Annotated in this window: 56 protein-coding genes and 1 pseudogene (2 of these 57 only partly in view); 28 read left to right on the top strand and 29 right to left on the bottom strand. The window is 60.7% G+C overall.

Annotated elements, in window-relative coordinates; all coding sequences use genetic code 11:
* From EJD88_RS25780 to EJD88_RS25795, 4 genes are all read left to right on the top strand, one after another.
* On the top strand, positions 1-660 hold the 3' portion of the coding sequence (locus EJD88_RS25780; RefSeq protein ID WP_158879298.1) for a cytochrome c. 639 nt of this gene lie to the left of the window's left edge; only the last 660 of its 1,299 coding nucleotides appear in the window; the start codon falls outside the window, past its left edge; the stop codon is at positions 658-660.
* Positions 661-741: 81 nt separating this feature from the next.
* Positions 742-1,800, top strand: coding sequence for a PA0069 family radical SAM protein (locus EJD88_RS25785; protein WP_158879299.1), 1,059 nt, complete (start codon positions 742-744; stop codon positions 1,798-1,800).
* A 226-nt stretch (positions 1,801-2,026) separates the two neighbouring features.
* Positions 2,027-2,758 (top strand): carbonic anhydrase, encoded by a 732-nt coding sequence (locus tag EJD88_RS25790; RefSeq protein WP_099586183.1) that lies wholly within the window; start codon positions 2,027-2,029, stop codon positions 2,756-2,758.
* Positions 2,759-2,843: 85 nt separating this feature from the next.
* Entirely contained in the window at positions 2,844-4,391 is a 1,548-nt protein-coding gene (locus tag EJD88_RS25795; protein WP_099586184.1) for a SulP family inorganic anion transporter, read from the top strand.
* Between the two features lie 69 nt (positions 4,392-4,460).
* Here EJD88_RS25795 and EJD88_RS25800 read toward each other — a convergent pair whose 3' ends face one another.
* Positions 4,461-5,108 carry a hypothetical protein gene (locus EJD88_RS25800; protein ID WP_112192852.1) on the bottom strand — a complete coding sequence of 216 codons (648 nt, stop codon included), beginning with the start codon at positions 5,106-5,108 and terminating at the stop codon, positions 4,461-4,463.
* 368 nt (positions 5,109-5,476) lie between these two features.
* Here EJD88_RS25800 and coxB point away from each other — a divergent pair, with 368 nt between their 5' ends.
* From coxB to EJD88_RS25825, 5 genes are read left to right on the top strand one after another with little or no spacing between them, the layout of a single operon-like run.
* Positions 5,477-6,604 (top strand): cytochrome c oxidase subunit II, encoded by a 1,128-nt coding sequence (gene coxB / locus EJD88_RS25805; RefSeq protein WP_112192853.1) that lies wholly within the window; start codon positions 5,477-5,479, stop codon positions 6,602-6,604.
* Between the two features lie 58 nt (positions 6,605-6,662).
* Entirely contained in the window at positions 6,663-8,252 is a 1,590-nt protein-coding gene (gene ctaD, locus EJD88_RS25810) for a cytochrome c oxidase subunit I (RefSeq protein WP_099586187.1), read from the top strand.
* The gene (locus EJD88_RS25815; RefSeq protein WP_158879300.1) at positions 8,249-8,422 is read left to right on the top strand and encodes a hypothetical protein; all 174 of its coding nucleotides are present in this window, start codon (positions 8,249-8,251) and stop codon (positions 8,420-8,422) included. Before ctaD ends, EJD88_RS25815 begins: the two co-directional genes overlap by 4 nt.
* Complete coding sequence (locus tag EJD88_RS25820; RefSeq protein WP_099586188.1) at positions 8,415-8,966, top strand: cytochrome c oxidase assembly protein; 552 nt, start codon at positions 8,415-8,417, stop codon at positions 8,964-8,966. Before EJD88_RS25815 ends, EJD88_RS25820 begins: the two co-directional genes overlap by 8 nt.
* 35 nt (positions 8,967-9,001) lie before the next feature.
* Positions 9,002-9,889, top strand: a complete 888-nt coding sequence (locus tag EJD88_RS25825; RefSeq protein WP_099586189.1) for a cytochrome c oxidase subunit 3 — start codon at positions 9,002-9,004, stop codon at positions 9,887-9,889.
* Between the two features lie 6 nt (positions 9,890-9,895).
* On the opposite strand, the gene EJD88_RS25830 is transcribed toward EJD88_RS25825, so the two are convergent.
* On the bottom strand, positions 9,896-10,099 hold the full coding sequence (locus tag EJD88_RS25830) for a twin transmembrane helix small protein (RefSeq protein WP_012721507.1): 204 nt from the start codon (positions 10,097-10,099) through the stop codon (positions 9,896-9,898).
* A gap of 37 nt (positions 10,100-10,136) precedes the next feature.
* On the opposite strand from EJD88_RS25830, the gene EJD88_RS25835 reads away from it, so the two are divergent.
* From EJD88_RS25835 to EJD88_RS25855, 5 genes are read left to right on the top strand one after another with little or no spacing between them, the layout of a single operon-like run.
* Positions 10,137-10,901 (top strand): SURF1 family protein, encoded by a 765-nt coding sequence (locus EJD88_RS25835; protein WP_158879301.1) that lies wholly within the window; start codon positions 10,137-10,139, stop codon positions 10,899-10,901.
* A complete protein-coding gene (locus EJD88_RS25840) occupies positions 10,867-11,451 on the top strand; it encodes a hypothetical protein (RefSeq protein WP_158879302.1) in 585 nt (194 codons plus the stop codon). Before EJD88_RS25835 ends, EJD88_RS25840 begins: the two co-directional genes overlap by 35 nt.
* Before the next feature lie 10 nt (positions 11,452-11,461).
* Positions 11,462-12,541 (top strand): heme A synthase, encoded by a 1,080-nt coding sequence (locus EJD88_RS25845; protein WP_099586192.1) that lies wholly within the window; start codon positions 11,462-11,464, stop codon positions 12,539-12,541.
* On the top strand, positions 12,529-13,428 hold the full coding sequence (gene cyoE / locus EJD88_RS25850) for a heme o synthase (protein ID WP_099586193.1): 900 nt from the start codon (positions 12,529-12,531) through the stop codon (positions 13,426-13,428). Before EJD88_RS25845 ends, cyoE begins: the two co-directional genes overlap by 13 nt.
* A complete protein-coding gene (locus EJD88_RS25855) occupies positions 13,425-14,060 on the top strand; it encodes an SCO family protein (RefSeq protein WP_112192858.1) in 636 nt (211 codons plus the stop codon). Before cyoE ends, EJD88_RS25855 begins: the two co-directional genes overlap by 4 nt.
* Before the next feature lie 144 nt (positions 14,061-14,204).
* Here the strand turns inward: EJD88_RS25855 and EJD88_RS25860 are convergent, their stop codons facing one another.
* Genes EJD88_RS25860 through EJD88_RS25870 form a run of 3 tightly spaced genes read right to left on the bottom strand, consistent with a single transcriptional unit; the run spans position 14,205 to position 16,708 of the window.
* Positions 14,205-14,975 (bottom strand): MetQ/NlpA family ABC transporter substrate-binding protein, encoded by a 771-nt coding sequence (locus EJD88_RS25860; protein ID WP_158879303.1) that lies wholly within the window; start codon positions 14,973-14,975, stop codon positions 14,205-14,207.
* Positions 14,976-15,026: 51 nt separating this feature from the next.
* A complete protein-coding gene (locus EJD88_RS25865; protein ID WP_032885064.1) occupies positions 15,027-15,701 on the bottom strand; it encodes a methionine ABC transporter permease in 675 nt (224 codons plus the stop codon).
* Positions 15,701-16,708, bottom strand: a complete 1,008-nt coding sequence (locus EJD88_RS25870) for a methionine ABC transporter ATP-binding protein (RefSeq protein WP_099586197.1) — start codon at positions 16,706-16,708, stop codon at positions 15,701-15,703. Before EJD88_RS25870 ends, EJD88_RS25865 begins: the two co-directional genes overlap by 1 nt.
* Positions 16,709-16,973: 265 nt before the next feature.
* Here EJD88_RS25870 and katE point away from each other — a divergent pair, with 265 nt between their 5' ends.
* Positions 16,974-19,115: a catalase HPII gene (katE, locus tag EJD88_RS25875; protein WP_158879304.1), complete on the top strand. Its 2,142-nt coding sequence runs from the start codon at positions 16,974-16,976 to the stop codon at positions 19,113-19,115.
* A 100-nt stretch (positions 19,116-19,215) separates the two neighbouring features.
* On the opposite strand, the gene EJD88_RS25880 is transcribed toward katE, so the two are convergent.
* From EJD88_RS25880 to zur, 4 genes are read right to left on the bottom strand one after another with little or no spacing between them, the layout of a single operon-like run.
* Positions 19,216-19,935 (bottom strand): PA5502 family lipoprotein, encoded by a 720-nt coding sequence (locus EJD88_RS25880; RefSeq protein WP_158879305.1) that lies wholly within the window; start codon positions 19,933-19,935, stop codon positions 19,216-19,218.
* Between the two features lie 37 nt (positions 19,936-19,972).
* Complete coding sequence (gene znuB, locus EJD88_RS25885) at positions 19,973-20,761, bottom strand: zinc ABC transporter permease subunit ZnuB (protein ID WP_099586200.1); 789 nt, start codon at positions 20,759-20,761, stop codon at positions 19,973-19,975.
* On the bottom strand, positions 20,754-21,539 hold the full coding sequence (gene znuC / locus EJD88_RS25890) for a zinc ABC transporter ATP-binding protein ZnuC (protein WP_099586201.1): 786 nt from the start codon (positions 21,537-21,539) through the stop codon (positions 20,754-20,756). Before znuC ends, znuB begins: the two co-directional genes overlap by 8 nt.
* Positions 21,539-22,021 (bottom strand): zinc uptake transcriptional repressor Zur, encoded by a 483-nt coding sequence (zur, locus tag EJD88_RS25895; protein WP_017528744.1) that lies wholly within the window; start codon positions 22,019-22,021, stop codon positions 21,539-21,541. The genes znuC and zur overlap by 1 nt, the downstream gene beginning before the upstream one ends.
* A gap of 58 nt (positions 22,022-22,079) precedes the next feature.
* Here zur and EJD88_RS25900 point away from each other — a divergent pair, with 58 nt between their 5' ends.
* Complete coding sequence (locus tag EJD88_RS25900) at positions 22,080-23,009, top strand: zinc ABC transporter substrate-binding protein (RefSeq protein ID WP_158879306.1); 930 nt, start codon at positions 22,080-22,082, stop codon at positions 23,007-23,009.
* A gap of 48 nt (positions 23,010-23,057) precedes the next feature.
* Here EJD88_RS25900 and EJD88_RS25905 read toward each other — a convergent pair whose 3' ends face one another.
* On the bottom strand, positions 23,058-24,011 hold the full coding sequence (locus EJD88_RS25905) for a homoserine kinase (protein ID WP_099586203.1): 954 nt from the start codon (positions 24,009-24,011) through the stop codon (positions 23,058-23,060).
* A 56-nt stretch (positions 24,012-24,067) separates the two neighbouring features.
* Entirely contained in the window at positions 24,068-24,358 is a 291-nt protein-coding gene (locus EJD88_RS25910; protein WP_017528747.1) for a DUF2782 domain-containing protein, read from the bottom strand.
* Positions 24,359-24,432: 74 nt separating this feature from the next.
* Here EJD88_RS25910 and polA point away from each other — a divergent pair, with 74 nt between their 5' ends.
* Positions 24,433-27,210, top strand: a complete 2,778-nt coding sequence (gene polA, locus EJD88_RS25915; protein ID WP_158879307.1) for a DNA polymerase I — start codon at positions 24,433-24,435, stop codon at positions 27,208-27,210.
* A 282-nt stretch (positions 27,211-27,492) separates the two neighbouring features.
* Here polA and yihA read toward each other — a convergent pair whose 3' ends face one another.
* Complete coding sequence (gene yihA, locus EJD88_RS25920) at positions 27,493-28,134, bottom strand: ribosome biogenesis GTP-binding protein YihA/YsxC (RefSeq protein WP_042943980.1); 642 nt, start codon at positions 28,132-28,134, stop codon at positions 27,493-27,495.
* Positions 28,135-28,359: 225 nt separating this feature from the next.
* Between yihA and EJD88_RS27410 the strand changes: the two are divergent.
* The 6 genes and pseudogenes from EJD88_RS27410 to EJD88_RS25950 all read left to right on the top strand — a co-directional run bounded on the left by EJD88_RS27410 (position 28,360) and on the right by EJD88_RS25950 (position 33,805).
* Positions 28,360-28,548 (top strand): annotated as a pseudogene (locus tag EJD88_RS27410) (c-type cytochrome).
* Positions 28,549-28,581: 33 nt separating this feature from the next.
* Positions 28,582-29,208 (top strand): cytochrome c, encoded by a 627-nt coding sequence (locus EJD88_RS25930; protein ID WP_158879308.1) that lies wholly within the window; start codon positions 28,582-28,584, stop codon positions 29,206-29,208.
* A 168-nt stretch (positions 29,209-29,376) separates the two neighbouring features.
* Positions 29,377-30,012, top strand: a complete 636-nt coding sequence (gene dsbA / locus EJD88_RS25935) for a thiol:disulfide interchange protein DsbA (protein WP_158879309.1) — start codon at positions 29,377-29,379, stop codon at positions 30,010-30,012.
* Positions 30,013-30,022: 10 nt separating this feature from the next.
* Positions 30,023-30,904, top strand: coding sequence for an endonuclease/exonuclease/phosphatase family protein (locus EJD88_RS25940; protein WP_099586208.1), 882 nt, complete (start codon positions 30,023-30,025; stop codon positions 30,902-30,904).
* Positions 30,901-32,940 (top strand): GGDEF domain-containing protein, encoded by a 2,040-nt coding sequence (locus EJD88_RS25945; RefSeq protein WP_158879310.1) that lies wholly within the window; start codon positions 30,901-30,903, stop codon positions 32,938-32,940. The genes EJD88_RS25940 and EJD88_RS25945 overlap by 4 nt, the downstream gene beginning before the upstream one ends.
* Positions 32,941-33,028: 88 nt before the next feature.
* Positions 33,029-33,805 (top strand): N-acetylmuramoyl-L-alanine amidase, encoded by a 777-nt coding sequence (locus EJD88_RS25950; RefSeq protein ID WP_099586210.1) that lies wholly within the window; start codon positions 33,029-33,031, stop codon positions 33,803-33,805.
* Positions 33,806-33,808: 3 nt separating this feature from the next.
* Here the strand turns inward: EJD88_RS25950 and EJD88_RS25955 are convergent, their stop codons facing one another.
* Together EJD88_RS25955 and algB are read right to left on the bottom strand one after the other, a co-directional pair.
* The gene (locus EJD88_RS25955; protein ID WP_099586211.1) at positions 33,809-35,596 is read right to left on the bottom strand and encodes an ATP-binding protein; all 1,788 of its coding nucleotides are present in this window, start codon (positions 35,594-35,596) and stop codon (positions 33,809-33,811) included.
* Positions 35,597-35,606: 10 nt separating this feature from the next.
* Positions 35,607-36,953 (bottom strand): sigma-54-dependent response regulator transcription factor AlgB, encoded by a 1,347-nt coding sequence (algB, locus tag EJD88_RS25960; RefSeq protein WP_099586212.1) that lies wholly within the window; start codon positions 36,951-36,953, stop codon positions 35,607-35,609.
* 377 nt (positions 36,954-37,330) lie between these two features.
* On the opposite strand from algB, the gene EJD88_RS25965 reads away from it, so the two are divergent.
* The 5 genes from EJD88_RS25965 (at position 37,331) to EJD88_RS25985 (ending at position 41,730) form a co-directional block, all read left to right on the top strand.
* Complete coding sequence (locus EJD88_RS25965) at positions 37,331-37,627, top strand: hypothetical protein (protein ID WP_112196890.1); 297 nt, start codon at positions 37,331-37,333, stop codon at positions 37,625-37,627.
* An 80-nt stretch (positions 37,628-37,707) separates the two neighbouring features.
* Entirely contained in the window at positions 37,708-37,872 is a 165-nt protein-coding gene (locus EJD88_RS25970; protein WP_003170804.1) for a DUF1328 domain-containing protein, read from the top strand.
* A 2-nt stretch (positions 37,873-37,874) separates the two neighbouring features.
* Entirely contained in the window at positions 37,875-38,342 is a 468-nt protein-coding gene (locus tag EJD88_RS25975) for an inhibitor of vertebrate lysozyme family protein (protein ID WP_099586213.1), read from the top strand.
* Between the two features lie 729 nt (positions 38,343-39,071).
* The gene (gene gltP, locus EJD88_RS25980; RefSeq protein ID WP_099586214.1) at positions 39,072-40,403 is read left to right on the top strand and encodes a glutamate/aspartate:proton symporter GltP; all 1,332 of its coding nucleotides are present in this window, start codon (positions 39,072-39,074) and stop codon (positions 40,401-40,403) included.
* 97 nt (positions 40,404-40,500) lie between these two features.
* Positions 40,501-41,730 (top strand): nucleoside recognition domain-containing protein, encoded by a 1,230-nt coding sequence (locus tag EJD88_RS25985; protein ID WP_158879311.1) that lies wholly within the window; start codon positions 40,501-40,503, stop codon positions 41,728-41,730.
* A gap of 93 nt (positions 41,731-41,823) precedes the next feature.
* Here the strand turns inward: EJD88_RS25985 and lptE are convergent, their stop codons facing one another.
* The 15 genes from lptE to EJD88_RS26060 all read right to left on the bottom strand — a co-directional run.
* A complete protein-coding gene (gene lptE / locus EJD88_RS25990; protein ID WP_158879312.1) occupies positions 41,824-42,435 on the bottom strand; it encodes an LPS assembly lipoprotein LptE in 612 nt (203 codons plus the stop codon).
* A complete protein-coding gene (locus EJD88_RS25995; protein ID WP_158879313.1) occupies positions 42,432-43,370 on the bottom strand; it encodes an MlaD family protein in 939 nt (312 codons plus the stop codon). Before EJD88_RS25995 ends, lptE begins: the two co-directional genes overlap by 4 nt.
* 1 nt (position 43,371) lies before the next feature.
* The gene (locus EJD88_RS26000; RefSeq protein ID WP_099586218.1) at positions 43,372-44,175 is read right to left on the bottom strand and encodes an ABC transporter ATP-binding protein; all 804 of its coding nucleotides are present in this window, start codon (positions 44,173-44,175) and stop codon (positions 43,372-43,374) included.
* Positions 44,172-45,320: an ABC transporter permease gene (locus tag EJD88_RS26005; RefSeq protein ID WP_099586219.1), complete on the bottom strand. Its 1,149-nt coding sequence runs from the start codon at positions 45,318-45,320 to the stop codon at positions 44,172-44,174. Before EJD88_RS26005 ends, EJD88_RS26000 begins: the two co-directional genes overlap by 4 nt.
* 55 nt (positions 45,321-45,375) lie before the next feature.
* Entirely contained in the window at positions 45,376-46,407 is a 1,032-nt protein-coding gene (locus tag EJD88_RS26010) for a DUF5924 family protein (protein ID WP_099586220.1), read from the bottom strand.
* 72 nt (positions 46,408-46,479) lie between these two features.
* Positions 46,480-47,862 carry a pitrilysin family protein gene (locus tag EJD88_RS26015; protein ID WP_158879314.1) on the bottom strand — a complete coding sequence of 461 codons (1,383 nt, stop codon included), beginning with the start codon at positions 47,860-47,862 and terminating at the stop codon, positions 46,480-46,482.
* 57 nt (positions 47,863-47,919) lie between these two features.
* On the bottom strand, positions 47,920-49,578 hold the full coding sequence (locus EJD88_RS26020) for a Na/Pi cotransporter family protein (protein WP_099586222.1): 1,659 nt from the start codon (positions 49,576-49,578) through the stop codon (positions 47,920-47,922).
* Positions 49,579-49,790: 212 nt separating this feature from the next.
* Positions 49,791-50,558, bottom strand: coding sequence for a TerC family protein (locus EJD88_RS26025; protein WP_014716354.1), 768 nt, complete (start codon positions 50,556-50,558; stop codon positions 49,791-49,793).
* A gap of 64 nt (positions 50,559-50,622) precedes the next feature.
* A complete protein-coding gene (locus EJD88_RS26030) occupies positions 50,623-51,930 on the bottom strand; it encodes a CitMHS family transporter (protein WP_099586224.1) in 1,308 nt (435 codons plus the stop codon).
* Positions 51,931-52,230: 300 nt separating this feature from the next.
* Positions 52,231-54,192: a DUF4105 domain-containing protein gene (locus EJD88_RS26035; RefSeq protein ID WP_158879315.1), complete on the bottom strand. Its 1,962-nt coding sequence runs from the start codon at positions 54,190-54,192 to the stop codon at positions 52,231-52,233.
* Positions 54,189-54,509, bottom strand: a complete 321-nt coding sequence (locus EJD88_RS26040; protein ID WP_099586226.1) for a DUF2388 domain-containing protein — start codon at positions 54,507-54,509, stop codon at positions 54,189-54,191. The genes EJD88_RS26035 and EJD88_RS26040 overlap by 4 nt, the downstream gene beginning before the upstream one ends.
* 39 nt (positions 54,510-54,548) lie before the next feature.
* Positions 54,549-54,857 (bottom strand): DUF2388 domain-containing protein, encoded by a 309-nt coding sequence (locus tag EJD88_RS26045; RefSeq protein WP_158879316.1) that lies wholly within the window; start codon positions 54,855-54,857, stop codon positions 54,549-54,551.
* Positions 54,858-54,963: 106 nt separating this feature from the next.
* Positions 54,964-55,284, bottom strand: coding sequence for a DUF2388 domain-containing protein (locus EJD88_RS26050; RefSeq protein ID WP_099586228.1), 321 nt, complete (start codon positions 55,282-55,284; stop codon positions 54,964-54,966).
* Positions 55,285-55,550: 266 nt separating this feature from the next.
* A complete protein-coding gene (locus EJD88_RS26055) occupies positions 55,551-55,766 on the bottom strand; it encodes a DUF1127 domain-containing protein (protein ID WP_032885015.1) in 216 nt (71 codons plus the stop codon).
* Between the two features lie 317 nt (positions 55,767-56,083).
* Positions 56,084-56,362, bottom strand: the 3' portion of a protein-coding gene (locus EJD88_RS26060; protein ID WP_112192872.1) for an acetyl-CoA hydrolase/transferase family protein. Its footprint extends 1,215 nt past the window's final position; the window shows 279 of its 1,494 coding nt (coding positions 1,216-1,494); its start codon lies off the right edge, out of view — the gene reads right to left on this strand; its stop codon occupies positions 56,084-56,086.

Genomic DNA, 56,362 nt, shown 5'->3' on the forward strand with positions numbered 1-56,362 from the left:
CCGTTGGAAGGTTGGATCGCCAAGAGCTTGCGTGGCGACCACAAGGACGGCCTCGGCAGCTGGAGCGAGGAGCAGCTGGTGCAATTCCTCAAGACCGGTCGCAGTGATCGCAGCGCGGTGTTTGGTGGCATGAGCGACGTGGTCGTCCACAGCATGCAGTACCTGTCGCAAGACGACCTGACCGCTATCGCCCGTTACCTCAAGAGCCTGCCGGCGGTCGATCCCCAGGATCAGCCCCATGTGTACGACAAGCAGGTAGCCCAGGCGCTGTGGAAAGGCGATGACAGCCAGCGGGGTGCCTCGGTGTATATCGACAACTGCGCGGCCTGCCACCGAACCGATGGCCATGGCTATACACGGGTGTTCCCGGCCTTGGCGGGTAACCCGGTAGTGCAGACGGCGGATGCCACCTCGTTGATCAACATTGTGTTGAACGGCGGCACTTTGCCGGCTACGCACGCGGCGCCGTCGACCTTCACCATGCCGGCGTTTGCCTGGCGCCTGTCGGACCAGGAAGTCGCCGACGTGGTCAGTTTCATCCGTGGCAGCTGGGGCAACAAAGGTGCGCCAGTGAACGCCAGCGACGTCGCCGACCTGCGCAAGAACGATATGCGCACCACTTCGGGCGATGATTTGGGGCAGGCCACGCAAAAGCACTAAATCCTGGCTGGCCGCCAAACGGCACTGGTCAGACACCTCGTGCCTCGATACTGTATATAAAAACAGTATCGAGGCGCTTTTATGTCTACGCCGTTGCCGCCCCGTGGCCGGGGCACGGCCACCAACGTGCACAACCGCTTTGCGCCAACGGTCAGCGTGGCCGAGGACGACGGCTGGTACCAGGAAGTGCCGCCGACCCAGGGCACCGAAGTGCGTATTGAGACGGCCAAGACCATCATCACCCGCAATAACTCGCCGGACCTGCCGTTTGATCGCTCGATCAACCCGTATCGCGGTTGCGAGCATGGCTGTATCTACTGCTATGCGCGGCCCAGCCATGCCTATTGGGACATGTCACCGGGGCTGGATTTCGAAACCAGACTGATCGCCAAGAGCAATGCGGCCGATGTGCTGGAGCAGCAGCTGTCCAAGCCCGGCTACGTGTGTGCGCCGATCAACCTGGGTTCCAATACCGACCCGTACCAGCCCATCGAGCGCGAATACAACATCACGCGGCAGACCCTCGAAGTGTTGCTGCGCTACCGACACCCGGTGACCATCATCACGAAGGGTTCGCTGATCCTGCGTGATCTCGACCTGCTCACCGAGTTGGCCCGCCAGCGCCTGGTGGCGGTGATGATCAGCCTCACCAGCCTGGACGATGAGCTCAAGCGCATCCTGGAACCGCGCACCGCCGCGCCCAAGGCGCGGTTGCGAGCGATCCGGGTGATGCGTGAGGCGGGGATTCCGGTGGGCGTGCTGTGCTCGCCGATGATCCCGATGATCAACGACAGTGAACTGGAAAGCCTGCTGACCGAAGCGCACGCCGCTGGTGCGCAGAGTGCGGCGTACATGATGCTGCGCTTGCCGCTGGAGGTGGCGCCGCTGTTTGAAGAGTGGCTGGCAGCCCATTATCCGCAGCGTGCGGCCCATGTAATGAGCCTGGTTCGGCAGGTGCGCGGTGGTGAGGTGTATGACAGCCGCTTCGGCGTGCGCATGCGGGGCGAAGGGCCGTTCGCCGATTTGCTGGCCCAGCGTTTCAGCAAGGCGATCAAACGCCTGGGGCTCAATCGCCGTGAAGGATTCAACCTGGATTGCACGGCGTTCTGTCCACCGGGCAGACAGATGGCATTGTTGTAGACTGATCAGCAAGAATGCACCTTGCTTGTAGGAATAGTCGCGTTTTGACATCACTGAAACCCGCGATCTAGAGCGGTTCATTCAGTTTGAGTTAAGTTTCGACGGTTACCTTGCTCAGCGAGTGACTGATGAGTCGGCGCCTGGATTTTGGAGTTTTACAACTATTCCACTGGCCGGGCGTCGAACTGTCCTGAACACTCCCCTGCACTAATCAAGAGGATGAATCATGAGTGATAAGGATAAACAGCCGTTGGCTGCGTCGGCTTCAGCCCCTCAAGTGGCGGAGTCCGCCGATGCAGCGCTAAAGCATATCGTTGACGGTTTTTTGCATTTCCATCACGACGTCTTCCCCCAGCAGGAAGAACTCTTCAAGAAACTCGCCACGGCCCAGAGCCCACGGGCGATGTTCATTACCTGCGCCGACTCGCGCATCGTGCCCGAGCTGATCACCCAAAGCTCGCCCGGCGACCTGTTCGTGACCCGTAACGTCGGCAACGTGGTGCCACCTTACGGCCAGATGAACGGCGGTGTTTCAACCGCTATCGAGTACGCGGTACTTGCCCTGGGTGTGCAGCACATCATCGTCTGCGGTCACTCCGACTGTGGCGCCATGCGTGCGGTACTCAACCCCGACAGCCTGGAAAAAATGCCGACGGTACGGGCCTGGCTGCGGCACGCCGAGGTGGCCAAGTCGATGGTCGAGGACAACTGCGACTGCGCCAACGAAGGCGAGAGCATGAAGGTGCTGACCGAAGAAAACGTCATCGCCCAGTTGCAACATTTGCGTACCCACCCTTCCGTGGCCTCACGCATGGCCAATGGTCAGTTGTATATCCACGGTTGGATCTACAACATCGAGACCAGCGAAATCCGCGCCTACGATGCCGACCAGTCGGCGTTCCGACCGTTGAGCGGCGACGGGCCGATCCCTTGCGCGACGCCTAAAGCGCGCTTCTAAAACACTTCCCTGCCGGGTAATGCGGTGGCTGCCATGGATGCAGCCAGGCTTTACCGCGCCCGGCGAATGCCTCGGGAGAGTCATCATGCGTGCTGCTCAATTGAAAGCTGTATTGCCACGGGAGCTGCTCGCCTCGGTGGTTGTGTTTCTGGTCGCCCTGCCGCTGTGCATGGGCATCGCGATTGCGTCCGGCATGCCGCCGGCCAAAGGTCTGATCACCGGGATTATCGGTGGCCTGGTGGTGGGTTGGCTGGCGGGTTCGCCGCTGCAGGTCAGTGGCCCGGCGGCGGGTCTGGCGGTGCTGGTGTTCGAACTGGTGCGCCAGCACGGCATGTTGATGCTGGGGCCGATCCTGCTGCTGGCGGGCTTCCTGCAATTGGTGGCCGGACGCTTGCGCCTGGGCTGCTGGTTCCGCGTGACGGCGCCCGCAGTGGTGTACGGCATGCTGGCGGGGATTGGCGTGTTGATTGTGCTGTCGCAGATTCATGTGATGCTTGACGGCGCGCCCAAGCCTTCTGGGCTGGACAACCTGGCGGGCTTCCCGGCTGCACTGTCCGAAGCCATCCCGACCCTTGGTGGCGGGCTCGGCTGGCAAGCGGGTTTGCTGGGCCTGTCGACGATGCTGGTGATGTACCTGTGGGATAAATTCCGCCCGCAACCGCTGCGGTTCGTGCCGGGTGCGTTGCTCGGCGTCGGCCTGGCTACGGTCACCAGCCTGGTGCTGGCGTTGCAGGTAAAGCGCGTGGAAGTCCCGGAAAACCTGGCTGACGCCATTGATTGGCTGCGCCCCAGCGACCTGCTGAACCTGGCTGATCCTCAACTGCTGATTGCAGCCTTTGCCGTGGCATTTATCGCCAGCGCCGAAACCCTGCTCTCGGCGGCGGCTGTCGACCGCATGCACAACGGCCAACGTTCCGACTTCGACAAAGAGCTGTCCGCCCAAGGCGTCGGCAACATGCTCTGCGGGCTGGTCGGTGCCTTGCCGATGACCGGCGTGATCGTGCGCAGTTCGGCCAACGTCCAGGCGGGTGCAACCACCCGTCTGTCGGCAATGTTCCACGGCGTCTGGTTGCTGGGTTTCGTGTTGCTGCTGTCTAGCGTGTTGCAAAGCATCCCGGTGGCTAGCCTCGCCGGGGTGCTGGTGTACACCGGGATCAAGCTGGTCGACGTCAAGGCGTTCAAGGCTTTGGGGCGCTACGGGCGGATGCCGATGTTCACCTATGCGGCCACGGCGCTGGCGATCATCTTTACCGACCTGCTGACGGGTGTGCTGGTGGGCTTTGGCCTCACGTTGGTCAAGTTGGCGTTCAAGGCGTCGCGGCTGAAAGTCAGCCTGATCGACTTGCCCCAGGAGGGCGAGATGGAGCTGCGTTTGATTGGTGCGGCGACCTTTCTCAAAGTGCCGGCGTTGACCCAGGTGCTGTCGACAGTGCCTGCGGGGACCACGGTGCATGTCCCGCTCAACAACCTCAGCTATATCGACCATTCCTGCCTGGAGTTGCTGGAGGAATGGGGTCGGGCCAATGCGGCGAAGGGTTCGAAGCTGGTGATTGAGGCGCGTGGGTTGAAGCGACGGTTGGAAGGCAGGATTCGCACGACGACGGGGATCGGCTCGGCGCCATCAATCGGCTGACGGAACCGGATCAACATGTGGGAGGGGGGCAAGCCCTCTCCCACATTTGTTCTGTGTCGAATTCAAGGTTTAAGCCGGCTGATCCAACGCCAACTCCACCCCCAACTGCCGCGACAGGCACGGCCAGCGCTTCCAGGCGGCCTCGGTGTTCGGGCTTTTCAGTTGCTCGCGATACGCTTCGACCGACTCCAGCGCGAAGCTCTCGTCGTTAAGCATCTCATCCACCGCCAGGTGCACGGCTTGATCCAACTGGTTGGCGAAATCTTCACCGATCAATTGATGGGCAATCACGTTAGCCACGGTGGTATCCGCCGGAATCAACGGCTGACCGAAGTGCTTGATATACACATCGTTGACTTCTTCCACCAGCCGGTGGGCCAGGTAGGCCTCGTCCAGCAGCCCGTCCAGGCCTTCGTGGCCTGCCAGAATTGCGGGCGGTTGCAGGAAAAAATGCTCGGCAATCTTCAGTACCGGCTTGATCTGGCTTTCGATTCCGGCTTCGCGAGCCACGTCATTGGCAGCATCGAGCAACTCCGGCACGAGGTCGATGTAGGCAGTGACAAAGCGGGTCATGACCACGTTGCGATCACCTTCAGCCAGGGAAATGGCTGCATGCAGGTGCGGCAATTGTTTTTCCAGCTGCTGGGCAAGCTGGCCCGTAGTGGCTTCGTGTTGATGGGCACGGGAAATCTGCTCGCGCAATGCGGCGGTGTTCATGAAGGCTCCAGTGAATCAGGCGTAGGAAAAGGGAGAAGTTAAGGTAGCTCGTTTATACGAGCGCCTAAGACGCATTTGTCATAATTATTTCATGGTTATGCACAGGCGTTATATCGAATTGCCATCGTTCGTCGGAAAATCGATTCCGCACCCGGTTCTATTGGCTCCGGCCGTGCCTTTTCGCCTCATTTGTCCCTACACATTGCGGGGTTGCAGTCCCTGTCTATACTCGGATTTGTACGCGATTAGCTGATGACGCCAGACTGCATAAGCAGGCAAGGCTAAGCGGTTGTAAGCAGTATGGAAGCCGCTCCCTTCGACGCAGGTGCAAACCGGCGGGATAACAAGAACGATAAGGGGAACCCGCAATGATGCGACATCCACACGTTTGGATGGGCCTCCTGTTGTGGTCGGTATTCGGCCAGGCGCACGCCGCCTGGACAACGAATATGGCGCCAGGGGCAACAGAAGTCAGTCACGCTGTGTTCGACCTGCACATGACCATTTTCTGGATCTGTGTGGTGATTGGCATCATCGTGTTTGGCGCCATGTTCTGGTCGATGATGGTCCACCGGCGTTCTACCGGTCAGGTCGCGGCCAAGTTCCACGAGAGCACCACCGTGGAAATCCTCTGGACCGTCGTGCCCTTGCTGATCCTGATCGCGATGGCCATTCCGGCGACCAAGACCCTGATCAACATCTACGACAGCAGTGAGTCGGATATCGATATCCAGGTCACCGGCTACCAGTGGAAGTGGCATTACAAATACCTGGGCCAGGATGTGGAGTTCTTCAGCAACCTGGCCACGCCCGCCGAGCAGATCCACAACCAGGCCACCAAGGGCGAACACTACCTGCTGGAAGTCGACCAGCCGCTGGTCCTGCCGGTGGGCGCCAAAGTGCGCTTCCTGGTCACAGCCGCCGACGTGATCCACTCCTGGTGGGTGCCGGCGTTTGCGGTCAAGCGCGATGCCATTCCCGGTTTCGTCAACGAGGCCTGGACCCGTGTCGAGAAGCCCGGTATCTACCGTGGCCAGTGCGCCGAGCTATGCGGCAAGGACCATGGATTCATGCCCATCGTGGTCGAGGTCAAGTCCAAGGCCGACTACGACACCTGGCTGGGTGAGCGTAAGGCCGAGGCCGCCAAGCTCAAGGAGCTGACCTCCAAAGAATGGACCCTTGAAGAACTGGTGGCCCGTGGCGACAAGGTCTATCACACCACCTGCGTGGCCTGTCACCAGGCCGAAGGCCAGGGCCTGCCGCCGATGTTCCCGGCGCTCAAAGGTTCGAAAATCGCCACCGGGCCTGCTGCCGATCACCTGAGCATCGTCTATCACGGCAAGCCCGGCACTGCCATGGCGGCCTTCGGCAAGCAACTGTCGGAAGTGGATATCGCGGCCGTGGTGACCTACGAGCGCAACGCCTGGGGCAACAACAAAGGCGACATGGTCACGCCGAAAGACGTGCTGGCCATCAAACAGGCGGAAAGCAAATGACAGCCCTCATTGCGTTTGCCCCGACCCGCCCCGCCCATTCGTTTGCAGGAGAACGGCCATGAGCGCTGTGATCGATGACCATGGCCACGCCGGTGACCATGCCCACGGCCCCGCCAAGGGCTTGATGCGTTGGGTGCTGACCACCAACCACAAAGACATCGGCACGATGTACCTGTGGTTTGCGTTTGCGATGTTCCTGCTCGGCGGTTCGTTCGCCATGGTGATCCGGGCCGAGCTGTTCCAGCCTGGCCTGCAGATCGTCGAACCGGCATTTTTCAACCAGATGACCACCATGCATGGCCTGATCATGGTGTTTGGCGCGGTGATGCCGGCGTTTGTCGGCCTGGCCAACTGGATGATCCCGCTGATGATCGGCGCGCCCGACATGGCCCTGCCGCGCATGAACAACTTCAGTTTCTGGCTGTTGCCGGCGGCGTTCCTGCTGCTGGTTTCAACGCTGTTCACCCCCGGCGGCGGGCCGAACTTCGGCTGGACCTTCTACGCCCCGCTCTCCACCACCTACGCGCCGGAAAGCGTGACGTTCTTCATCTTTGCCATCCACCTGATGGGCATTAGTTCGATCATGGGCGCGATCAATGTGGTCGCCACCATCCTCAATCTGCGTGCGCCCGGCATGACCCTGATGAAAATGCCGCTGTTCGTGTGGACCTGGCTGATCACCGCGTTCCTGCTGATCGCCGTGATGCCGGTGCTGGCGGGCTGCGTGACCATGATGCTGATGGACATCCACTTCGGCACCAGCTTCTTCAGTGCCGCCGGTGGCGGTGACCCGGTGTTGTTCCAGCATGTGTTCTGGTTCTTCGGCCACCCCGAGGTGTACATCATGATCCTGCCGGCCTTCGGCGCCGTCAGCTCGATCATTCCGACCTTTTCACGCAAGCCGCTGTTCGGCTACACCTCGATGGTCTATGCCACGGCGAGCATCGCGTTCCTGTCGTTTATCGTGTGGGCGCACCACATGTTCGTGGTCGGCATCCCGCTGGTGGGCGAGTTGTTCTTCATGTACGCCACGCTGCTGATCGCTGTGCCGACCGGTGTGAAGGTGTTCAACTGGGTCAGCACCATGTGGCAAGGCTCGTTGACGTTCGAGACGCCGATGCTGTTTGCGGTGGCCTTCGTGATCCTGTTCACCATCGGCGGCTTCTCCGGGTTGATGCTGGCGATTGCCCCGGCGGACTTCCAGTACCACGACACCTACTTCGTGGTGGCGCACTTTCATTACGTACTGGTGCCCGGCGCGATCTTTGGCATCTTCGCATCGGCCTACTACTGGCTGCCGAAATGGACCGGCCACATGTACGACGAAACCCTGGGCAAGCTGCACTTCTGGCTGTCTTTCGTGGGCATGAACATGGCGTTCTTCCCGATGCACTTTGTGGGGCTGGCGGGCATGCCGCGTCGGGTGCCGGACTACAACCTGCAGTTCGCCGATTTCAACATGGTCTCGTCGATTGGCGCGTTTATGTTTGGTGCCACGCAGATCTTCTTTTTGTTCATCGTGATCAAGTGCATCCGTGGCGGCCCACCGGCGCCAGCCAAGCCGTGGGATGGGGCTGAAGGCCTGGAGTGGAGCGTGCCTTCGCCGGCGCCGTACCACACCTTCACCACGCCGCCGGAGGTCAAATGAACACCGTTCTGTATCGCGAACGCGGTCAATGTGGGAGGGGCGGTGCGACGATTCGACTTGCCCCCGATGGCGGTGTATCGGCCTACATCTTCATTGGCTGTGAAATCGCAATCGGAGGCAAGCCTCCTCCCACCTTGACCGAGTTCGGCTTAGGTGATCGCCATGGCTGACTCCGTGCCCCTCAAGCGCCTCGTCACCCGGCTGCTGATCCTGGTGGTGGCGATGTTCGCCTTCGGCTTTGCCCTGGTGCCGATCTACGACGTGATGTGCAAGGCGTTCGGCATCAACGGCAAGACCGCCGGGCAGTACGAGGGTTCGCAAGTGGTGGACCCGACACGTCAGGTGCGCGTGCAGTTCTTATCCACCAACGCTATCGACATGGTCTGGGACTTCTACGCCAAGGCCGACGAGGTGGTGGTCAACCCCGGCGCCGTGACCGAGATGCTGTTCGTGGCCCACAACCCCACCGACAAGCCGATGACTGCTCAGGCCGTACCGAGCATTTCCCCGGCCGAAGCGGCGATGTATTTCCACAAGACCGAATGTTTTTGCTTCACCCAGCAGGTGTTGCAACCAGGCGAGCGTATCGAGATGCCGGTGCGCTTTATTGTCGATCGCGACATGCCCAAGGATGTGAAGCATTTGACCCTGGCGTACACGCTGTTTGATATCACTGCGCGCCAACCGCCCGTGGCTGCCCACACCGGCGGCTAGCTACTGTTTGCCCCCTCAATCGGGAGAGTGAATACATGTCGAATCATGATACGTACTACGTACCGGCGCAGAGCAAATGGCCGATAATTGCCACGTTTGGACTGCTGATCACGGTGTATGGCCTGGGTGTGTGGTTCAACGATCTCAAGGCGGCGCGCCCGGAATCCCACGGCCCGTGGATCTTTTTCGTCGGCGGACTGCTACTCGCCTACATGTTGTTCGGCTGGTTTGGTGCGGTGATCAAGGAAAGCCGCGCCGGTTTGTACAGCCCCCAGATGGACCGCTCGTTTCGCTGGGGCATGAGCTGGTTCATCTTTTCCGAAGTGATGTTCTTTATCGCGTTCTTCGGTGCGCTGTTTTATGTGCGGCACATGTCCGCGCCCTGGCTGGCCGGTGAAGGCTCGAAGGGCGTCGCGCATATGCTGTGGCCAAATTTCGAATTTGCCTGGCCGTTGCTCAACAATCCTGACCCAAAACTCTACCCCGCCCCTGAGGGCACCATCAGCCCGTGGGGGTTGCCGCTGGTCAACACCATCCTGCTGGTGAGTTCCAGCGTGACCATTACCATCGCTCACCACGCACTGCGCAAAGGCCATCGCGGCGCGCTGAAGATCTGGCTGGCGCTCACCGTGCTGCTGGGCCTGGCATTTCTCGGGTTCCAGGCCGAGGAGTACATCCATGCCTATAAAGAGCTGGGCCTGACGCTGGGCTCCGGTGTATATGGCGCGACGTTCTTTATGCTCACCGGTTTCCACGGCGCCCACGTGACCATCGGCACGATCATTTTGTTTGTGATGCTGATGCGCGTCCTGCGTGGGCACTTCAACGCCGAGCATCAGTTTGGTTTCGAGGCGGCCAGTTGGTATTGGCACTTTGTGGATGTGGTGTGGATCGGGCTGTTTTTCTTCGTTTACGTGCTGTGAGGCTTCTTACCACGGCGCGTGGGAAACCAACTGGCCGCTGAAAAATCCCCAGGTGATCAGCGCCAGGGTGATCACGGCCAGTACGACACGCACGGTCAAGGCAGTGACGAGGCGATTGGAGTTGCCCTCGTCCTTCACCAGAAAGAACAAGCCACTGAACAGGCTTACGACAGTTGCGATCAGCATCAGGGCAATGGCTGCTTTGAGCATGGTCGGGCTCCTGGACATTGAAGAAGAGCTGCGGGCAATGAAAACAAGTATAGCCAGCGCCATAAAACAGTTTCGTCCCGGTATTGCGCCGACAGTGGTGGTGTTGCTGCTGCTGCCGTTGATGGTGGGCTTGGGGTTCTGGCAGCTGTCACGCGGGCATGAAAAGCAACGCTTGCTCGACAGTTACGCCGAGCGCCGCGTGGCGGCGCCGATGAGCAGCGCCCAACTCAACGACTCCACAGATCCGGCATTTCGCCGTGTGCATCTGCGCGGTCAATTCGACGCCGATCACAGCGTATTGCTCGACAACCGCATGCGCGATGGCAAGGCCGGTGTCGAGTTGCTGCAACCCTTCCACGACCAGGCCAGCGGCCTGTGGTTGTTACTCAATCGCGGCTGGCTGCCCTGGCCGGATCGGCGCACCCCGCCCGCCTTCACCACACCAGAACAACCGCTGAATCTCGATGCCTGGGTGTACGTCGCTCCCGGCGAAACCTTCCAGTTGCAGGCCGACCCGGCGGGCGCGCCATGGCCGCGATTGCTCACCGCCCTGCATCCCGCGGCGCTGTGGGCGGAGTTGGGCCGCAACGGTTTTGCCTATGAGCTGCGCGCTGACGCCGGCCCTGGTACCTATGAAACGACTTGGCCGGTGGTCGCCATGGGCCCTGAGAAACACCTGGCTTATGCCGTGCAGTGGTTCGCCATGGCGCTGGCGCTGCTGGTTCTTTACCTCTACCTCGGATCGCACAACAAGAAGGAGAAGCCCCATGGGAGCGGCCACGAATCGACTCAACATGTCTGACCTGCCCGATCGGCGCAAAGGCCGCTGGCAACTGCTGCTGATCCTGCTGATGGTGATCGGCCCGATGGTGCTGGCCACCTTTATGTACAAGCTGCAGTTCTGGGTGCCGGATAGCCGCAGTTATCACGGCGAGATGATCGGCAATGGCCAGACCCGCGCCGACATTGGCGTGCAAGCGGATGAACAGCGCTGGCAACTGCTGGTCACCGCGCCCACGGCGTGTGCAGCCGATTGCCAGCAACTGGTGTACCTCGCCCGGCAATTGCAGATCGGCCTGGGGCGCGATGCCTCGCGCGCCAGCCATGCCTTGGCGAGTGCGCAGCCGGTGGGCGCCGACTACGAAACCAGGTTGAAAGCCGAATACCCTCAATTGCAGCGTTACGCGCTGGATGTTTCGACCTTTACCAAAAACGCTGCCGCGCCGGGCGATGCGCAGCTGTGGATCGTCGACCCCCACGGCAACCTGGTGCTGCGCTACGACGCCAGGGTCAAGGGCAAGGACCTGCTCAACGACCTGCGCCACCTGCTGAAACTGTCGAATATCGGATAGGGGCATCGTCATGGCCAAACCTGGATTTCGCCTCGCGTTGTTTGCCACCTTGCTGGCGCTGATCGTCGTGCTGCTCGGCGCCTACACGCGCCTGACCCACGCCGGCCTCGGATGCCCGGACTGGCCCGGTTGCTACGGCTTTATCAGCGTGCCGCAAAGCGAGGCCCAGTTGGCCCATGCCGAGTTGCATTTTCCCGACACGCCGGTGGAGGCCGACAAAGGCTGGGCCGAGATGACCCATCGCTACTTTGCTGGCACTTTGGGTCTGTTGATTGTGTTATTGGCGGCGCGTTCGTGGAGTCACCGGCGTGATCCTGGCCAGCCAGTCAAATTGCCGCTGTTTCTGCTGGCCGTGGTATTTGCCCAGGCAGCATTTGGCATGTGGACGGTGACGCTCAAGCTGTGGCCGCAAGTGGTGACGGGCCATCTGCTGGGCGGCTTTGCCACCTTGAGCCTGCTGTTTTTGCTGACCTTGCGCCTGTCCGGCGTGCTGCCCGCGTTGATCGTGCCCAGGCGCCTGCAATATTGGGCGACGGCCGGGTTGGTGTTGGTGATCGGGCAGATTGCGCTCGGCGGCTGGGTCAGCTCCAACTACGCGGCCGTCGCCTGTGTCGACTTGCCCACCTGCCATGGCGAATGGTGGCCGGCGGCCGACTTTGCCAATGGCTTTCACCTGACCCAGCACATCGGTCCGAATTACCTGGGCGGCCAACTCGACAGCGAGGCGCGCACGGCCATTCACCTGACCCATCGCCTCGGCGCGGTGCTGGTAACCCTGGTTCTGCTGGGCCTGGCCTGGCAACTGCGTGCGGTGGGCATGACGCGGCTGGCGGGCTTGTTGTTGATCGCCCTCGCTGCGCAAATCTGTCTGGGCGTGAGCAATGTAGCGTTCGGCCTGCCGCTGGCGGTCGCGGTCGGGCATAACGCGGGCGGTGCTGGCTTGCTGCTGACGCTGGTGCTGGTCAATTACCACGCGCGAACCAGCCTGGTCAGGGTGCGCAATCAATCGCCGTTCGGCTGGCGATTTATCCCGCGCAAACACGTATCGGGGCTCATCACCCTTAAAGGAGAGATGCCATGGCGACCGTGATCGGCGCGCGTCACGATCAGGCGATCTGGCGTGATTACCTGGAGCTGACCAAGCCGAAAGTGGTGGTGCTGATGCTCATCACCTCGCTGGTAGGCATGTTCCTCGCGACCCGTGCCGGCGTGCCATGGACGGTGCTGATTTTTGGCAACCTGGGCATTGCCCTGTGTGCCGGCGGCGCGGCGGCGGTCAACCATGTGGTGGATCGGCGGATCGATGCGGTGATGGCGCGCACTCACAAGCGGCCGCTGGCGCAAGGGCGGGTGTCGCCGATGGCGGCGCTGGCCTTTGCATTGTTTCTGGCTGTTGCAGGCTTGGGCCTGTTGCTGGCGTTCACCAATGCCCTGGCGGCGTGGCTGACCTTGGCCTCGCTGCTCGGTTACGCCGTGATCTACACCGGGTTCCTCAAGCGTGCGACGCCGCAGAATATCGTCATCGGCGGGCTGGCCGGCGCTGCGCCGCCGCTGTTGGGGTGGGTCGCCGTCACGGGGCACATCAGCGCCGAGCCGCTGCTGCTGGTGCTGATCATCTTCGCCTGGACCCCGCCGCACTTCTGGGCCCTGGCCATCCATCGCAAGGAGGAATACGCCAAGGCCGACATTCCGATGCTGCCGGTGACCCACGGCGAGCATTACACCAAGGTGCATATCCTGCTCTACACCTTTGCCCTGCTGGCCGTGAGCCTGATGCCCTACGTGATCCATATGAGCGGACCGTTGTACCTGGCGTGCGCGCTGGTGTTGGGTGCACGCTTTCTGCAATGGGCCTGGGTGTTGTACCGTGGCGGTCGGCCGCACGCGGCGATCAACACCTTCAAGTACTCTATCTGGTACTTGCTGCTGCTGTTTATCGCCCTGCTCGTAGACCACTACTTATTGTTGAACCTATGACTCGAACTCAAAAAACCGTCTTCATCCTGGTGGCCATCGTCGCGTTGATCATGGGCCTGACCGTCAACAAAGTGCTCAGCGGCAAAGGCCAGGGCGACCCCACCGCGCTGATCGACGCGGGCATCATCCTGCTGCCGCAAAGCCGGCAGTTGCCGCCTGTGAGCATGACCAATCAGGACGGCCAGCCGGTGGTCATCAACGAGTTGAAGGGTAAGTGGAGCCTGTTGTTCTTCGGCTACACCTTCTGCCCGGATATCTGCCCGACCACCCTCGCCCAGTTGCGCCAGATCAAGAGCGAACTGCCGAAGGAGGCTGTGGATAAGTTGCAAGTGATCCTGGTCAGCGTTGACCCGCATCGCGACACGCCGACTCAGCTCAAGCAGTACCTGGGCTATTTCGATCCGCAATTTGTGGGCCTGACCGGCGCGAATGTGGAGGATGTGCAGAAGGTGTCGAATGCGGTGAGCATTCCGTTTATTCCGGCCGATACCAGCAAGCCGAACTACACCGTCGATCACAGCGGCAACCTGGCGTTGATCGGACCGGACGGGACGCAGCGTGGGTTTATCCGTGCGCCGTTGAACAACCAGAAGCTGGTGGCGCAGTTGCCGGGGTTGTTGCAGCGCAAGTGAAGACAACACAAAGCAAATGTGGGAGGGGGCTTGCCCCCGATAGCAGTGGGTCAGTCACTAGATACAGTGGCTGACACTCAGCAATCGGGGGCAAGCCCCCTCCCACATTTTTGATCTCCAGTGTTTTGGAGATTGAGGGTTGGATCAGAACGCCGGCTTGATCGCGCCTTTGTACTTCTCTTCGATGAATTGCTTCACTTCAGGCGTGTGCAGGGCGGCTACCAGTTTCTTCACCGCATCCGAATCCTTGTTGTCTTCGCGGGTGACCAGGATGTTCACGTAAGGCGAGTCGCTGCCTTCGATGACCAGTGCGTCCTTGGACGGGTCCAGCTTGGCTTCCAGGGCGTAGTTGGTGTTGATCAGCGCCAGGTCGACCTGGGTCAGTACGCGCGGCAGCGTGGCGGCTTCCAGTTCGCGGAACTTCAGGTTTTTCGGGTTTTCGGTGATGTCCTTGATGGTCGACAGGATGTTGGTCGAGTCCTTCAATTTGATCACGCCGGCTTTTTCCAGCAGCAACAGCGCACGGCCGCCGTTGGTGGCGTCGTTGGGGATCACCACGTTGGCGCCGTCAGGCAGGTCGGCCAATTTTTTGTACTTGCTGGAGTAAGCGCCCAGAGGTTCCAGGTGCACTGCGCCGACGCTCACCAGGTGAGTGCCCTTGGCTTTGTTGAATTCATCCAGATACGGCTGGTGCTGGAAGAAGTTCGCGTCCAGGCGCTTTTCCGCGACCTGTACGTTGGGCTGCACGTAGTCGGTGAAGACCTTGACCTGCAGGTCCACGCCTTCCTTGGCCAGGGCAGGTTTCACGAATTCGAGGATTTCCGCATGCGGCACCGGCGATGCGGCGACCGTAATGGTTTCGGCGTGGGCGGAAAACGCGGCAACGGCGGCGAAAGCAACCAGTAGTTTTTTCATCCAACAAGCTCCTTGTTCGGGCATGTGCCGGCTTTTTACCGGCAATGGCCGTTATTTTCGAGAAAAGTGCACCACCAGCCGGTCGCCGACGGTTTGCAGAATTTGCACCAGGATCAACAGCATCACCACGGTGACCACCATTACGTCGGTCTGAAAACGCTGATAACCGAAACGGATCGCCAGGTCACCCAGGCCGCCGGCACCGACCACACCGGCCATTGCCGTGTAGGACACCAGCGTAATCGCCGTCACTGTAATCGCCGCGAAGATGCCAGGGCGTGCTTCGGGCAACAGGGCGTTGGTGATGATCTGACGGGTGGTGGCGCCCATGGACTGGGTGGCTTCGATAATGCCGCGATCAACTTCACGCAAGGCGGTTTCCACCAGTCGCGCAAAGAACGGCGTAGCGCCTACGACCAACGGCGGGATCGCCCCGGCCACACCCAGCGAGGTGCCGGTGATCAATACGGTGAAGGGGATCATCACGATCAGCAGGATGATGAATGGCAGCGAACGCAGGATATTCACGATCAGCGACAGCAGCGCGTACAGGCCCTTTTGCTCGAACAGCTGGCGCGGGCTGGTCAGGAACAGCAGCACGCCCAGCGGCAGGCCCAGCAGCACGGTGAAAAACAGCGAGCCGAACAGCATGATCATGGTGTCGCCGGTGGCGAGCCAGATTTCGGACCAATCGATATTGGCGAAGAAACTCAGGAAAATTTCCATTAGCGCAGCACCTCCATGTGGACGTCTGCGGCGGTGAAGCGGGCAAAGGCCGCTTCCATGTCACCGCCGGTGACCGCGAGGGTCAGTTGCCCATAGGGGATGTCTTTGATGCGGTCGATCCGGCCGGCGAGGATGCTGTAGTCCACCCCCGTTTCGCGGGCGACGGTGCCCAGCAGCGGCGCGTAGGTCGCGTCGCCCTGGAACGTCAGACGCACGATGCGGCCCGGTACGTGGGCGAAGTCGTCACGCTGCTCGCCTTCGTCGACCTGCTCGGCTTCTTGTACAAAGCGCTTGGTGGTCGGGTGCTTGGGGTGCAGGAATACGTCCGCCACCGAGCCTTGCTCGACGATCACGCCGGCGTCCATCACGGCCACCTGGTCGCACACGCGGCGGATCACGTCCATTTCATGGGTGATCAGCACGATGGTCAGTTTCAACTCGCGGTTGATCTCGGCCAGCAGTTGCAGGACCGACGCTGTGGTTTGCGGGTCGAGGGCGCTGGTGGCTTCGTCGCACAGCAGGATCTTTGGCTTGGTCGCCAGGGCACGTGCGATGCCGACGCGCTGCTTCTGGCCGCCGGACAACTGCGCCGGGTATTTCCTGGCATGGTCCGACAGTCCGACGCGGGCGAGCAGTTCAGCCACGCGCAAGTCGATGTCCTTGCGCGACAGTTCGCCGGCCAGGGTCAGCGGCAGTGCCACGTTATCAGCGACAGTCTTGGACGCCAGGAGGTTGAAGTGCTGGAAGATCATCCCGACCTGCTGACGGAAACGGCGCAGGCCGTTGGCGTCCAGTGCGGTGACTTCTTCGCCGTCCACCGTGATCTGGCCGCCACTGGGCTCTTCCAGGCGGTTGATCAGGCGCAGCAATGTACTTTTGCCCGCACCCGAATGGCCGATCAGGCCAAACACCTGGCCGTTCTCGACGCGCAGGCTGGTGGGGTGCAATGCGGGAATATCCTTACCGGCGACGCGGTAGGTTTTATGGACGTTTTGAAACTCGATCACGTAGCGAACCTTGTGGGGCGCATTGAAAAGGGATCAGCGGTTAGCCGGGCGCGCATTTTAGCCTGTCCATCCAGTGTTTCTTAGCATTTATTTCGCATTCAACCTGTGATTTGGCAATAACGCGATCAAAGGTCATAAAAAAGGAACGGCCCAAAACCCCGTCAGTCACTACTAAAGCAACTCGATTTCCCAGGTGCCGTGCCTGGGGTTTTGCTCAAACGAGCCGGGGACCGCTCTGGCCACTTTGAATAAGGAGTTTTGACTGATGAGTACCAACAAGCCAGCCACCCCGCCGAAGAGTGAACTTGCGGGCACCGACACCCTGGACCGTGGCAACACCAACGCCAAATTGCAAAGCCTGGAACAGTTTCGCTCAGACGCCACCGGCCAAGCCTTGCGCACCAACCAGGGCGTGAAGATTTCCGACAACCAGAACAGCTTGAAGGTCGGCGCGCGCGGGCCTTCGCTGCTGGAAGACTTCATCATGCGTGAAAAAATCACGCACTTTGACCATGAGCGTATCCCCGAGCGCATCGTGCATGCTCGCGGCACAGGCGCCCATGGCTATTTCCAATCCTACGAGAACCATTCGGCGCTGACCAAAGCTGGCTTCCTACGCGACCCAGGGCATAAAACCCCGGTATTCGTGCGCTTTTCCACCGTGCAAGGGCCGCGAGGTTCCGGCGATACGGTGCGTGACGTGCGCGGTTTTGCGGTGAAGTTCTTTACTGATGAAGGCAACTTCGACCTGGTGGGCAACAACATGCCCGTGTTCTTCATTCAGGACGCGATCAAGTTTCCGGACTTCGTGCACGCGGTCAAACCTGAGCCGCACAACGAGATTCCTACCGGCGGCTCGGCCCACGATACCTTTTGGGATTTCGTCTCGCTGCAGCCGGAGTCGGCGCACATGGTGATCTGGGCTATGTCCGACCGTGCGATTCCAAAAAGCCTACGGAGCATGCAGGGTTTCGGCGTACACACCTTTCGCTTTATCAATGCGAAGGGTGAGTCCAATTTCGTCAAATTCCACTGGCGCCCTACGGTCGGCACCTGCTCCCTGGTGTGGGATGAGGCGCAAAAGCTGGCGGGTAAAGACACCGACTATCACCGTCGCGACCTGTGGGAGTCCATTGAAGGCGGCGACTATCCCGAGTGGGAGCTGGGTGTTCAGGTGATTCCGGAAGACAAGGAGCATGCCTTCGACTTTGACATCCTCGACCCCACCAAGCTGATTCCCGAAGAGCTGGTGCCGATTACGCCACTGGGCAAGATGGTGCTCAACCGCAACCCGGATAACTTCTTTGCCGAGGTCGAGCAGGTTGCGTTCTGTCCAGGTCATATCGTGCCGGGGATCGACTTTTCCAACGATCCGTTGCTGCAAGGTCGTCTGTTTTCCTACACCGATACGCAGATCAGCCGACTCGGTGGCCCGAACTTTCACGAACTGCCCATTAACCGGCCGGTGGCGCCGTTTCACAATGGCCAGCGCGATGCCATGCACCGCATCACGGTTGATAAGGGCCGTGCTGCCTACGAGCCGAATTCGATTGATGGCGGTTGGCCTAAAGAAACCCCGCCTGCGGCGCAGGACGGCGGCTTTGAGTCGTATCACGAGCGCATCGATGCCCATAAAGTGCGTGAGCGCAGCGAGTCGTTCGGTGATCACTTCTCCCAGGCGCGTCTGTTTTTCCACAGCATGAGCAAGCACGAGCAGGAGCACATCATCGCGGCCTACAGCTTTGAGCTGGGCAAGGTAGAGCGTGAGTTCATTCGTGCGCGGCAGGTTAACGAGATTCTGGCCAATATTGACTTGGAACTGGCTAAGCGCGTGGCGCAGAACCTGGGTTTGCCGGCGCCGAAAAAAGGCACTGTGCCGCAGCGCGAGTCGTCGTTGGCGCGCTCTCCTGCGTTGAGTCAGGCCAACTTGCTGTCGGGTGATATCAAGACGCGCAAAGTGGCGATCCTGGCTGCCAACGGGGTTGATGGTGCGGCGATTGATGCGTTGAAAAAGGCGCTGGAAGCTGAAGGCGCGCAGGCCAAGGTGCTGGGGCCGACATCGGCACCGGTGACCACGGCGGATGGCAAGCAACTGCCGGTTGATGCTTCCATGGAAGGGTTGCCGTCGGTGGCCTTTGACGCGGTGTTCGTGCCGGGTGGTAAAGACTCGGTCAAGGCGTTGAGCGGGGATGGCGTGGCGTTGCACTACCTGCTGGAGGCGTACAAGCATTTGAAGGCGATTGCTGTTGCCAGTGATGTGAAGCCGTTGTTGGACCAGCTCAAGCTCGAAGCGGATGCCGGGCTGATCGTTGGCTCGGATGCGAAAGCGTTCAAGGCGTTTTTTGCCGCGATTGCCCAGCATCGGGTTTGGGATCGTGAGGCTAAGGCCAAGGCGATTCCGGCTTAAGTTTTTGGTTGGTTGTTAGATTGCTATCGGGGGCAAGCCCCCTCCCACAATTGAACTGTGAATACATTCAAATGTGGGAGGAGGCTTGCCCCCGATGGCTTCACTCCGCCTTGCGCGGAATCAAAACCACCTGCGCCGGAATGTTCTTCAGAATCTGCCGGTGAATCTTCAGTTCATACGCCGAATCAATGTGCTTCACCCGTTTGGTCAGCAACGTGGCCAACCACGGGTAATCTTCGGTGCGCGGCGCCTGGATGCTCACGTCACACTGGTAATTCACCACGTCGGTGGCGATTGCGTCCAACTGATGGCGCAGCTCTTCGATATTGGTGAGGTTCAAGGCCACCGTGGTGCTGGGTGCTGCCGGGTCGATGACCTTGGCGGCGGGTTTGGCTTCGGCGGCTTTGAGGGCCTCTTCGGCTTTATCCAGTTCGACCTTGCGGGCGTGGGTGATGGCGCTGTTGACGCCGCCGGTCAGGGCCGGTGCCTTGGGCATCAGCGCGCGGGCGCGGCTCAGGGCGGTGGCGGCGGCATTGACGTCACCTTTTTGCAGCACGATCTGGCTGCGCTGCAGGTAGGCTTCGGCCAATTGGCGCTGGTAAGGCTCCAGCGTCGGGTCGTTGGGCGACTGGGCCTGTAGCGTGGCCAGCTGGTCTTCGGCAGTGGCAAGCTCGCTGCTGGCGAGGTTTTGCTCCAGCTGCGCGATGGCGGCAGCACGCGGGTCCGTGGCCTCGGGGGCGGCGGGCGGTGTGCTTTGACAGGCGCCCAGCAGCAGGGAAAATGCGGCAAGGAGCAGATAACGGGAGGTGAACAGCTTCATTCCTGCGACTCTCTATTTGCGCAAAAAGCGAGCAAGTCTACACCCCTCGACGGGGCAGGACAAAACTCAGCAGAAACAGGGCGGCCGCCGCGACCACAATCGACGGCCCAGCCGGCGTGTCCTTGAACCAGGACAGCGCCAGGCCCCCGCACACTGCCAGCATCCCCAGCAGGCTGGCGCCAATTGCCATCTGCTCGGGTGAGCGGGCGTGGCGTTGGGCGGCGGCAGCGGGAATGATCAGCAGCGACGTGATCAACAATACGCCGACAATCTTCATCGCGACAGCGATCACCACGGCGATCAACAGCATCAGGGCCATGCGCAACCCCGACACGGGCAGGCCTTCGACCCTGGCCAATTCTTCGTGCACCGTGATTGCCAGCAGCGGGCGCCACAGGGCAACCAGCAGCACCAGCACGGCTGCACTGCCGCCGAGGATCCAGGCAAGATCGGTGGGGCTGATGGCCAACAGATCGCCGAACAGATAGGCCATCAGGTCGATGCGCACTTCATGCATGAAGCTCAGTACTACCAGGCCCAGGGACAGCGTGCTCGGCGCCAGGATGCCCAGCAGGGTGTCCGAGGCCAGTGGCTGGCGCTGTTGCAGGGTCACCAGCAGTACCGCCAGCAGCAGGCAGCCTACAGTCACGGCGATGGTCGGGCTCACATCCAGCAAGAAGCCCATGGCCACGCCCAGCAACGCGGCGTGGGACAAGGTGTCGCCAAAATACGCCATGCGCCGCCAGACCACGAACGAGCCCAGTGGGCCTGCCACCAGCGCCAGAGCCAATCCTGCCAGCAGGGCGTAAAGCAGAAAATCAGCCATGCTTGCAGCCATCTCCATGAACGTGGGTGTGGGGCGTCGCGCTATCGTCCACGACTGCGCCATGCAGGTCATGGGCGTGGTCGTGATGGTGGTGGTAGATCGCCAGGCTCTGGGCGTTCTTGCCGAACAACTCGACGAACGCCGGGTCGCCGCTGACCTGTTCCGGGTGGCCGGAACAGCACACGTGGCGGTTGAGGCATACCACCTGGTCGGTGGTGCTCATCACCAAGTGCAGATCGTGGGAGACCATCAGCACGCCGCAGCCGTGGCGGTCGCGCAGGCGGGTGATCAGGCTGTACAGCTCGGCTTGGCCGGCGACATCAACGCCCTGTACGGGCTCATCCAGCACCAGCAGCTCGGGCTCGCGCAACAGGGCGCGGGCCAGCAGCACGCGCTGCATTTCGCCGCCGGAGATGCTTTGCACGGGGCTGTCGATCACCTGTTCGGCACCGACTTCCTTGAGTGCAGCTTGTGCGCGGACGCGATCTACGCCGGGCACCAGGCGCAGGAAGCGCAGCACGGAGAGCGGCAAGGTTGGATCGACGTGCAGTTTCTGCGGCATGTACCCGACGCGCAGCTTGGGCTTGCGCCACACGCTGCCGGTGTCGGGCTTAAGCAGGCCAAGCACGGCACGCACCAAGGTGGTCTTGCCGGCGCCATTCGGGCCGATCAGGGTAACGATCTGCCCCGGCTCTACGCTCAGTGCGATGTTATCCAGCACATTTTGCCCGGCGAACGTGACCCCAACCTGCTCCAGGCGGATTAACGCGTTGCTCATCAAGCCCCCTGGCAGCCCGAGCACAGGCCGACCACTTCGACCGTTTGCCCCTCGACCTTGAACCCAACGTCGGCGGAGCTTTTGATAATCGCGTCACTGATGCTTTTTTGTTCAAGCTCGATGGCGGCGTGGCACTCGCGGCAGATCAGGAACTGGCCCTGATGCGCGTGTTCCGGGTGGTTGCAGCCAACAAAGGCGTTGAGCGAGGCGATGCGGTGCACCAGGCCGTTTTCCAGCAGGAAATCCAGCGCGCGGTACACGGTGGGCGGCGCGGCGCGGCGGCCGTCCTGCTCGCTGAGCACGCCCAGGATGTCGTAGGCGCCCAGCGGCTTATGGCTCTGCCACACCAGTTCCAGCACCCGGCGACGCAAGGCGGTAAGGCGCAGGCCCTTCTGCGCACAGAGAGTGTCGGCTTCCGACAGCGCAGTGTGCACGCAGTGAGAGTGGTCGTGGGGACGGCTGGCAAGCGGTGTTTTAGGCATGAGCGGCGACAGACATTTGATAGAGACGTTATTATGTTACCCGTTCCTACGCCATTGAGTGGTCATCGTGTCCCGACTTTTTCCCGTTTTTGTCGTTTTTATCACCAGTTTGTTTATCACAGGCCCAGTTCAGGCCGAGGTCCGGGTACTCACCAGCATCAAGCCACTGCAACTGATTGCCACGGCTGTGCAGGACGGTGTGGCTGTTCCGGAGGTGCTGTTGCCGCCCGGTGCATCGCCGCATAACTTCGCGTTGCGCCCATCCGACGTACGGCGTGTGCAGTCGGTGGATCTGCTGTATTGGATCGGGCCGGATATGGAGAGTTTTCTGCCTCGCGTACTGAAAGGTCGCACGGCGACCACGGTAGCGGTGCAAGATCTTCCGGGAATGAAATTGCGTCGTTTCGGCGAAGATAGCCAGTCCCACGCCGACGATGCCGACGAACATGACCACGATCACCGCCCAGGCAGCCTGGATGCGCATTTGTGGTTGTCCACGGTGAATGCGCGGGTGATCGCGGCGCGCATGGCCGCGGACCTGAGCGCAGCCGACCCGCAGAATGCGGAGCGTTATCAAAGTAACGCGCGAGCCTTCGAGGGTCGATTGGACGCGTTGGATGCCCGACTGAAAAAGCGTATGGCGGGCATCGCTGGCAAGCCTTACTTCGTGTTCCATGAAGCCTTTGATTACTTCGAAGAAGCTTACGGCTTGAAGCACGCGGGTGTATTCAGCGTCGCGGCCGAAGTGCAGCCAGGCGCCCAGCATGTGGCGGCAATGCGCACGCGATTGCAGGAAGTGGGCAAGACGTGTGTGTTCAGCGAGCCGCCGTTGCGCCCGCGTTTGGCCGAGACGCTGGTGGCTGGGCTGCCGGTGAAGCTGGCGGAATTGGATGCGTTGGGCGGGTACACCCCGGCGACAGCTCAGGGTTATGAGCAGGTGCTGGATAAGCTGGGGAATGATTTGGCTGGGTGCCTGGAATCGCTGTAACCCACAGCGCAGATCAAATGTGGGAGGGGGCAAGCCCCTCCCACATTTTTAGAGCGCGAACGGCAGTTGGACAGTGACCTGTTGGCGTTGCGCCAGCCGATGCTCAAACTCCGCAGGGTCATGAATCAGCACATCCTGTCCGGCAAACGACTCTGCGGCAATCAGGCGTGACAGCCAGAACCGCACGCATGCCACGCGCAGCATCGTCGGCCACAACTCGGCTTCCTTCGCGGTAAACGGCCGCAGTCCAGCGTAAGCGCCCAACAATGCACGAGCGCGTTGCCCGTCGATGACGCCATCGGCATCCGAACACCAGTCATTCAGGGCGATGGCCACGTCGTAGAGCATCGGGCCCGAGCAGGCGTTGTAGAAGTCGATCAGGCCCGTCAGGTGAGTGCCTTCGAACATCGCGTTATCACGGAATAAGTCGGCGTGAACGTTGGCGCGTGGCAGGGCGAGGATGTGCGCTTTGTGCGCCGCAATCTCATCCAATGCATCTTGCAGCAGGCGCTGCTGTGCGTCATTCAGGTGCGAAATCAACTGCGCGCCTTCGCTGAGCATCCAGTCCAGGCCGCGATCGGTCTTGCGCTCCAGCACCTTTTCGCCTTGGGTCGCCAGGTGCAGGTGGCCAAGCAACTCCCCCACCTGGGCGCAATGTTGCGCGTTGGCTTCCTTGATGTGCTTGCCGGCCAGGCGCGGTTGCAGCAGCGCCGGTTTGCCTTTGAGTTCGCGCAATGCCAGACCGTCGGTAGTGCGCAGGGCGTAAGGCACGGGCAGGTCGGCGTCGTGGAGCACGTCGAGCAGCTCGATGAAGAACGGCATCTCGGCGACAGGGCCGCGCTCAACCAGGGTCAGCACGAACTCGCCCTGTTCCAGGCTGATAAAGAAATTGGTGTTTTCGCTACCGGCAGCAATCCCCTGGAAATCAAGCAGGCGGCCGAGCCCGTAAGGGGCGAGAAAGGTTTCCAGCTCGGGCCGAGCCAGGGGGGTGAACACAGACATGGTTAAAACTGCCAGTACGGGCGCCGCAGTGGGCGGCGCCAATTGAAATTAAGAAATCATTTCCATTCGAAGATCTTCCATGACGGGATCAGCATATCCGGCTGGTCAGAACGGATGAAGTTCGCGTCGGTTCCGTCCGCGCGTACCAGGAAATACGGTGGAGCGCCTTTTGGCGTGACCTTGATCGCGTACAAAAAGCCGTTTTGGCGGTATTCCTGGATGGTCTTGTCGCCTTCCGTGCGAATGGTCACTTCCGGATCGCCCGAAGGCGCATCGTCTGCCGCCATGGCAGCCATCGGAGCGAGTGCAATCAAGCCAGTCAACAGCAGGCGATTGAATGTACGCATGATAACCTTGTCCCTTTGTTTTCATTGGTCCGGCTATTCTAGCGCCTGACCCGCCGAAAAGGTTGATCCTGCTCATGAGCCAAGCGCCCCTCGTCCTGGTGGACGGTTCTTCTTACCTGTACCGCGCCTTCCACGCGCTGCCACCGCTGACCACCTCCAAAGGCCTGCCGACCGGTGCGGTCAAGGGCGTGTTGAACATGCTCAAAAGCCTGCGCAAACAGTACCCGGACAGCCCGTTCGCCGTGGTATTCGACGCCAAGGGTGGGACTTTTCGCGATGACATGTACGCCGAATACAAGGCCAACCGCCCAAGCATGCCCGATGACATGCGCGTGCAGATCGAGCCCCTGCACCAGAGTGTGATCGCCCTGGGCTTTCCGTTGCTGTGCGTCGAAGGCGTCGAGGCCGATGACGTGATCGGCACCCTGGCCCGCAGCAGCGCGGCCGCTGACCGTCCGGTGGTGATCTCCACCGGCGACAAGGACATGGCGCAACTGGTCGACGGGCACATTACCTTGGTCAACACCATGACCGGTAGCGCCATGGACGTGGACGGCGTAAAGGAGAAATTTGGCGTCGCTCCGGAGCAGATCATCGACTATCTGGCATTGATGGGTGATTCATCCGACAACATTCCAGGCGTTCCGGGCATCGGTCCCAAGACCGCTTCCGGCTTGCTGGTGGGTGTGAATGGCGGCCTCAAAGAGCTTTATGAACAGTTGGATATTGTGCCGACCCTGCCGATCCGCGGCGCCAAGACGCTGCCTGCCAAGCTTGAAGAGCACCGGGAGATGGCGTTCCTTTCGTACCAGTTGGCGACGATCAAGATCGATGTGCCATTGGACGTAGGCCTGGGCGATTTGCACCTGATTGAACCGGACCGCGAGAAGCTGCTGGAGTTGTACACGCTGCTGGAGTTCAAGAGCTGGATTGATGAGATCCAGCGCGATGCCAAGCGAGTTGAGCTGAAGGCGGCGCCCGTTGTTGAGGCAGCCGTTGAGCTCGCGGCGCCGGTAGAAACGTCCTACACCACGATTCTCGACCAAGCCACGTTCGATCTGTGGCTGAAGAAGCTCAACGACGCGAAGTTGTTCGCGTTCGACACCGAAACCACCGGAATCGACGCCCAGCAGGCGAAGTTGGTTGGCGTTTCCTTCGCCGTGCAGCCTCATGAGGCGGCCTATATTCCGCTGACCCACTCCTACATCGGCGCGCCGGAACAGCTTGATCGTGACGCCGTACTGCTGGCGTTGAAGCCGTTACTGGAAGATCCCGCCAAGCTGAAGGTCGGCCAGCACGCCAAGTTCGACATGAACATCCTGGCCAACTGCGCCATCGGCGGCGACCCGGCAAATGGCATCACTGTGCGCGGCATCGCCTTCGACACAATGCTTGAATCCTACGTGTTGAACTCCACTGCGACGCGCCATGATATGGACAGTCTGGCCAAGAAGTACCTGGACCACGACACCGTCAGCTTCCAGGACATCGCCGGCAAAGGCGCCAAGCAGCTGACGTTCGACCAGATCGCGCTTGAGCAGGCCGGCCCCTATGCGGCCGAGGATGCGGATGTGACCTTGCGGTTGCACCAGGCGCTGCACGCGCAGTTGGCTGCTATCCCGAGCCTGGCCAGTGTGCTGACGGACATCGAAATCCCTCTGGTGCCGGTGCTGGCGCGTATCGAACGCCAGGGCGCCTTGGTGGATGCCCAGTTGCTTGGCGTTCAGAGCATCGAGTTGGGCAACAAGATGGTAGAGCTGGAGCGCCAGGCATTCGAGATCGCCGGTGAGGAGTTCAACCTGGGCTCGCCCAAGCAACTCGGGGCGATTCTCTATGAAAAGCTGGGCCTGCCGGTACTGAAGAAGACGGGCAAGGGGCAGGCGTCTACTGCCGAAGAAGTGCTGGCCAAGCTGGCCGAAGATGATTACCCGCTGCCCAAGGTACTGATGCAGTACCGCAGCATGAGCAAGCTGAAAAGCACCTACACCGACCGCCTGCCCGAGCAGATCAACCCGCGCACCGGGCGGGTTCACACCTCTTATCATCAGGCCGTGGCGGCGACCGGGCGCTTGTCTTCCAGTGACCCGAACCTGCAGAACATCCCTGTGCGTACCGCCGAAGGGCGGCGGATTCGTCAGGCATTCGTGGCGCCAAAGGGCTACAAACTGCTGGCGGCGGACTATTCGCAGATCGAGCTGCGGATCATGGCGCACTTGTCCAAGGACGAGGGCTTGATGAATGCGTTCCGCAACGATCTGGACGTGCACACCGCCACGGCGGCCGAGGTGTTTAAGGTTGAATTGACTGAGGTCACGTCCAATCAGCGTCGCAGCGCCAAGGCGATCAACTTCGGCCTGATCTACGGCATGGGGGCGCAAAAACTCGGCAAGGACATCGGCGTCGATACCAAGACGGCCAAGGCCTATATCGACGTGTACTTTGCCCGCTACCCTGGCGTTCGCGAGTACATGGAGCGCACCCGCGCCCAGGCTGCCGACCAGGGTTATGTAGAAACCTTCTTCGGTCGCCGGCTGTATCTGCCGGATATCAATTCCAATAAGCCTCAGGAGCGCGCAGCCGCAGAACGCACGGCGATCAACGCGCCGATGCAGGGCACCGCGGCGGACATCATCAAGAAAGCCATGGTGCTGGTGGACAACTGGCTGACCGACTCGGGCCTGGATGCCAAGGTGATCCTGCAGGTACACGACGAATTGGTGCTGGAGGTGCGAGAGGATCTGGTCGCGCAAGTCAGCGAGAAGATTCGCGAACACATGAGCGCGGCAGCACAGTTGGATGTGCCTTTGGTTGTCGACGTGGGCGTGGGCGATAATTGGGACGAAGCCCACTGATATCGGGCATTTGCCACCGCCGAGGGTGGTGGCAGAGTGCTTTAGTTCAGAAGTCGCCGTGGGTTATTTCCAATAGTTTTTTGATCCTGTCGGAACTTAACCCGTGAACTGCTACTCAGAGTTACTGAATGGGTGGTGAAGCCCTTCAATGCTCCTATGTTGTGTTAAGTGTTGGCAGATATCTGGACCCCGCCCTAGCGGTCCAGTACTTGAACCCCGAACTTCCCCTCCCCATACGAAGTCCGGGGTTTTTTTTGCCCCCAAGAAAGTGAATCGCGAAAGTTACTCCGCGATTTCCGCGCCCTTGTCGGCCAATTCCATCCAGCCGGCCAGCACGGTGTAGGCGTCTTCCAGGCCCATGCGCTTAGGCGCCGAGAACAGCTGGATGGTGATCGCATCGCCCCAACCCTTGCGGATTTCTGACTGCACTTTGAGCAGCGTGTTCTTGGCGGCGCCGTAGGTCAGCTTGTCGGCCTTGGTGAGCAGGATATGCATCGGCATGCCGCTGGCGACGGCCCAGTCGAGCATTAGCAGGTCGAAATCGGTCATTGGATGACGGATGTCCATCATCAGAATCAATCCCTTCAAACTCTCCCGGCCACCCAGGTAAGCCTCAAGGTGACGCTGCCAGTGCAGCTTCAGCGGGATAGGTACTTTTGCATAACCGTAGCCGGGCAGGTCGACCAGACGCCGATCATCGTCTAGCTTGAAGAAATTGAGCAGTTGCGTGCGACCCGGAGTTTTAGAGGTGCGCGCGAGGCTGGCGTGGGTCAGGGTGTTCAGCGCGCTGGACTTACCGGCGTTGGAACGGCCGGCAAAGGCGACCTCAAAGCCCTCGTCATCGGGGCATTGGTCCACTTTGGCGGCGCTGAGCATGAAGGTGGACTGTTGGCACAGGCCGAGGATGGGATTCTTGAGTTGCATGAGATTTCCGATGTGGGCGGTGCCGAGAAAGGGTGCGGCAAGCGGTGTCGTTTCCGTTTCAGTAGCGCCAGTATATAATGCCGCAGATTTTGTGTGTGCTTTGTCCCAGCGAAGGATGAGGTACACGGGAGCGAAAGACCTTTATTGCGCATTAGAACGCAAAACGCTCTCAAACCCTGAAAAGGTCGATGTATGACCTGATGGTTGCTCGCTTTTGGTGCCCTGATGCCGCTTTAAGGCGCTCAGGCTACACAGGAACCGGAAGCGCTGTACAACCGAGTTTGCGTGGCTACGCTGATGCAACACGTGACTCAGGGTTTCAAGGCAATGCCGCCGCGTGGTTTGTGCATGGACTGCAGTACTGAGGATTACCAGGCCGTCATTGAGTTGGCGGTGAGTAAACCCGGTAGATAACTCTTAAACCCTTAGCCGTAGTTGGATTAGCTGATGAACAAACTGATCGTGAGTCTGCTGTTGACCATGGGCATCACTGGCGCTGCCGTCGCTGCAGAGGGCCCCCTTAAAGGTGATGCCGCTGCCGGTCAGGCGAAAGCCGCCGTATGTGGTGCTTGCCACGGGCCGGATGGCAACAGCCCGGCGCCGAACTTTCCCAAACTGGCGGGCCAGGGTGAACGCTACCTGACCAAGCAGATGCAGGATATCAAGGGCGGCAAGCGCACGGTGCTGGAAATGACCGGCCTGCTGGCGAACTCCAGCGATCAGGACCTGGCAGACATTGCGGCGTATTTTGCCAAGCAGAAAGGCAGTGTGGGAGCTGCCGATCCCAAGTTGGTTGCCCGCGGCGAGAAGCTGTTCCGCGGTGGCAATCTGGATAAAGGTCTTCCTGCCTGCACCGGCTGCCACTCACCGAATGGCGCTGGTCTTGAGGCTGCGGCCTTTCCACACTTGAGTGGCCAGCACGCTCAATACATTGCCAAGCAACTGACGGATTTCCGCAAGGAAGAAGGCGGCCGGGCAAACGATGGCGACGCAATGATCATGCGCACCATCGCCCGCAAGCTGAGCGACGAAGACATCGCAGCCCTATCCAGTTACATCCAGGGCCTGCACTAAGCGCCTTCAACGTTAACGCTCGATTAATCGCGCGATGCAAGCATAAAAAGGGTGGCCCAGGCCGCCCTTTTTTGTGGCCGGTGCCGTTACACTAACGAACTCATGCCCGCGTAGACCTGTCACACCTAAAGGTCGCGTGAGGCGACTTTATTTGTCCAGGAGTAAAGCATGCGTAATCTGATCCTCAGCGCCGCTCTCGTCACTGCCAGCCTCTTCGGCATGACCGCGCAAGCTGCCGACGTGCCGCTTGAAGCCGGTAAAACCTACGTTGAATTGTCCAACCCAGTGCCTGTCTCGGTGCCGGGCAAAGTCGAAGTGGTAGAGCTGTTCTGGTACGGCTGTCCGCATTGCTACGCGTTTGAGCCGGTCATCAACCCATGGGTTGAAAAACTGCCGAAAGACGTGAACTTCAAGCGCATCCCGGCCATGTTCGGCGGCCCGTGGGATGCCCACGGCCAACTGTTCCTGACCCTCGAAGCCATGGGTGTGGAGCACAAGGTCCACAACGCGGTATTCGACGCCATTCAAAAACAAGGCAAGCGCCTGACCAAGTCAGACGAAATGGCTGACTTCGTTGCGACCCAAGGTGTCGACAAGGACAAGTTCCTGGCCACCTTCAATTCGTTCGCCATCCAGGGCCAGATCAAACAGGCCAAGGAGCTGGCGCAGAAGTACGGCGTGCAAGGCGTGCCGACCATGATCGTCAACGGCAAGTACCGTTTCGACCTGGGCACCACTGGCGGTCCTGAAAATACCCTCAACGTTGCCGACCAGCTGATCGCCAAAGAGCGCGCAGCCAAGTAAGGGGCTTCCCATGCGCCGCTGGGGTACCACCGAACGTGTCGTTGGCCTGCATGACCCGCAGGTCAATGAACATCATCTGGAATCGACAGGCTTGCCGGCAGACAATCGCCTGCGCCTGCTCAGTTTCAATATCCAGGTGGGTAACAGTACCGAGAAGTACCGGCACTACCTCACCCGTGGCTGGCAGCACTTGCTGCCCCACAACGGGCGGGCCGGTAACCTGCAGAAGATCGGCGACCTGCTGAATGATTTCGACCTGGTCGCCCTGCAGGAAGCCGACGGCGGCAGCATACGCTCGGGCTACATCAATCAGGTGGAGCATCTGGCCCACCTTGGTGCTTTCCCCTACTGGTATCAGCAACTCAATCGCAACTTGGGGCGCCTGGCGCAGCACAGCAATGGTGTGCTCAGCCGCTTGAAACCAACCGCCATCGAAGACCATCCGTTGCCGGGCCCCAAGGGGCGTGGCGCGATCCTCGTGCGTTTTGGCGAAGGACCTGAAGCCTTGGTGGTGGTGATGATGCACCTGGCACTTGGCGGGCGCACGCGCAACCTGCAGTTGGCTTACGTGCGCGAGTTGATTGGCAAATACAAGCACCAGGTATTGATGGGGGATATGAACACCCACGCCAACGACCTGCTGCAGAATTCCCCGTTGCGCGACCTCGGGCTGCTGGCGCCGCAAGTCGAGGCCACGTTTCCCAGTTGGCGCCCGCAGCGCTGTCTTGACCATATTCTGCTCAGCCCGAGCCTCACACTGGAACGTGTGCAGGTGCTGGCACAGCCGATTTCCGATCACCTGCCGGTCGCGGTAGAGATTCGTCTGCCGGGTTCGCTCACGGCTGATGCGTTACCCGCATTGAGCCCAGGCACCAGCGGACCCCTTGCATGAGCGACGACGCCCAGCGCTGGAAAGAAAAATACCTGTTAAGCATCGAGCAACAAGAAAAGCTCGAACGGCGTTGGGCTGCCCGTCTCGACCTGCTGCGCCGTGGGCTGGTGCGCAGCACGCTGGCGGCGGAGGGTACCGACCGCGCCGTTGACCAATGCATGAAGGAAATGCGCGATGTGGTGCGCACCGACGACATGGACGCCGCCCTCTCCGCCTTGCTGCCGCGCCTGGAAAAGGCCGTGCTGGACTCGGAGCAGCGCCGCGAAACCCGTGTCGATCAGATCAGCACCGCGCTGACGTCGCTGGTCACGCAATTGCAAAAGCTGCCGTTGCCCCGTGAGGTGGCACGTCCGCTGAAGACCTTTGCCAAGCAGTTGGATAGCCGCGTCAGCCAGGCCCGTGAGATTCCTCTGTTGCTCAGCGAGTTGAGCGGCTTGCAAGGGCAGGCGCTGAATAATCTGGAGCCGGACGGTGAAACCACGCGTCCTGGGCCCGGTTTGTTGCAGCGTTTGTTTGGTGCCAAGGAAGCCGCGAGCGAAGCGGTAGCCGGCGAGCCCGTTGCCAGCCCATCGCCGCCGCCCGTTGTATCCAAGCCCTGCGCTGAGCCTCAGGAGCCCGAAGAATCCGAGGAACTGACGCAAGCCTTGCGGGCCTTTGCGCCACCGTCTCAGGAACCGCTGGCTGCTCAGCCCGAGCCTGCCAAGGCCATCAGTGAAACCTTCGTGTATGAGGCGCCTGCGCAGCGGGCCGAAGAGGCTGCGCCTGTGGCCCAAGCGTCAGCTCCAGATGAGCCAGTGCCACAGGATCAAGAGCCCGCTACCGAAAGTGCTCTCGCCGCCTTTATCGAGACACCACCGGTTGCGGTAGAGACGCCGGAGGAGACCGTCATCGGCAGCCTCTCGCTCCCGCCTGTGCTGGAGACCGAAGAGCCGGACCCCGACGAGCTGCAGTCGGACGGCCCCTATTCTCTACCGGACTCACCCGAGCCGTCCTACAGCTCCGTGGCCAAGCATATTGAAGACACCCTGCTCGGCCTGCTGGAAGAGCTGTCCCTGCCCGAGCGCCATCAGCCACAAGCCGAAGCCATGCGCGAGCGTCTGGCCCACGGGTTGAACTGGTACGAGCTGCTGCCGATCCTCGATGACTTGGCGGTGTTGATGCTGGCGATCACCGACAGCGGCCAGCACGAGTTCGAGGCCTACCTGAAACAGCTCAACGAGCGTCTCGAAGCCTTCCAGGGCCATCTGCAGGTGGCCAGCGACGGCCATGCTGACAGCCACTCCGCCGCCAGGGAGCTGGACACGCAGATTCGCGAGCAGGTCGACGGCCTGCAAAGCAGCGTGCAGGAAGCTGCGGATCTGGACAGCCTCAAGCACGTGCTGGAAAGCCATCTTGAGGGTTTGCTCGGCACCATGGACGAGCACCAGCAGCAGCGTGACCAGCGTGAGCAGGAAGTCACGGCGCGCTTGAAAGGGCTGGCCGAGCGGGTTGCCAATATGGAGCAGGAAGCCCAGGGCTATCGTGAGCACCTGGAGGTGCAGCGCCAGAAAGCCCTGATCGATCCGCTCACCGGCTTGCCCAACCGCGCCGCCTGGAGCGAACGCCTTGATCAGGAGGTCAATGCCTGGCACCAGCACGGCAATAGCCTGTCGCTGGCGATGCTGGACCTTGACCACTTCAAGCGTATCAACGATGGCTATGGCCACCTGGCCGGTGACAAGGTGTTGAAGATCATCGCCAATGTGCTGCGCAAGCGCCTGCGGCCCAACGACTTTATCGCGCGGTTTGGCGGTGAAGAGTTTGTGTTGCTGATGCCTGATTCATCCCTGTCGGACGCCTTGGGCGTGGGTGAAGTGCTGCGTGCCGCCATTGAGGCATGCCCCTTCCACTTCAAAGGCGAGCCGGTGACCATCACGGTATCCATGGGGGTGGCGCAGTTCCAGCCGGGTGAGCGCAGTGACCTGGCGCTCAAGCGTGCGGATGAGGCGCTGTATCGGGCCAAGGCGGCGGGGCGTAATCAGGTGCAGGCGGCGTAAAAGATGTTCCATTTTGTAATTTGACCGTCTGACCACGGACGGTACGTTACACTGTTGCATTATCGTCTTCAGCGTACCGCCTACCGCCATGAAATCCCTGTACTTCGCCTTTGTGTTTCTCCTGCTCGCCGGCTGCGCCAGCGGTCCCCGCCTGGACACCAGCCACCCTTCGGCGAACCACGACAACCGTGTGCAGTTCGTGGTCGTCCACTACACCTCCACCAATCTTGAGCGATCCCTGGCCTTGCTGACCCATGGCGAGGTCAGCGCGCATTACCTGATCGGCGACGACGCTTCCGCTACCATCTACAAGCTGGTGGACGAAAGCCAGCGCGCCTGGCACGCGGGAGAAAGCGAGTGGATGGGGCGTACGTGGCTCAATTCCAGCTCCATCGGGATCGAAATTGTAAACCCTGGCTACAAGGACACGCCCACAGGCCGCCTGTGGTACCCGTACTCCGAGGCCCAGGTGAAATCGCTGGTGGTGCTGCTCAAGGACATCAGCAAGCGCAATGGCATCGATCCCAAGAACATCATCGGTCACAGCGATATAGCACCGCTGCGCAAACTGGATCCGGGGCCGTTGTTCCCCTGGAAGCGCCTGGCAGATGAGGGTCTGGGTGTGTGGCCGGATGCCCAGGCCGTTGCGCGTTTCCAGGTGCAATATGCTGCGCAACTGCCGAGCATTGCCTGGTTTCAGGAAGAGCTGGCGCTGCTGGGTTACCCGACGCCCCAGACCGGCGAACTGGATGTCGCAACGCGCCACGTGATCGCGGCGTTCCAGATGCGTTTCCGGCCTTCCCTGTTCGTCGGTGAGCCGGATGCCGAAAGTGCCGCCATCCTGCGTGTCCTCAACCGGCGCTAAGTTTTAAAGCGGCAACGCCATGTAGAACTGTGTGCCCTGCCCCGGCCGCGAATACACGCCCATGCGGCCGCCGTGCAATTGCACGATCTCTTTGCACAGCGCGAGCCCCAGGCCGGCGCCGCCCTTCTTGCGGCCCACCTGGACGAAGGGTTCGAAAATGCGCCCTTGCTGGCCATACGCGATGCCTTCGCCGTTGTCTTCGACACTGATGATGACCCGCTCGCCATGGCGCCGCGCCTGCAGATGAATCTGCCCGCCGTCGGCGGTGTGGCGCAAGGCATTGCCCAGCAGGTTGTCGAGCACGCGCTCCAGTTGCGCCTGGTCGGCATACAGCCGCGGCAGGCCGGATTGGACTTCTACCAGTAACTCGATCCGCTGCGCGTTGGCGGGCTCCACAAAGCGTGCACGAGCATGTTCGAGCAGATCGGTCACGTCGCACGGCCCCAGGGTAAGTTTCTGCAGGCCGTTCTGGTAACGCGAAAAGTTGAGCAAGTCGTTGATCAACTGCATCAGGCGCTGCATTTCTTCATTGACCGTATCCAGCAGGTCCGCTTCGCGGGACTCCGCCGGAAACTTCGCACGTTCGCGGAACAGGCCGAATGCCATGTGCATTCCGGTCACCGGCGTGCGCAGTTCATGAGAGGCGCGCAGGACGAATTCGCTGCGTACACGTTCGAAGGCGCGCTGTTCGGTGACGTCGTGCAGCACCATCACGGCGCCGAGAATATGCCCTTCGGTATGGCTGACCGGTGTGAGGCTGTAGGTCAGCAGGCGCAGCTCGCCCTCGACTTCCACTTCCAGATCGTCCGGCGCCCGCTCCAGGTTGCCGCCGCGCAGCACCAGTTGTAGCTGCTCATCCAGCTCCGGGCGCATCAGCGCTTCGCCAAGGCCTTGGCCGAGGCGTTCCTCGTCCCAGCCCAACTGGCGCTGCGCGACGGGGTTGAGGTGTTCCAAGCGGCCTTGGCGGTCAATCATCAGCAGGCCATCGTCGATGCTGTCGAGCACGGCTTGCAGGCGCTGCTGGCCGGCCAGCAGTTCGTCAACATTGGTCGCCTGATGCTGGCGCACCGCTTCGGCCATGAGACCGAAGCGGCGGGTCAGCAAGTTCATTTCTGCCGCTGAAGAGATCGGCAGCGTGACTTCGAAATCGCCTTGGCCGATCTTGTCCGCCGCTTTGGCCAGCGCTTCAATCGGTCCGCCAAACCGCCGGGCGATACCGTGAGCCGTGACAAATCCGATGATCAGCACCGCAAGCCCCACCAACCCCAGCAAACCCGCGACCAACAAGGCGCGTTCGCGGGATTTGTGCTCGCTGGCGCTGATGTTTTCCAGCGCTTGTTTATGTTCTGCAATCAGCCCGTTGCGCAGCACATTGAAGGTTTCGGTGAGTTTTTGCTTGCTGTCTGGCGGCGGCGACGCTTGCTGGGATTGGTCGAACGCTTCAAGCAAGTCCTGGTACTGGCGGCGCGCCTGGCTGAAACCGTTGCCACGGCCATCGCGCTGCTCGTGGGCGATCCCTTCGTCCAGCAAGTCGAAGTAACGCTTTTTGGAGGTTTGCAGCGCCTCGGGGTCGGGGCGTTGCTCCAGCATCATGATCAACTGGTCGCCCAGGCTCTGGCGCAGTTTCAGGCCCAGATCCAGGGTGACGAAGTTGCTGCGAATCAGCGATTCCTGGGTCTTGGCCATCTGCATCACGCTGACGAGGCCCAGGATCAGGCCCAGCAAGGCGACGGTGATCAGCGCCGAGATGCTCAGGAACAGCCGAGTGCGCAGCTTCATCGCTAGCTTCATAGGGTGCAGCTCACAGGTTGTACTGTTTGCGTTTGCGGTACAGGGTCGACGCGTCGATGCCGAGGGTACGTGCCGCCTGGTCCAAGGTGTCACTGGTGGCCAGGACTGCGCCGATATGGGCTTTTTCCAGTTCGTCCAGGCTCAATGCCGCACCAATGCGCGGGGCGTTGTTGGTCGGTTGCTCGGCCATGCCGAGGTGGACAACCTCGACCTTTTCCTGCGGGCAGATGATGCTCGCGCGTTCCACCACGTTGCGCAGCTCACGGATGTTGCCGGGCCAGCGATAGTTGAGCAGCGCTTCACGCGCTTGATCACTGAAACCCCGCGCCGGGCGGGCGTATTCCTTGACGAAGCGCGCCAGGAAGCGGTCGGCCAGCGTCAGAATGTCTTCACTGCGCTCACGCAGCGGTGGCAGATGCAGGGTGATGACGTTGAGGCGGTACAGCAAGTCTTCACGGAAACGCCCGTCGCGCACCATGTCTTCCAGGTTCAGGTTGGTGGCGGCGAGGATGCGCACGTCGGCGCGACGCGTCACCGGGTCGCCCACGCGCTCGTATTCCTTGTCCTGAATGAAACGGAGCAACTTGGGTTGCAACGTGAGGGGGAAGTCGCCGATCTCATCAAGAAACAGCGTGCCGCCGTCGGCCTGGTTGACTCGGCCCAAGGTGCTCTCACTGGCGCCGGTGAAGGCGCCACGGCTATGACCGAACAGCTCGCTTTCCATCAGTTCGGCCGTCAGCGACGGGCAGTTGATGGTCACGCAGGATTTCTTTGCGCGCTTGCTCCAGCCGTGAATGGCGCGGGCCAGTTCACCTTTACCGGTGCCGGACTCGCCGAGGATAAGGATGTTGGCGTCGGTCCCGGCCACTTGGCGCGCAGTTTCGAGCACGACCATCATCGATGGGCTATGGGAGTCGAGGCCGTCCTTGGGCTGGCGCACCGCGCCTTCCAATGCCTCCAGGCGTGCGGACAGCTGGCGCACTTCCAACTGCTTAGCCGTAGCGAGGCGCAGTTGATCGGGGCTGCAAGGCTTGACCAGGTAATCAGCGGCGCCGGCCTGGATCGCGTCCACGGCGGTGTCGACAGCGGAATGCGCGGTGACAATCACCACGCGCATCCACGGCGCCTGGATACGCATTTGGGCCAGCACGTCCAAGCCGTTGTCTTCGCCCAGGCGCAGGTCCAGGAAGCACAGGTCGAACACCTGGCGTTGCATCAGGGCATCGGCCTGGGCGGCGCTGTTGGCGGTGGCGACGGTGTAGCCTTCATCTTCCAGGCAATAACGGAAGGTGCGGAGGATCGCGGACTCGTCATCCACTAAAAGAATGCGGCCTTGAAGTTCCTTGGCTGATTCCATCTGTCCCGCGCTCCTTAACTATGAGTGATGGTGCTTAGTCCCGGAATAATCGGGCAAGTTGCATGGTTTATTCTGATTGATAAAAGGCATTGCCGTGCAGGTATCTGCATCTCTTCCTACAAAGCCCCGCCTAGTGGCGTTTTCATGCCGTCTTGCCACTTCGGCAACCTAACCGTCGCTTTCGATCCTTCGATCCGACTGCTGGTCATCGTGCATTTCGCACGGCCCTTCGGAGGGCATCGTGCAGGATGCTGCATCCGAGTCAAACGCTTATTGCGTAACTTGCTGATTTTATTGGTTTTTATTTTGATAAAAAGCTGGCATGCGCTCTGCAATACCTCTCCCAACGAATAATCAGAATGCGGGAGAACATCAGCATGACTCGCCAAACCCTCAGCCAAATGCGTGTATCGCCGCTGCGCTTGCAGCAAGGCATGTTTGCCAGCTTGGCCGTGATGGTCACGCTGATTGCCGGCCAGCAGATGCAGCATTGGCAGCAGAGTCAGCAACAAGCCCCGCAGTTCGAACGTCCGGTAACGACCCAGACCCATTTCAGTTCCATTGGCAGCCGTACCGTCGGTAGTGCTGCTGATGTAACCGCACCCCAATTGAGAGTGGCTGACCAGGATTCGACCCTGGGCGAGCTGCCAACCCAAGAGCGCTGGGTGTTCTAGGCAACAAATGCGGTCGTTTGTGTTGAACGTCCGTACGGCATCACCGCTGTTACCTCTATCGAAGCGTAAGGAGAATCACCATGTTGAGTTGGGCAATCACATTTCTGATCATCGCCATTGTGGCTGCAGTTCTGGGCTTCGGTGGTATCGCGGGCACCGCCACGGGGATCGCCAAGATCCTGTTCGTAGTCTTTCTGGTGATGTTCATCGCTTCGTTCTTCTTTGGTCGCCGCGGCCGAGGCTGAATATGACCACTCTGTGCTTTAAAGCCATGGCTGCCGCCCTGATCTTGGGCGGCAGCGGCCTGGCGATGGCCGCCAATGACGGCCAATCCCGGGCCAACCAATTGCTGACCGCGGACCCGCAGTACCGCGAGACTTGGCAAGACGTGGTGAAAAAAGAAGAACGCCTGCCGGAATGGGTGATGAATCTGTCGGGCACGGCCGAGCAGATGAATGCCGTGGAAGAGGGGGGTGACCAGTATTTGGTCGGGCCGCTTTGTGAAACCGCAGAGACCTGCAAGAGCAAGCGCTTGATCGTCGCCTTCAGCCTCGACAAGGAAGATGCCTACGCCATGTTGGTTGAAGTCCCCGCCGGTCTGCCGGCAGACAAATCGCCAACGCGTCACGCCGACTACCGCTTTATCGGTAAGCCCGATGAAGGCATGCAGAAGCTGCTGATGGAGCAGTTGAAGAAGGATCCGAATTGGTACTAGGTGCCGTCTGACGGCGTTAGTCGTCAACGGGGCCAGCGTCCATAGGAAGAAGCAAGCACGCTTCTTTCTGTTTGTGCCGCTCCCCAAGGGCGGTGCATGACCAAGGGGCCGGGTTGCTCTGATCAAATGAGATCGGCGTGACCTACGGGTACAGGGAGTACCTGCGCAAGGGCCGGGTCAGGCGAAAAGCTGCGACGCAGGTTCACAAGCTGAAGGCTTGCTGAACTTGCGGCGGGCTTATGACGCTCATCCCTGCCTTTTATGCCACCTATAGCCGCTAATTTTCTTTTTGCTCGTTTCCAACCATTACTTGGTATGTCGGGACGACCATCTATCGAGAAAGTTTCGTTGGGTCTATAGGACAATTCTTACGCGATCCCACCGAATTCCCCGGCATTCCTGCCAATGCACCAAACACGTGCAGAATCTCTGCGCGAGCCTGAATTGGCCGGTTCACGGCATATTCACCTGACAAAATGTCGCATTTGAACTGACCGTTCGGACAGTTATTATGAAAAAAAGTCATGCCGATTCGGCATAGGGTAGGCGTTTACGGCATTAGACGTCGCTCCCTTGCGTCGGAATAGTTGCGCCTTTTTTCGCCTGCCAGTAAGCCATTTCGGCCACGCTGCGGTGACCTTTCATGGAGGCAGATGCACACACTTTTTCGCTTTCGAGCGGTCCAGCTGGCGCATTTGCCTTAAGTTCACTTGAAGTAAGGGTAATGACATGAAGAAGGCAAAGCTAAGCCTCGCCTGGCAGATCCTCATCGGGTTGGTGCTGGGGATTGCAATCGGTGCAGTGCTCAACCATTTCAGTGCTGAAAAGGCCTGGTGGATCAGCAACGTATTGCAGCCGGCGGGCGATATCTTTATCCGCCTGATCAAGATGATCGTGATCCCGATTGTGATTTCCTCGCTGATCGTCGGCATTGCCGGTGTCGGTGACGCGAAAAAGCTCGGCCGCATCGGCGTCAAAACCATCCTTTACTTCGAAGTTGTCACCACCATCGCCATTGTGGTCGGCCTGTTGCTGGCCAACCTGTTTCACCCGGGCGCGGGCATCGACATGAGCACCCTGGGTACGGTGGATATCTCCAAGTACCAGGCGACCGCCGCCGAAGTGCAGCATGAGCATGCGTTCATCGAAACCATCCTCAACCTGATCCCGTCGAACATCTTCGCCGCCGTCGCCCGTGGCGAGATGCTGCCGATCATCTTCTTCTCGGTGCTGTTCGGCCTGGGCCTGTCGAGTCTCAAGCCGGAGCTGCGCGAGCCGCTGGTGACCATGTTCCAGGGCGTGTCCGAGAGCATGTTCAAAGTCACCCACATGATCATGAAGTACGCGCCAATCGGCGTATTCGCACTGATCGCGGTGACGGTGGCCAACTTCGGCTTCGCCTCCTTGCTGCCGCTGGCCAAGCTGGTGATCCTGGTTTACGTCGCCATCCTGTTCTTCGCTTTTGCAGTATTGGGCCTGATCGCCCGTCTGTTCGGCTTCTCGATCCTCAAGCTGATGCGCATCTTCAAGGATGAGCTGGTACTGGCCTACTCCACCGCCAGCTCTGAAACCGTGCTGCCGCGTGTGATCGAGAAGATGGAAGCCTACGGCGCGCCGAAAGCGATCTGCAGCTTCGTGGTGCCGACCGGTTACTCGTTCAACCTCGACGGTTCGACCCTGTACCAGAGCATTGCGGCGATCTTTATCGCCCAGCTGTATGGCATCGACCTGTCGATCGGCCAGCAACTGATGCTGGTGCTGACCCTGATGGTCACCTCCAAAGGCATCGCCGGCGTGCCGGGCGTGTCCTTTGTGGTACTGCTGGCCACCTTGGGCAGCGTCGGTATTCCGCTGGAAGGCCTGGCGTTCATCGCCGGTGTGGACCGCATCATGGACATGGCGCGTACCGCCCTCAACGTGATCGGTAACGCGCTGGCGGTATTGGTCATCTCCCGTTGGGAAGGCATGTACGACGACGCCAAGGGCGAGCGCTACTGGAACTCGCTGCCACACTGGCGCACCAAGCAAGCCCTGCCGACGGCCCAAGCCACTCGCGGCTGATCGTAGGACAGCTTGAAGACAAACCCCGGTAAATCCGGGGTTTGTCGTTTCTGCCAGCCCCGCTATCATTCGCCCCATCTTTCGGGGGATTCAACTGATGCTCAATGGCCTGTGGCTTGGCTTTTTTGTCGTGGCAATGGTGTCAGCACTGGCGCAATGGCTGGTGGGCGGTAACGCCGGGATTTTTGCAGCGATGGTCGAAAGCATTTTCGCCATGGCCAAGCTTTCGGTGGAAGTGATGGTGCTGCTGTTCGGCACCCTGACGCTGTGGCTGGGCTTCTTGCGCATTGCCGAGAAGGCCGGGATTGTCGATTGGCTGGCCAAGGCCCTTGGCCCGCTGTTCCGCCGCCTGATGCCGGAAGTGCCCGCCGGCCACCCGGCCATCGGTTTGATCACCCTTAACTTCGCCGCCAACGGCCTGGGCCTGGACAATGCCGCGACGCCTATCGGCCTGAAGGCCATGAAGGCGTTGCAGGAACTCAACCCCATCCCCAGCACGGCGAGTAACGCGCAGATCCTCTTCCTGGTGCTCAACGCCTCGTCGCTGACGCTGCTGCCGGTGACCATCTTTATGTACCGCGCCCAGCAAGGCGCTGCCGACCCGACGCTGGTGTTCCTGCCGATCCTGTTGGCCACCAGCGCGTCCACCCTGGTGGGCCTGCTTTCGGTGGCGGTGATGCAGCGCCTGCGGCTGTGGGACCCGGTGGTGCTGGCTTACCTGATTCCGGGTGCGCTGGTGCTGGGTGGCTTTATGGCGTTACTGGCAACCCTGTCCGCCACCGCGCTGGCCGGTTTGTCGTCGATCCTCGGCAACCTCACATTGTTTGGCCTGATCATGCTGTTCCTGGTGATCGGTGCGCTGCGCAAGGTGAAGGTGTACGAAGCGTTTGTCGAAGGCGCCAAAGAAGGCTTCGACGTGGCCAAGAACCTGCTGCCTTACTTGGTCGCGATGCTCTGTGCCGTCGGCGTGTTGCGTGCTTCGGGAGCCCTGGAGTTCGGCCTGGAAGGCATTCGCCACGTGGTGGCATGGACCGGCATGGACACGCGCTTCGTCGATGCGTTGCCGACCGCGATGGTCAAGCCGTTCTCCGGCAGCGCCGCGCGGGCAATGCTGATCGAGACCATGCAAACCCAGGGCGTGGACAGTTTCCCGGCACTGGTCGCGGCGACGATCCAGGGCAGTACGGAAACCACCTTTTATGTGTTGGCGGTGTACTTCGGTTCGGTGGGCATTCAGCGGGCGCGGCATGCGGTGGGGTGTGCGTTGCTGGCGGAGTTTGCCGGTGTCGTGGTGGCGATTGCGGTGTGCTACTGGTTCTTTGGTTAAGGTTTAGAGTGCTATCGGGGGCAAGCCCCCTCCCACATGTTGATCTGTGAACACATTCAAAATGTGGGAGGGGGCTTGCCCCCGATGAGGCCCTCAGCGTTTCGCAACACCGCTGCCCTGCTGCACCACCCAGTCCACCACCTGCTTATTCAGCTGATCCCCCGCCAACCCAAACCCTGCCACCACCGCCGGTACTTTGGTGTCAGTCACCGGCTGGCGCACTTCAAAGCGCCGGCTGGCAATGATCCGCTGATCACTCCCCCGCACCAGGCGTGCGTCGAGGCGGATCACCACCTCCACCGCGCTGCCCCGGTACTCGCTCTGAAACGCCTGCAATTGCCCGCCCAGCTCATAGTCGGCCTGCAGATTGGTGTCGTCGGTGCTCAACAGCGTCACCCGGCCATCGCGCTGGAAGCCGTCCAGCAGGCGATTACGCAACAGCACCGGCGCGGGGTCGCTCCAGCGCGAATTGGCGTAGCTGCTAATCAGGTCGCCATTGGGCACCACGGCGATGCGTGGGCTGTCGAGGAACTCGCTGGTTTGTGGTTTGCTCAGCCGTAGCGACCAGCTCACCGGCGTGCCTTGGGTCGTCGCCTGGGCCGAGGCCAGGCGGTACACGTCCGACGGGTCGGCCTTGGGCAGGATCGAGCAGGCGCTCACCAGTGCCAGCGCCACAGGCGCGATCATTTGATAAGCACGCTTCATGGCGTGAACTCCTTGTTCTTGTCACTGCCCAGCAGGTAACCGCTGGGATTGGCTTCCAGGCGGCGGGAGATGGCGCGCAGCGAACCGAGGGTTTCGCGCAGTTCGCGCACGGCCGGCGCCAGTTCGTTGAGGCCCTGCATGCCGCTGTTCACCGAGTCCTTGTTATTGGTCAGCAAGGTATTGATGGTGGCGGTGCTTTGCTCCAGGGATTTCATCGCCTGTTCGGCACTGCCGAAGGCTTGCTTGCCTTGATCATTGAGCAAGCCATTGGCATTGCGCATCAGCACGGTGGTCTGCTCCAGCGCCGCGCTGGCCTGTTTGCTCACCTGCATCAGTTGTTGCATCACCACTTTGATGTCGCCGCGCTGGTCGGCAATGGCGCCGGTGGTTTTCTGCAGGTTGTCCAGGGTTTTGCTCAAACGCTCGACGTTCTCCGAGGAGAACATGTTGTTGGCGTTGTGCAGCAGCACGTTGATACCGGTCATTAAGTCATTGCTGTTATTGAGCAACCGCGCGATGGGCGATGGCGAGGCGATAATCTGCGGCAGGTTGCCGTCCTTGCCCTTGAGCACCGCACTTTGGGGCGTGCCGCCGCTGAGCTGGATGATCGACGTACCGGTGATGCCGGTCAGCGCGAGTTTGGCCTGGGTGTCCTCCTTGATCGGCGTCTGCCCGGCCAAGCGGATACGTGCGAGTACGCGGCGCGGGTCGTTGGGGTCCAGGCTCAAGCTGATCACGTCGCCCACCTTGATCCCGCTGTATTGCACCGAGCTGCCCTGGGACAGGCCGCTGACCGCTTCGTTGAAGATCACTTCGTAATCCTGGAAGGCGCTGTCGACGCTGGATTTGGCCAGCCACAGGCCAAACAGCATCGCGCCGACCACTACGATCACGCTGAACAGTCCGATCATCACATGATGGGCTCGGGTTTCCATGTCATACCTCGTTGAGCGGTTGAGCGGCATCCAATGCCGCGCGGCCCCGGGGGCCGTGGAAGTATTCGTGAATCCAGGCGTCGTCCGTTTCCGAGACGATATCGATGGCGTCCGCCACCAGCACTTTCTTCTGCGCCAGCACCGCCACACGGTCGGTGATGGTGTACAGCGTGTCCAGGTCATGGGTGACCAGGAACACGCTCAGGCCCAGTGCATCACGCAAGGTCAGGATCAGTTGGTCGAATTGCGCTGCGCCAATCGGGTCGAGGCCGGCGGTGGGTTCGTCGAGGAACAGGATGTCCGGGTCCAGCGCCAGGGCGCGGGCCAGTGCGGCGCGCTTGATCATGCCGCCAGACAGCGACGCGGGGTATTTGTCGGCCGCCGACAGCGGCAGCCCGGCCAGGGCCAGTTTGACCGCCGCCAGGTGCTCGGCGTCGCGGCGGCTGAGGCCGGCGTGCTCGATCAGCGGCAACGCGACGTTCTCGGTCACGGTCAGCGAGGAAAACAGCGCGCCCTTCTGGAACAGCACGCCAAAGCGCCGCTCTACCAGCGAACGCTCATGCTCCGACAGGCTCGGCAGGTTCTTGCCGAACACCCGCACTTGGCCTTCGCTGGGCCGGCGCAGGCCGACGATGCTGCGCAACAGCACCGACTTGCCGCTGCCGGAGCCGCCAACCACGGCGAGGATTTCGCCCTTGTACAAGTCCAGGTCGAGATTCTCGTGCACGCTCTGGCTACCGAACCGATTGCACAGCCCACGCACCTCGATCACCGCCTCAGCGGGTGCACGGTGTAAGCGACTCACCAGCCCATCTCCATGAAAAACAGCGCGGCGACCGCATCCAGCACGATCACCACAAAGATCGATTGCACCACGCTGGAGGTGGTGTGGGCGCCGACCGATTCGGCACTGCCGCTGACCTTGAACCCTTCAAGGCAGCCAATGGCCGCGATCAGGAAGGCGAAGATCGGCGCTTTCGCCATGCCCACCAGAAAATGCTGCACGCCGATGTCCGACTGCAGCAGCGAGAGGAACATCGCCGGCGAAATATCCAGCGCCACGGCACACACCACGCCGCCACCGACGATCCCCGAGAGCATCGCCAAAAAGGTCAGCATTGGCAGCGCCACCAGCAGCGCGAGTACGCGGGGCAATACCAGCAGCTCCATCGGGTCCAGGCCGAGAGTTCGGATCGCGTCGATTTCTTCGTTGGCCTTCATCGAGCCGATCTGCGCGGTGAAGGCACTGGCGGTGCGGCCGGCGATCAGGATCGCGGTGAGCAACACGCCGAATTCGCGCAGGAAGGAAAACGCCACCAGGTCCACGGTAAAAATCGTCGCGCCGAAGCTTTTGAGTACCGTGGCGCCTAGAAACGCCACCACGGCACCGACCAGAAAGGTCAGCAACGCCACAATGGGTGCGGCATCGAGGCCGACCTGTTCGAGATGGGCAACCATCGGCGTCAGGCGCCAGCGCTTGGGGCGCAAAATGCCGCGGGCAAAGGTTTCGAGGATCAGGCCAACGAAGCCCAACAGTTGCTTGCTGTCCTGCCAGACGGTATCCACCGCACGGCCGATGCGGGCCAGCACTTGGATACCGGCAGCCTCTTCCGGCGCTTTTTCCGGTACGCAAAAGTCATTGAGGGAGCGGTAGACGGTCTTGAGCAAGGCACGGTCGGCAGCGGACAGGCTGCAATCGGTCTGCTCGGCGGATTGCTCGATGCGGGTTGGGCCCAGTAACTCCACCAGCAGCGAGGCGCCGGCGGTATCCAGGGCGCCGAGACCATTGAGGTCGATGCGGGCACCGGCGTCGTATTGGCCGTCGAGTTTGTCCGACAGCTTCTTCAGGTTGGCGTAGTGGGCCAGCGTCCAGTCCCCCGTAATCCGCAGTAACGGAGGGGTGGTGGAGGTGTCGAGGTGGGCGGCGCCGGCCGTGGGACTACTGGTCATAAGCTCCAAGCTTGTATTGGCTATCCACAATTCCTACGTAATAGCACGATACCGCCTACTTCGGGTTGTCCGTTTGTGCTGCGTCAGTCACTTTGAAACGCAGCACGCCGATCACCTGCCCATCTTCGGTCAGTACCCGAACCTGCCAGCGTCCTACCGCATCGGGCGGGAAGTTCTGCTTGTGGGTCCAGGCGCGATAGCCTTCCTTGCGCCCGCCGTGGATGTCCAGGGCGATGCGGTCGACCTCTTTGCCGTTGAATTTCCACACATGGTAGATCCGCTCATTCAGCCCGCGTGGCGCGTTGATCGCGGTGTAGGCGTAGAGCCCGCTACTGCGCAGTTGGGCGGCGGTGACTTCCTTGAGGTCATCGCCAGGCGTGCGGTCTTGTAACTGGGTGCTGATGGCCACTTCGGTCATCCACAGGGTGGCCGGTGGTACCCAACTGCGTAGGAACCAACCTGCGCAACCAATCGCGGCCGTTACGCCCAGCAGCATCGCCCAACCCTTGAGGCTGCGCAGCGGCATGCTCACCGCCAGGCTTGGAATCGACAACGCCATGGCCACGCCGAGGGCAAGTTTGTAACTCTCGGCGGTGGTCAGGTGCAGGATGATCGGCAGCGCGGTGAGCAGTGCGGCAAACAGCGTCAGGGTGTGCAGCGCCAGGAACAGCGAGCGTTTGGGCGCCAGCCATTTGTAGTACAGCGGGTCGATGATCGACACCAGTGCCGCCGCGCCGAGCAGGCCGGTAAACACCGACTGGCCGCTGTTCCACGCCGTGGTGACGAAAAAGAACGGCAGCACGAAGAACAGACTTTCCTGATGGATCATCTGGGTGGCGTAGCGCAGCAGCGGTTCGGGAATTTCCCGCTTGAACACCTTGGTAAACAGCTGGGTGAAGCTGTTCTCCAACATCAGCCACAACCAGCTCACCAGCATGATGACCGCGATCCAACTGGCCATGCCCTGCTGGCGGTCCACCAAAATGAAGCTGCACACACCCGAAATGAAGCCGCCGAGTGCAATCACCCCTGGGTAGCGCTTCATCAGTTCGAGAATGCGGGTGATTAAACGGGTCACGTTTTGCATTCGGCGGTTCGCAGTCTTTGTAGGAAAAAATCCCAGACAGAATAACGTCTTAGCCTGGTGTCCGGTGCCCGATTACGTGATCCGTTTGCGATAAACCCGCACGCCGATCAACACAATGGCGATCAGGCCGAGCACGCCGGCGCCAATCCAGTTGAGCATGTCGTAGCTCAGCAGCGGTTTTTCGACGCGCCAGTAGCCTGGCTGCTTGAGCACTTGGCGCAGGGCCTGGTTGGCCTGATCCAGGTTGACGGCCTTGATGCGTTTGGCCGGATCGCTGAAGCGGCCCTTGTCGTAGTCCGCCGCGGCTGCCCAATAGTAGTCGGCCAAGGCGCTGTTGCCCTGCACGGCCCAGGCTTGCCGGGCGATGGCGGCTTGTTGCAGGCGGGCGAAGGTGGCCGGATCCAGACCGTCCTTGAGCAATTGCGCGGTGAGGTCGTGCAGCACCTGTTCGGCTTCGGGGAGGTTTTCCCGCTCAAGGTCGGCATTCAGGCTGAGGAAACCGACGCCGCCGAGCACTTCACGTTCGCTCCAGGGGCCGTAGGACAAACCGTGCTTGAGGCGCAGTTGGCGATACAGCGCCCAGTCGAGGTAGTCCTTGAGCAGGTCGTAGGTTTCATCGTGCTGGTCGTCCAGCGTCGGTTCGGGGAACAGCCAGTGCAGTTTGGCGCCGTTACCCACCCAGCCGTGGATCAGGTCGCGGTGGCCGAGGGCGGTGTGCTGGATGTCCGGCAGGGGCCTGTGCTCGGTGGGGTCCACCGGATCGAGTTCGCCGTAGGTGCGTTCCAGGTAGGCCGGCAGCAGTTTGTCGAGTTCGCCGACGACGATCAGCGTCATGTTGTTGGGGGCGTACCAGTTTTTGCGCAGTGTCTGCAGTTGGTCGCGGGTCAAGTGCTCGACTTCGGCGCGCTCGGCGCATTTGAGGCCCAGCTCCACGGCCAGTTGATTGCTGGCGGTGTGGCCGAGGTCTTGACGATCCAGCAGGCGTTGCAGGTGCGAGTAATGGCCACCGTCTTCGCGTTCGACGACTTTTTTGGCCGCATCGATATTGGCGTCGGTCAGTTCAGTGCGGGTGATGATCGCCAGCAACAGGTCGAGCACCTTGCGCTGGTTGTGCGCGGGGGCCTCGATCACGAAGGTGGTGTCGGCATTGCTGGTGTAGGCGTTCCACTCGCCGCCCAGGGCCTGCATGCGCTCTTCGAGGTCGCCTTCGCCGCCGCCGTCGATGCCACTGAACAGCAAGTGTTCGAGCAAGTGCGGCAGTTCCTTTTCCTCACAGGCGAAGTCATCCAGGCCTACACCGACTACCAGCCGGATCGCCACGTGCCCACGTTCGGTACCCGGTTTGAGCAGCAATTGCAGGCCATTGGGCAAGGTGTAGCCCTCGACTTGCAGGCGATCAAAGGCAAAGGCGTGGGCAGAACCCATGAGCAGGCAGGCAAATAACAGGCGACGCATAACTGGCTTCCTGGCGAGTGAGGTCAGCTTTAACTGACTTCACGGGCCATCGTACGTTCAGGGCGAATGCGTGATGTCGGCAATATCTTCGGCCGAGAGCGCGCCAGTGTCGGACGTTTCCAACACTACATACGCACTGCTGCAAAACAACGAGTTGAGGCGTTTCATGTCGGCAATCAGCTCCAAGTGCAGGGAACTGGTCTCCAGGCTTTGTACGATTTTGCGTTGCAGGCGACTCACGTGGGCGTGGGCCAGGCGGCGTTCCTGGGCGCGAAAGCGGCGTTTCTCACGCAGCAATTGACGCGCGCTTTCCGGGTCGGCGCTGAGGAACACCGAAAGGCCCAGTCGCAGGTTGGCGATCAATTGGCTGTGCAGTCCGGTGAGTTCTTCCAGGCCGACTTCAGAAAACTGGCGGCGCTGGGAGGTTTTCTGCTGCTGGACTTTGCGCAGCATGCGTTCGATCAGGTCGCCGGCGAGCTTCAGGTTGATCGACAGCTCAATGATTTCGGCCCAGCGGCGGCTGTCCTGTTCGCTGAGGTCTTCGCGGGGCATTTGTGCCAGGTAGAGTTTGATCGCGCTGTAGAGCGCTTCGACGTCATCGCTGAGACTGCGCATCTCCTGGGTGATGGCGGTTTGCTTGCCACGCAGTACTTCCAGCATAGAGGTGAGCATGTTGTCGATCAGGTCGCCCAGGCGCAGGGTTTCGCGTGCGGCATTGGCCAGTGCCAGGCTGGGCGTGGTGAGGGCCGTGAGGTCCAGATGACGGGGTTTGGCCTTGCCGTTGGAGTCTTCTCGTTCGGGCAGCAGCCACGCGCACAGACGCGCCATTGGGCCGATGGTCGGTAGCAGGATCAGGCAGCGGCTGACGTTGTAGAGCAGGTGGAAGGTGATGACCATGCCTTGGGTGCTGTAGTCCAAATCATCCATCCAGCGCACGAGGGGGTCGAGCACCGGAATGATCAGCAGCAGGCCGATCAGCTTGTACAACAGGCTGCCGAGGGCCACCTGGCGCCCGGCGGCGTTTTGCATGCTGGTGCTGAGGAAGGCCAGCACGCCGCTGCCGATGTTGGCACCGATCACCAGGCCGATGGCCACGTGCAGGCCGATCACACCGGCACCGGCCAGGGTGGCCGTCAGTAGGACAGCAGCCAAGCTTGAGTAGGAAATCATCGCGAACAAGGCGCCGACCAGGGCGTCGAGCAGGATGTCGCCAGTCAGCGAAGCGAAGATCACTTTGACGCCCTGGGCATGGGTAATCGGCCCGGCGGCTTCGACGATCAGTTGCAGCGCGAGGATGATCAGCCCGAGGCCAATCCCCACCCGCCCCAACTGCCCTGCCCGCGTCTGTTTGCGTGACAGGAAGAAAATAACGCCGAGGAAAATCAGCAGCGGTGACAGCCAGGACAAGTCCAAGGTCAGGACCCGCGCCATCAGCGCGGTACCGACGTCGGCGCCGAGCATGGTCGCCAGGGCGGGCATCAGGCCCATCAGGCCCTGGCCGACAAATGAGGTCACCAGCATGGCGGTGGCGTTGCTGCTCTGGACCATGGCTGTCACCAGGATACCGGCGACAAACGCAAGCCAGCGCTTGGACATGTTATGCCCGATGACCTGACGCAAATTGGAGCCGTAGACCCGCAGGATGCCGGTACGGACGATGTGCGTGCCCCAGATAAGCAGGGTCACGGCGGAAAGCAGATTGAGCAAGGTCAGCATGCTCGGCCCCCCGTGTAGGTGTGCTCCAACAGGAGCGAAGGAAAATTGCCGCGTGCCGCTCTACGTCTTGTACTTAAGCTGTAGTTGGCGAATGGGCTCTGCGCCAGCATCGCATAGCTAAAGTGGGGATTGAAACAAAACTGTCATGAAGTCAGCTTTGTGCGGATGAAAAAAACGGGACGCAAGCGCCCCGTTTTTTCGACTGGCTCGGGTTATTGACCCGGGATGTCCTTGCGCAGTTTCACGGGATCCTGCTGTTTCTTCTTTTTCGCGATGGCGGTGCGCATCTTGATGTTCACCGCTTCTACTGCCAGCGAGAACGCCATGGCGAAGTAGACGTAGCCTTTTGGCACGTGCACATCGAAGGACTCGGCGATCAGCACGGTACCCACCACCAGCAGGAACGACAGCGCCAGCATTTTCAGCGACGGGTGCTTGTCGATGAATTCGCTGATGGTGCCAGCAGCCAGCATCATCACCAGGACGGCAACCACGATGGCGGCAACCATGACCGGTACATGGGAGACCATGCCGACAGCCGTGATCACCGAGTCCAGGGAGAACACGATGTCGATGATCGCGATCTGGATGATGGTGTAGATGAACTTGCCACCGGCGCCTTTCGGCTCGTCGTGGGTTTCGTCTTCACCTTCCAGGGCGTGGTACATCTCTTGGGAGCTTTTCCACAGCAGGAACAGACCACCGAAGAACAGGATCAGATCGCGACCGGAAATGCCTTGGCCAAACACCACGAACAGGTCGGCGGTGAGTTGCATGACCCAGGTGATCGACAGCAGCAGCAGGATACGCGTGACCATGGCCAGCGCCAGGCCGAAGATCCGGGTGCGGGCCTGCATATGCTTGGGCATGCGGCTGACCAGGATCGAAATCATGATGATGTTATCGATGCCCAGGACGATCTCCAGGGCCGTCAGGGTGAAGAAGGCAATCCAGATTTCCGGATTGGTCAGCCATTCCATGTGTATTCCTTTGAGCGTGTGTTAGACCGCACCGGCGTAGGGCCGGCGCAGTTGGGTTGTACGATTATAGAGTGCTGAACAGCGGAAAAATCCCCATCAGCAATGCAGCGAACATTATGCACAGGCACACCAGCACTGCCCACTTCAGGGTGAAGCGCTGGTGATCGCCAAATTCGATACCGGCCAGGGCCACCAGCAAGTAGGTCGACGGTACCAACGGGCTGAGCAAGTGCACCGGTTGGCCAACGATGGAGGCGCGGGCCATCTCCACGGCGGTGATGCCGTAGTGGCTGGCGGCTTCGGCCAGCACCGGCAGCACGCCATAGTAGAACGCATCGTTGGACATGAAGAAGGTAAACGGCATGCTCACCAGCGCCGTGATCACCGCCAGGTACGGGCCCAGGGCGTCAGGGATGACTGCCAGCAGGCTCTTGGACATGGCATCGACCATGCCGGTACCCGACAGGATGCCGGTGAAGATACCCGCAGCGAAAATCAACCCCACCACCGCGAGTACGCTGCCAGCATGGGCGGCGACGCGGTCTTTCTGCTGTTGCAGGCATGGGTAGTTGACGATCATCGCGATACTGAACGCCACCATGAACAGCACCGGCAGCGGCAGCAGGCCGGCGATCAGTGTGCACATCAGGGCCAGGGTCAGGGCGCCGTTGAACCAGATCAGCTTCGGACGGCGCGCGTCGGGGAATTGCGACACGCTGATTTCGCTGTGGTCGATCTCGTCGCCCTGCAGGTGCAGTTCACCCAGGCGCGCACGCTCGCGCTTGCCGTACATGTAGGCGATCACCAGGATCGCGACGACGCCGGCGGCCATGGCTGGGATCATCGGTACGAAAATATCCGAAGGGTCCACGTGCAGCGCACTGGCGGCGCGGGCGGTCGGGCCACCCCAAGGGGTCATATTCATCACGCCACCGGCGAGAATGATCAAGCCGGCCATGATGCGCGGGCTCATGCCAATGCGCTGGTACAGCGGCAGCATGGCGGCCACGCAGATCATGTAGGTGGTGGCGCCGTCACCGTCCAGGGACACGACCAAGGCCAATACGGCGGTGCCGACCGAAACCTTCAGCGGGTCGCCTTTGACCATCTTGAGGATCTTGCGCACGGCCGGGTCGAACAGGCCGGAGTCGATCATCAAGGCGAAGTAGAGAATGGCGAACATCAGCATCACGCCGGTCGGCGCAAGCTTGGTGATGCCCGCAAGCATCATCGGGCCGATCTCTGGTGCAAAGCCACCAAACAGGGCGAACAGGATCGGCACAATGATCAAGGCGATCAGCGCGGACAGGCGCTTGGTCATGATCAGGAACATGAACGTGATGACCATGGCAAAGCCAAGGAAAGTCAGCATAGGAATACTCCAGGCGTAGCGCGGCTAGGGAATGGCGAACCGGGGTGGATTCAGCGCAGAACGAAAGGCACGAGGCGTACGGGGGGAGTCGGGGCGAACAGGCGGGTACGGGCGGACATCGGGAATCACCATTGTTGTTGTAAACAGCCGGTCTTTTGCCGGCAGTGAAAGCGATCCTAGACGTGAAAGCTTTCAGCCAGCTTTCGTTGGCCAAACAGTTATGGCGGGCGGACGCGCGGTCTTCAGACGTGCATAGGTCAAATGTGGGAGGGGGCTTGCCCCATGTTTGTCTCGGCTACTTCAGGGCAGCTCAAGGCCGCCGGCTGCCTTGTGCAGTTTGCGCAGGTGCTCACCTACCTGCTTGAGGTTGGCCTCGCACGCGGCGATCTCGGCGGCGCGGGAAGGCTCCAGCAGCGCCCTCACCTCTTTATCCAGCTCGCCGGTCAGCGACTGCAGTTGTTTCTGGCGCTCGGCGCTTTCCGATTCCAGACGCTTGGCTTCCGACGGTTGTGGCAGGCCGTAACCGCCGCTACCCAGCAATTCGGCTGGTCGGCTGAGGAAGCCGCTGTTGGCGAGGATCTGTTGCAGTGTGGCGTTGGCTTTTTCCATGCCGCCGTTTTTCAGCTCGCGGGCCCCGAGGTAGCGTTGTTTGACCTCATCCTGGGCCAGCATCAATTGCTTGCGAAAGCTGGCTTGTTCAAGCAGCAGCAACGCGGCGCTGGTGCGCAGATCGGCCTGGTCGAACCATGGGCGGCGTTCGGCGGCACTCAACGATAGCCAGTCTTCAACCTGGGTTTGTTTGATCGGCAGGTGTTTGCGCAGCACGTCGAACATCGCCTGGTAACGCTCGCGGAACGAGTCGAAGTGATAGCCCAGGCGCAGCGCTTCGCGTTTGTTGTCCAGCACGCTGGTATCGGCCAGGCCCCGGGCTTGCAGCACTTCCAGCAGGCCGTTGGGGGTGATGTTGTCAAGGCCGGTCAATTGCGGGTTGGCGCTGCCGCTGCGTAACAGCTTCAGGCTTTCGACCGCGCAGTTATTGGACAGGAAGAAGTAACTGCCGTCGTAGCTCCAGTGCATTTCTGCGGCGTGTTCGACGGTGTCGTTGATCTCTTGGCGTGAGAGCTTCAATGGCACGGAGGCCAGCCCGCGCAGTTCGGTCTTGGTGTATTCGTCGATGACTTGGGCCAAGGGCAGCACGAACAGCCGTGACGGGTACTTGCCCACCAGCCCATCCCAGCTCGACAGTTGTACGTCGCCGACAAATGCGCGGTAGGACAAGACCAGATGCTGGTCAAGATCCAGCCGGCAATCCGGGCCACGGGGGCGGCCCGGAGCGCAGATCACCAGGCGCAACATGCTGTGGCCCCAGCGGCTGACCAGGTTCTGGTTGGCTTCGGCGAGCAGGTAGTCGATCTCGTAGACGCGCTCCGGGTCCACATGGCCCAGCGGTGTCTTGGCGAAGTCGTTACCGGCATTGAGGAACGGGTAGGCCTTGGCGCAGGCGTCCTGTTCAGGCGGCGCCCAGCCGAAGTGTTGCTGGTAATAGTGGAACAGTGCCGGGCGTCGGCAGGCGTAGCTTGGGTCTAGGAGGAAATACTCCATGTTGACCGCGACGAATTCCAGCGGGCTGGTGGTTTCGTAGATGTCCGGGCTGCGCACGATTTGGCGGTTGTGCTGCTCGCGCTCACCACGCCGACCGACGTACTGCGGCCAGCCGGCGAGGTCCAGCAGGCGCGGGTCATCGCTGAGGGTGAAGCGGCGCTCATTCTGGCCACGGCATTGATCGGGCAGGCCGATCAGGCCGGTGATGTTGTTCTGGCGGCTGCAACGCTGGATCAGTGCGCGCTCGTCCTTGGACCACAGGCGTGCACGGTCATAGATATGGGTCAGTTCATGCAGCACGGTGGCAAGCATTTCCCGGCGCACGGTGCCATGAGGACGATTGGTTTTCTGGGTGGCGGCGCTGCCATCGGTCAGGCTGGCGAGCAGGTTGCGGTTGAGGTCCAGCTCGGACACCAGCGAGGCCTGGCCATAGGCATTCTCGGGCATCTTGTCGGTCCAGCCGACATCAATGCGCCGGTCCAACTGCTCGATAAAGCGCGGCGGCAGTGAGCGCATCGCTTCATCGAGCAATGCCTGGCTGGCCTGCTGTTCGGCCGGGCTCAAGCCGTCTGTCTTGAGCCGCAGTTGCAGGCTGGCCTGGGCTGCGCTGGCAAACAGCAGCACAGTCCCGGCCAGGAGCCAGGCAGTGAGGCGCCTCACAGAGCGAGGATGGCTTCGGCGAGGGTCTGGTCGCTGGCGTCGCGGGCTTCCGGCAGGCGGGTGCGCAGGGTGTCGAAGGCGGCTTCCAACTGGGCGCCACGGATTTCGCCGTGGGTGGCGACGAAGCTGGCGGCGTCATCGTGGGCTTCGCGCACGACTTTGGAGTCACGGATGGAGGTGGTGGTGTCCGAAGTGAAATCAATGGTGCGGCCGGAGGCGCGAACAATGATGTTACTGGTGGCCACCAGGGTTTGTGCCTGTGCAACGTCGGCCAACAACAGCAAGCCTAGGGTGGCGGCGATCAGCGGGCTACGCATGGAAGAACTCCGAATACAAAGATGGAAATACAAAGATGATTATTGGACGAGAATTGCCTGCGCCAGTTCAAGGTCGCTCGCATGAAGTTTTGGTTGGGTCCGGCGCAGGTAATCCAATGCCGATTCCAGCCGTGCCCCCCGCCATTGGCCGTCAGTGGCGATGAACGCGGCAGCGTCATCCTGGGCGGCCACTACTACTTTGCGGTCGAACGGTGCGGAGGTCACCTTGCTGGTGGCATACGCGCTCGCGACTGTGCTCTGGATGGTCAGGTCAAAGGCCGAAGCCACTGGCGACCAACCGGCGAAAAACACGAAAGGGACAATTAACAGGCGGTATGAAAAAGCCATGGGACTCGACAACTGAAAGCGAGCGCCAAGGCTAGCGCAATGCCCGGGCGAGAGCCAGCGCCGAGGCATTCGGGAGCGGCTGGCGCTCCCCTGATTTTCGTTGCGATTAAATAGCCAGGATGGCCTGGGCCAGCTGTGCGTCAGTCGCGGTGTTCAGTTGTGGGGCTTGTTGGCGGATCTGTGCCAGTGCGCTTTCCAGCTTCACACCACGGATGGCGCCTTCGCTGGCAACAAAGCTGGCGGCGTCGTCACGGGCGGCGCGCACAACCTTGTTATCGCGCAGGGACGAAGTGGCATCGGAGGTGGCGTCGGACGTGGCCTTCAGTGCGCCGACGATGGAGTCGGTGGTCACGATGAAGCTGGTGGCATTGGCGTTGGCGGCCAGGACCAACAGGGCGGCGGCACTAAGCAGGCGAAGACGGGGCATGGGGTGACTCCTGTAGATGAATGTAAAGGTGGCTTTAAACTGGATATTAGGCCGGGGCTTGTCAGTTCGGGTAGGTTTTGTGTGAGTTGACTGACTGTACCTATTATAGGTGTTACTTTGAAAACTGTACTGGTTCGACTGAATCCATCGCTGTAAATCCATACGACGAATACAACAAAGCCCGCCTCCGGTCTCCCGGGGCGGGCTTTGTCTTAACAAATCAGTGCTGGCAGTGGACCCGGTGGGTCAGGGCCAGCGAGCGCAAATTAGCGCCAGAACGGCTTGCTGAGCTCTTCGTAGCGTTGAGCTTCGCTGATACCGGCGTCAGCCAGCAGACGCGAATCCAGACGAGCCAGTTGGTGGCGGCTGGAGATACGGCGCTGCCACAACATCAGGTTGGCAAGAACGCGCAGAGGCATGGAAGCCTGGGTGTTTACAGCTTTCTCTTCGAAGAACAGTTCGGAACTGAGTGTACGTTCCATGATGACATCCTTCCGCTTATGGCGGGATTAGGTAGTGGTTTAACTGATGCCAATGATCCTCTTCCGGCGCAAGACTCTCTAGATACAGTTCACCTGTATTGTGAGGGGCCAGTTAACTGTTTATGGGTGCTGTACTGTACGGAAATGGGGCAACTGTACCTGTCTGCACTGAAGCGGTGCGAAATAGGCATCTGCGAGGGTTGATGTGGATTTATCTGTTGAAAAAGACCGGTACAGCAGTACAGTTTTTGCAGGAGTCGGCGGTGATGCTGCCGAGCTGATGAAACTGTGTTTGCATCAGCTCGGATCTGTATCAATCAAGCCTTGAGCATATGCCCGGTTTCTTCCAGGTTGATGTGCCAACTCAGTGCTTCGCGCAGGATGTGGGGCGTGTGCCCGCCGATGGCACAGGCTTCGGTGAAGTAACTGTTCAGCGCATCGCGGTACGCCGGGTGTACACAGTTGTCGATGATCACGCGGGCGCGCTCCCGTGGCGCCAGGCCACGCAAGTCAGCCAGGCCGATTTCGGTCACAAGGATGTCGACATCATGCTCGGTATGGTCCACATGGCTGACCATCGGCACCACGCTGGAAAT

Source organism: Pseudomonas sp. PB105, from assembly GCF_009764655.1.
Lineage (GTDB): Bacteria > Pseudomonadota > Gammaproteobacteria > Pseudomonadales > Pseudomonadaceae > Aquipseudomonas > Aquipseudomonas cyclaminis.

Bases quoted from the DNA above. Each gene is read 5' to 3' on its own strand.
- EJD88_RS25785 (WP_158879299.1), top strand. From the start codon at position 742: ATGTCTACGCCGTTGCCGCCCCGTGGCCGGGGCACGGCCACCAACGTG.
- EJD88_RS25790 (WP_099586183.1), top strand. From the start codon at position 2,027: ATGAGTGATAAGGATAAACAGCCGTTGGCTGCGTCGGCTTCAGCCCCT.
- EJD88_RS25795 (WP_099586184.1), top strand. From the start codon at position 2,844: ATGCGTGCTGCTCAATTGAAAGCTGTATTGCCACGGGAGCTGCTCGCC.
- EJD88_RS25800 (WP_112192852.1), bottom strand. From the start codon at position 5,108: ATGAACACCGCCGCATTGCGCGAGCAGATTTCCCGTGCCCATCAACAC.
- coxB (WP_112192853.1), top strand. From the start codon at position 5,477: ATGATGCGACATCCACACGTTTGGATGGGCCTCCTGTTGTGGTCGGTA.
- ctaD (WP_099586187.1), top strand. From the start codon at position 6,663: ATGAGCGCTGTGATCGATGACCATGGCCACGCCGGTGACCATGCCCAC.
- EJD88_RS25815 (WP_158879300.1), top strand. From the start codon at position 8,249: ATGAACACCGTTCTGTATCGCGAACGCGGTCAATGTGGGAGGGGCGGT.
- EJD88_RS25820 (WP_099586188.1), top strand. From the start codon at position 8,415: ATGGCTGACTCCGTGCCCCTCAAGCGCCTCGTCACCCGGCTGCTGATC.
- EJD88_RS25825 (WP_099586189.1), top strand. From the start codon at position 9,002: ATGTCGAATCATGATACGTACTACGTACCGGCGCAGAGCAAATGGCCG.
- EJD88_RS25830 (WP_012721507.1), bottom strand. From the start codon at position 10,099: ATGCTCAAAGCAGCCATTGCCCTGATGCTGATCGCAACTGTCGTAAGC.
- EJD88_RS25835 (WP_158879301.1), top strand. From the start codon at position 10,137: ATGAAAACAAGTATAGCCAGCGCCATAAAACAGTTTCGTCCCGGTATT.
- EJD88_RS25840 (WP_158879302.1), top strand. From the start codon at position 10,867: ATGGGAGCGGCCACGAATCGACTCAACATGTCTGACCTGCCCGATCGG.
- EJD88_RS25845 (WP_099586192.1), top strand. From the start codon at position 11,462: ATGGCCAAACCTGGATTTCGCCTCGCGTTGTTTGCCACCTTGCTGGCG.
- cyoE (WP_099586193.1), top strand. From the start codon at position 12,529: ATGGCGACCGTGATCGGCGCGCGTCACGATCAGGCGATCTGGCGTGAT.
- EJD88_RS25855 (WP_112192858.1), top strand. From the start codon at position 13,425: ATGACTCGAACTCAAAAAACCGTCTTCATCCTGGTGGCCATCGTCGCG.
- EJD88_RS25860 (WP_158879303.1), bottom strand. From the start codon at position 14,975: ATGAAAAAACTACTGGTTGCTTTCGCCGCCGTTGCCGCGTTTTCCGCC.
- EJD88_RS25865 (WP_032885064.1), bottom strand. From the start codon at position 15,701: ATGGAAATTTTCCTGAGTTTCTTCGCCAATATCGATTGGTCCGAAATC.
- katE (WP_158879304.1), top strand. From the start codon at position 16,974: ATGAGTACCAACAAGCCAGCCACCCCGCCGAAGAGTGAACTTGCGGGC.
- EJD88_RS25880 (WP_158879305.1), bottom strand. From the start codon at position 19,935: ATGAAGCTGTTCACCTCCCGTTATCTGCTCCTTGCCGCATTTTCCCTG.
- znuB (WP_099586200.1), bottom strand. From the start codon at position 20,761: ATGGCTGATTTTCTGCTTTACGCCCTGCTGGCAGGATTGGCTCTGGCG.
- znuC (WP_099586201.1), bottom strand. From the start codon at position 21,539: ATGAGCAACGCGTTAATCCGCCTGGAGCAGGTTGGGGTCACGTTCGCC.
- zur (WP_017528744.1), bottom strand. From the start codon at position 22,021: ATGCCTAAAACACCGCTTGCCAGCCGTCCCCACGACCACTCTCACTGC.
- EJD88_RS25905 (WP_099586203.1), bottom strand. From the start codon at position 24,011: ATGTCTGTGTTCACCCCCCTGGCTCGGCCCGAGCTGGAAACCTTTCTC.
- EJD88_RS25910 (WP_017528747.1), bottom strand. From the start codon at position 24,358: ATGCGTACATTCAATCGCCTGCTGTTGACTGGCTTGATTGCACTCGCT.
- polA (WP_158879307.1), top strand. From the start codon at position 24,433: ATGAGCCAAGCGCCCCTCGTCCTGGTGGACGGTTCTTCTTACCTGTAC.
- yihA (WP_042943980.1), bottom strand. From the start codon at position 28,134: ATGCAACTCAAGAATCCCATCCTCGGCCTGTGCCAACAGTCCACCTTC.
- EJD88_RS25930 (WP_158879308.1), top strand. From the start codon at position 28,582: ATGAACAAACTGATCGTGAGTCTGCTGTTGACCATGGGCATCACTGGC.
- dsbA (WP_158879309.1), top strand. From the start codon at position 29,377: ATGCGTAATCTGATCCTCAGCGCCGCTCTCGTCACTGCCAGCCTCTTC.
- EJD88_RS25940 (WP_099586208.1), top strand. From the start codon at position 30,023: ATGCGCCGCTGGGGTACCACCGAACGTGTCGTTGGCCTGCATGACCCG.
- EJD88_RS25945 (WP_158879310.1), top strand. From the start codon at position 30,901: ATGAGCGACGACGCCCAGCGCTGGAAAGAAAAATACCTGTTAAGCATC.
- EJD88_RS25950 (WP_099586210.1), top strand. From the start codon at position 33,029: ATGAAATCCCTGTACTTCGCCTTTGTGTTTCTCCTGCTCGCCGGCTGC.
- EJD88_RS25955 (WP_099586211.1), bottom strand. From the start codon at position 35,596: ATGAAGCTAGCGATGAAGCTGCGCACTCGGCTGTTCCTGAGCATCTCG.
- algB (WP_099586212.1), bottom strand. From the start codon at position 36,953: ATGGAATCAGCCAAGGAACTTCAAGGCCGCATTCTTTTAGTGGATGAC.
- EJD88_RS25965 (WP_112196890.1), top strand. From the start codon at position 37,331: ATGACTCGCCAAACCCTCAGCCAAATGCGTGTATCGCCGCTGCGCTTG.
- EJD88_RS25970 (WP_003170804.1), top strand. From the start codon at position 37,708: ATGTTGAGTTGGGCAATCACATTTCTGATCATCGCCATTGTGGCTGCA.
- EJD88_RS25975 (WP_099586213.1), top strand. From the start codon at position 37,875: ATGACCACTCTGTGCTTTAAAGCCATGGCTGCCGCCCTGATCTTGGGC.
- gltP (WP_099586214.1), top strand. From the start codon at position 39,072: ATGAAGAAGGCAAAGCTAAGCCTCGCCTGGCAGATCCTCATCGGGTTG.
- EJD88_RS25985 (WP_158879311.1), top strand. From the start codon at position 40,501: ATGCTCAATGGCCTGTGGCTTGGCTTTTTTGTCGTGGCAATGGTGTCA.
- lptE (WP_158879312.1), bottom strand. From the start codon at position 42,435: ATGAAGCGTGCTTATCAAATGATCGCGCCTGTGGCGCTGGCACTGGTG.
- EJD88_RS25995 (WP_158879313.1), bottom strand. From the start codon at position 43,370: ATGGAAACCCGAGCCCATCATGTGATGATCGGACTGTTCAGCGTGATC.
- EJD88_RS26005 (WP_099586219.1), bottom strand. From the start codon at position 45,320: ATGACCAGTAGTCCCACGGCCGGCGCCGCCCACCTCGACACCTCCACC.
- EJD88_RS26010 (WP_099586220.1), bottom strand. From the start codon at position 46,407: ATGCAAAACGTGACCCGTTTAATCACCCGCATTCTCGAACTGATGAAG.
- EJD88_RS26015 (WP_158879314.1), bottom strand. From the start codon at position 47,862: ATGCGTCGCCTGTTATTTGCCTGCCTGCTCATGGGTTCTGCCCACGCC.
- EJD88_RS26020 (WP_099586222.1), bottom strand. From the start codon at position 49,578: ATGCTGACCTTGCTCAATCTGCTTTCCGCCGTGACCCTGCTTATCTGG.
- EJD88_RS26025 (WP_014716354.1), bottom strand. From the start codon at position 50,558: ATGGAATGGCTGACCAATCCGGAAATCTGGATTGCCTTCTTCACCCTG.
- EJD88_RS26030 (WP_099586224.1), bottom strand. From the start codon at position 51,930: ATGCTGACTTTCCTTGGCTTTGCCATGGTCATCACGTTCATGTTCCTG.
- EJD88_RS26040 (WP_099586226.1), bottom strand. From the start codon at position 54,509: ATGCGTAGCCCGCTGATCGCCGCCACCCTAGGCTTGCTGTTGTTGGCC.
- EJD88_RS26045 (WP_158879316.1), bottom strand. From the start codon at position 54,857: ATGGCTTTTTCATACCGCCTGTTAATTGTCCCTTTCGTGTTTTTCGCC.
- EJD88_RS26050 (WP_099586228.1), bottom strand. From the start codon at position 55,284: ATGCCCCGTCTTCGCCTGCTTAGTGCCGCCGCCCTGTTGGTCCTGGCC.
- EJD88_RS26055 (WP_032885015.1), bottom strand. From the start codon at position 55,766: ATGGAACGTACACTCAGTTCCGAACTGTTCTTCGAAGAGAAAGCTGTA.